This window comes from Ruegeria sp. CDSC002, assembly GCF_059610905.1.
This window is the reverse complement of record NZ_JBXWOM010000014.1, coordinates 1-54,459: the sequence shown is the minus strand read 5'-3', so window position 1 is coordinate 54,459 and position 54,459 is coordinate 1. Positions and strand designations below refer to the sequence as shown.

At 57.7% G+C, this 54,459-nt stretch carries 62 protein-coding genes and 1 pseudogene (1 of these 63 only partly in view); 40 read left to right on the top strand and 23 right to left on the bottom strand.

What is annotated here, in order from left to right; all coding sequences use genetic code 11:
• On the bottom strand, positions 1-1,022 hold the 5' portion of the coding sequence (locus AC2FJE_RS20855) for a FliI/YscN family ATPase (protein ID WP_496757976.1). The gene continues 316 nt to the left of window position 1, outside the view; only the first 1,022 of its 1,338 coding nucleotides appear in the window; it begins with the start codon at positions 1,020-1,022; its stop codon lies off the left edge, out of view.
• A gap of 86 nt (positions 1,023-1,108) precedes the next feature.
• On the opposite strand from AC2FJE_RS20855, the gene AC2FJE_RS20850 reads away from it, so the two are divergent.
• From AC2FJE_RS20850 to AC2FJE_RS20810, 9 genes are read left to right on the top strand one after another with little or no spacing between them, the layout of a single operon-like run.
• Positions 1,109-1,495, top strand: a complete 387-nt coding sequence (locus tag AC2FJE_RS20850) for a FlgB family protein (RefSeq protein WP_282120922.1) — start codon at positions 1,109-1,111, stop codon at positions 1,493-1,495.
• 12 nt (positions 1,496-1,507) lie between these two features.
• A complete protein-coding gene (gene flgC, locus AC2FJE_RS20845; RefSeq protein WP_496757982.1) occupies positions 1,508-1,894 on the top strand; it encodes a flagellar basal body rod protein FlgC in 387 nt (128 codons plus the stop codon).
• Positions 1,895-1,905: 11 nt separating this feature from the next.
• On the top strand, positions 1,906-2,196 hold the full coding sequence (fliE, locus tag AC2FJE_RS20840; RefSeq protein WP_496757986.1) for a flagellar hook-basal body complex protein FliE: 291 nt from the start codon (positions 1,906-1,908) through the stop codon (positions 2,194-2,196).
• A gap of 4 nt (positions 2,197-2,200) precedes the next feature.
• Positions 2,201-2,473: a flagellar biosynthetic protein FliQ gene (locus AC2FJE_RS20835; protein ID WP_282170851.1), complete on the top strand. Its 273-nt coding sequence runs from the start codon at positions 2,201-2,203 to the stop codon at positions 2,471-2,473.
• Positions 2,473-3,183, top strand: a complete 711-nt coding sequence (locus AC2FJE_RS20830) for a flagellar hook-basal body complex protein (RefSeq protein ID WP_496757990.1) — start codon at positions 2,473-2,475, stop codon at positions 3,181-3,183. The genes AC2FJE_RS20835 and AC2FJE_RS20830 overlap by 1 nt, the downstream gene beginning before the upstream one ends.
• A 21-nt stretch (positions 3,184-3,204) precedes the next feature.
• Complete coding sequence (gene flgG / locus AC2FJE_RS20825) at positions 3,205-3,990, top strand: flagellar basal-body rod protein FlgG (protein WP_496757992.1); 786 nt, start codon at positions 3,205-3,207, stop codon at positions 3,988-3,990.
• Positions 3,990-4,406 (top strand): flagellar basal body P-ring formation chaperone FlgA, encoded by a 417-nt coding sequence (gene flgA / locus AC2FJE_RS20820; RefSeq protein WP_282170848.1) that lies wholly within the window; start codon positions 3,990-3,992, stop codon positions 4,404-4,406. Before flgG ends, flgA begins: the two co-directional genes overlap by 1 nt.
• A complete protein-coding gene (flgH, locus tag AC2FJE_RS20815) occupies positions 4,406-5,137 on the top strand; it encodes a flagellar basal body L-ring protein FlgH (RefSeq protein ID WP_496761461.1) in 732 nt (243 codons plus the stop codon). Before flgA ends, flgH begins: the two co-directional genes overlap by 1 nt.
• A gap of 12 nt (positions 5,138-5,149) precedes the next feature.
• The gene (locus AC2FJE_RS20810) at positions 5,150-5,677 is read left to right on the top strand and encodes a flagellar basal body-associated protein FliL (protein ID WP_496757998.1); all 528 of its coding nucleotides are present in this window, start codon (positions 5,150-5,152) and stop codon (positions 5,675-5,677) included.
• A gap of 37 nt (positions 5,678-5,714) precedes the next feature.
• On the opposite strand, the gene AC2FJE_RS20805 is transcribed toward AC2FJE_RS20810, so the two are convergent.
• The 8 genes from AC2FJE_RS20805 to AC2FJE_RS20770 form a co-directional block, all read right to left on the bottom strand.
• Positions 5,715-6,059 carry a hypothetical protein gene (locus AC2FJE_RS20805; protein ID WP_496757999.1) on the bottom strand — a complete coding sequence of 115 codons (345 nt, stop codon included), beginning with the start codon at positions 6,057-6,059 and terminating at the stop codon, positions 5,715-5,717.
• Positions 6,059-7,144 (bottom strand): flagellar type III secretion system protein FlhB, encoded by a 1,086-nt coding sequence (gene flhB / locus AC2FJE_RS20800; RefSeq protein ID WP_496758004.1) that lies wholly within the window; start codon positions 7,142-7,144, stop codon positions 6,059-6,061. Before flhB ends, AC2FJE_RS20805 begins: the two co-directional genes overlap by 1 nt.
• Positions 7,141-7,914 (bottom strand): flagellar biosynthetic protein FliR, encoded by a 774-nt coding sequence (locus AC2FJE_RS20795; RefSeq protein ID WP_496758006.1) that lies wholly within the window; start codon positions 7,912-7,914, stop codon positions 7,141-7,143. The genes flhB and AC2FJE_RS20795 overlap by 4 nt, the downstream gene beginning before the upstream one ends.
• Positions 7,911-9,998 (bottom strand): flagellar biosynthesis protein FlhA, encoded by a 2,088-nt coding sequence (gene flhA / locus AC2FJE_RS20790; protein WP_496758008.1) that lies wholly within the window; start codon positions 9,996-9,998, stop codon positions 7,911-7,913. The genes AC2FJE_RS20795 and flhA overlap by 4 nt, the downstream gene beginning before the upstream one ends.
• Before the next feature lie 9 nt (positions 9,999-10,007).
• Positions 10,008-10,631: a lytic transglycosylase domain-containing protein gene (locus AC2FJE_RS20785; RefSeq protein ID WP_496758052.1), complete on the bottom strand. Its 624-nt coding sequence runs from the start codon at positions 10,629-10,631 to the stop codon at positions 10,008-10,010.
• A 139-nt stretch (positions 10,632-10,770) separates the two neighbouring features.
• Positions 10,771-11,199, bottom strand: a complete 429-nt coding sequence (locus AC2FJE_RS20780) for an Lrp/AsnC family transcriptional regulator (protein WP_058273002.1) — start codon at positions 11,197-11,199, stop codon at positions 10,771-10,773.
• A gap of 34 nt (positions 11,200-11,233) precedes the next feature.
• Positions 11,234-12,466 (bottom strand): MFS transporter, encoded by a 1,233-nt coding sequence (locus AC2FJE_RS20775; RefSeq protein WP_496758010.1) that lies wholly within the window; start codon positions 12,464-12,466, stop codon positions 11,234-11,236.
• A 3-nt stretch (positions 12,467-12,469) separates the two neighbouring features.
• Positions 12,470-12,733: a metal-sensing transcriptional repressor gene (locus tag AC2FJE_RS20770; protein WP_496758013.1), complete on the bottom strand. Its 264-nt coding sequence runs from the start codon at positions 12,731-12,733 to the stop codon at positions 12,470-12,472.
• Between the two features lie 134 nt (positions 12,734-12,867).
• Between AC2FJE_RS20770 and AC2FJE_RS20765 the strand changes: the two genes are divergently transcribed.
• From AC2FJE_RS20765 to AC2FJE_RS20735, 7 genes are all read left to right on the top strand, one after another.
• Complete coding sequence (locus AC2FJE_RS20765) at positions 12,868-13,482, top strand: ribonuclease D (protein WP_282152833.1); 615 nt, start codon at positions 12,868-12,870, stop codon at positions 13,480-13,482.
• A complete protein-coding gene (locus tag AC2FJE_RS20760) occupies positions 13,479-14,441 on the top strand; it encodes a KpsF/GutQ family sugar-phosphate isomerase (RefSeq protein ID WP_109311279.1) in 963 nt (320 codons plus the stop codon). The genes AC2FJE_RS20765 and AC2FJE_RS20760 overlap by 4 nt, the downstream gene beginning before the upstream one ends.
• Before the next feature lie 15 nt (positions 14,442-14,456).
• On the top strand, positions 14,457-15,056 hold the full coding sequence (gene lptC, locus AC2FJE_RS20755) for an LPS export ABC transporter periplasmic protein LptC (RefSeq protein WP_058272998.1): 600 nt from the start codon (positions 14,457-14,459) through the stop codon (positions 15,054-15,056).
• 3 nt (positions 15,057-15,059) lie between these two features.
• On the top strand, positions 15,060-15,551 hold the full coding sequence (locus AC2FJE_RS20750; RefSeq protein ID WP_109311278.1) for an LptA/OstA family protein: 492 nt from the start codon (positions 15,060-15,062) through the stop codon (positions 15,549-15,551).
• Positions 15,551-16,309, top strand: a complete 759-nt coding sequence (lptB, locus tag AC2FJE_RS20745; protein ID WP_058276524.1) for an LPS export ABC transporter ATP-binding protein — start codon at positions 15,551-15,553, stop codon at positions 16,307-16,309. Before AC2FJE_RS20750 ends, lptB begins: the two co-directional genes overlap by 1 nt.
• Before the next feature lie 253 nt (positions 16,310-16,562).
• Positions 16,563-17,126, top strand: coding sequence for a ribosome hibernation-promoting factor, HPF/YfiA family (gene hpf, locus AC2FJE_RS20740; RefSeq protein ID WP_058273067.1), 564 nt, complete (start codon positions 16,563-16,565; stop codon positions 17,124-17,126).
• A gap of 60 nt (positions 17,127-17,186) precedes the next feature.
• Positions 17,187-17,651: a PTS sugar transporter subunit IIA gene (locus AC2FJE_RS20735; protein ID WP_058273066.1), complete on the top strand. Its 465-nt coding sequence runs from the start codon at positions 17,187-17,189 to the stop codon at positions 17,649-17,651.
• Between the two features lie 62 nt (positions 17,652-17,713).
• Here AC2FJE_RS20735 and dalA read toward each other — a convergent pair whose 3' ends face one another.
• Positions 17,714-18,229, bottom strand: coding sequence for a divisome-associated lipoprotein DalA (gene dalA / locus AC2FJE_RS20730; RefSeq protein WP_496761460.1), 516 nt, complete (start codon positions 18,227-18,229; stop codon positions 17,714-17,716).
• Between the two features lie 169 nt (positions 18,230-18,398).
• Here dalA and AC2FJE_RS20725 point away from each other — a divergent pair, with 169 nt between their 5' ends.
• Together AC2FJE_RS20725 and AC2FJE_RS20720 are read left to right on the top strand one after the other, a co-directional pair.
• Positions 18,399-18,998 (top strand): L,D-transpeptidase, encoded by a 600-nt coding sequence (locus AC2FJE_RS20725; RefSeq protein ID WP_109311276.1) that lies wholly within the window; start codon positions 18,399-18,401, stop codon positions 18,996-18,998.
• Between the two features lie 140 nt (positions 18,999-19,138).
• Positions 19,139-19,321 (top strand): hypothetical protein, encoded by a 183-nt coding sequence (locus AC2FJE_RS20720; RefSeq protein ID WP_010442520.1) that lies wholly within the window; start codon positions 19,139-19,141, stop codon positions 19,319-19,321.
• Between the two features lie 76 nt (positions 19,322-19,397).
• On the opposite strand, the gene hemH is transcribed toward AC2FJE_RS20720, so the two are convergent.
• Entirely contained in the window at positions 19,398-20,447 is a 1,050-nt protein-coding gene (gene hemH, locus AC2FJE_RS20715; RefSeq protein WP_496705865.1) for a ferrochelatase, read from the bottom strand.
• Positions 20,448-20,504: 57 nt separating this feature from the next.
• Entirely contained in the window at positions 20,505-21,335 is an 831-nt protein-coding gene (locus AC2FJE_RS20710; protein WP_282170835.1) for a methyltransferase domain-containing protein, read from the bottom strand.
• A gap of 16 nt (positions 21,336-21,351) precedes the next feature.
• Here AC2FJE_RS20710 and AC2FJE_RS20705 point away from each other — a divergent pair, with 16 nt between their 5' ends.
• From AC2FJE_RS20705 to AC2FJE_RS20685, 5 genes are all read left to right on the top strand, one after another.
• Positions 21,352-22,080 (top strand): double zinc ribbon domain-containing protein, encoded by a 729-nt coding sequence (locus AC2FJE_RS20705; protein WP_496761459.1) that lies wholly within the window; start codon positions 21,352-21,354, stop codon positions 22,078-22,080.
• Between the two features lie 37 nt (positions 22,081-22,117).
• Positions 22,118-22,375: a glutaredoxin 3 gene (gene grxC, locus AC2FJE_RS20700; protein WP_082636999.1), complete on the top strand. Its 258-nt coding sequence runs from the start codon at positions 22,118-22,120 to the stop codon at positions 22,373-22,375.
• Complete coding sequence (locus AC2FJE_RS20695; RefSeq protein ID WP_282170834.1) at positions 22,375-23,205, top strand: carbon-nitrogen hydrolase family protein; 831 nt, start codon at positions 22,375-22,377, stop codon at positions 23,203-23,205. The genes grxC and AC2FJE_RS20695 overlap by 1 nt, the downstream gene beginning before the upstream one ends.
• A gap of 14 nt (positions 23,206-23,219) precedes the next feature.
• Positions 23,220-23,660 (top strand): MarR family winged helix-turn-helix transcriptional regulator, encoded by a 441-nt coding sequence (locus AC2FJE_RS20690; RefSeq protein WP_282120901.1) that lies wholly within the window; start codon positions 23,220-23,222, stop codon positions 23,658-23,660.
• A gap of 109 nt (positions 23,661-23,769) precedes the next feature.
• Complete coding sequence (locus AC2FJE_RS20685; RefSeq protein ID WP_282170833.1) at positions 23,770-24,366, top strand: imm11 family protein; 597 nt, start codon at positions 23,770-23,772, stop codon at positions 24,364-24,366.
• Positions 24,367-24,395: 29 nt separating this feature from the next.
• Here AC2FJE_RS20685 and ubiG read toward each other — a convergent pair whose 3' ends face one another.
• Complete coding sequence (gene ubiG, locus AC2FJE_RS20680) at positions 24,396-25,142, bottom strand: bifunctional 2-polyprenyl-6-hydroxyphenol methylase/3-demethylubiquinol 3-O-methyltransferase UbiG (protein WP_496758023.1); 747 nt, start codon at positions 25,140-25,142, stop codon at positions 24,396-24,398.
• Positions 25,143-25,190: 48 nt separating this feature from the next.
• On the opposite strand from ubiG, the gene pip reads away from it, so the two are divergent.
• The 8 genes from pip (at position 25,191) to infB (ending at position 33,677) form a co-directional block, all read left to right on the top strand.
• A complete protein-coding gene (gene pip, locus AC2FJE_RS20675) occupies positions 25,191-26,168 on the top strand; it encodes a prolyl aminopeptidase (protein WP_282170832.1) in 978 nt (325 codons plus the stop codon).
• Positions 26,165-26,986, top strand: coding sequence for an ABC transporter substrate-binding protein (locus tag AC2FJE_RS20670; protein WP_472722370.1), 822 nt, complete (start codon positions 26,165-26,167; stop codon positions 26,984-26,986). Before pip ends, AC2FJE_RS20670 begins: the two co-directional genes overlap by 4 nt.
• Positions 26,987-27,079: 93 nt before the next feature.
• Positions 27,080-27,997, top strand: a complete 918-nt coding sequence (locus AC2FJE_RS20665; RefSeq protein WP_496761429.1) for a hypothetical protein — start codon at positions 27,080-27,082, stop codon at positions 27,995-27,997.
• 9 nt (positions 27,998-28,006) lie between these two features.
• Positions 28,007-28,177: a hypothetical protein gene (locus tag AC2FJE_RS20660; RefSeq protein ID WP_160116462.1), complete on the top strand. Its 171-nt coding sequence runs from the start codon at positions 28,007-28,009 to the stop codon at positions 28,175-28,177.
• 164 nt (positions 28,178-28,341) lie between these two features.
• A complete protein-coding gene (rimP, locus tag AC2FJE_RS20655) occupies positions 28,342-28,932 on the top strand; it encodes a ribosome maturation factor RimP (RefSeq protein WP_058272983.1) in 591 nt (196 codons plus the stop codon).
• A complete protein-coding gene (nusA, locus tag AC2FJE_RS20650) occupies positions 28,932-30,539 on the top strand; it encodes a transcription termination factor NusA (RefSeq protein ID WP_058272982.1) in 1,608 nt (535 codons plus the stop codon). The genes rimP and nusA overlap by 1 nt, the downstream gene beginning before the upstream one ends.
• A gap of 22 nt (positions 30,540-30,561) precedes the next feature.
• Positions 30,562-31,185: an RNA-binding protein gene (locus AC2FJE_RS20645; RefSeq protein ID WP_058272981.1), complete on the top strand. Its 624-nt coding sequence runs from the start codon at positions 30,562-30,564 to the stop codon at positions 31,183-31,185.
• Positions 31,186-31,193: 8 nt separating this feature from the next.
• Positions 31,194-33,677, top strand: coding sequence for a translation initiation factor IF-2 (gene infB, locus AC2FJE_RS20640; RefSeq protein ID WP_058272980.1), 2,484 nt, complete (start codon positions 31,194-31,196; stop codon positions 33,675-33,677).
• A gap of 279 nt (positions 33,678-33,956) precedes the next feature.
• Here the strand turns inward: infB and AC2FJE_RS20635 are convergent, their stop codons facing one another.
• The 6 genes from AC2FJE_RS20635 to AC2FJE_RS20610 all read right to left on the bottom strand — a co-directional run bounded on the left by AC2FJE_RS20635 (position 33,957) and on the right by AC2FJE_RS20610 (position 39,886).
• The gene (locus AC2FJE_RS20635; protein ID WP_496761427.1) at positions 33,957-34,943 is read right to left on the bottom strand and encodes a hypothetical protein; all 987 of its coding nucleotides are present in this window, start codon (positions 34,941-34,943) and stop codon (positions 33,957-33,959) included.
• A gap of 266 nt (positions 34,944-35,209) precedes the next feature.
• A complete protein-coding gene (locus AC2FJE_RS20630) occupies positions 35,210-36,037 on the bottom strand; it encodes an alpha/beta hydrolase (protein WP_496758032.1) in 828 nt (275 codons plus the stop codon).
• A gap of 3 nt (positions 36,038-36,040) precedes the next feature.
• The gene (locus AC2FJE_RS20625; RefSeq protein ID WP_282120891.1) at positions 36,041-36,922 is read right to left on the bottom strand and encodes a tryptophan 2,3-dioxygenase; all 882 of its coding nucleotides are present in this window, start codon (positions 36,920-36,922) and stop codon (positions 36,041-36,043) included.
• 63 nt (positions 36,923-36,985) lie between these two features.
• Entirely contained in the window at positions 36,986-38,014 is a 1,029-nt protein-coding gene (gene tdh, locus AC2FJE_RS20620) for an L-threonine 3-dehydrogenase (RefSeq protein WP_282170894.1), read from the bottom strand.
• 14 nt (positions 38,015-38,028) lie between these two features.
• Positions 38,029-39,213 carry a glycine C-acetyltransferase gene (locus AC2FJE_RS20615; RefSeq protein ID WP_496761425.1) on the bottom strand — a complete coding sequence of 395 codons (1,185 nt, stop codon included), beginning with the start codon at positions 39,211-39,213 and terminating at the stop codon, positions 38,029-38,031.
• A 109-nt stretch (positions 39,214-39,322) separates the two neighbouring features.
• Positions 39,323-39,886: a helix-turn-helix domain-containing protein gene (locus AC2FJE_RS20610; protein WP_496761423.1), complete on the bottom strand. Its 564-nt coding sequence runs from the start codon at positions 39,884-39,886 to the stop codon at positions 39,323-39,325.
• Positions 39,887-40,004: 118 nt separating this feature from the next.
• Between AC2FJE_RS20610 and AC2FJE_RS20605 the strand changes: the two genes are divergently transcribed.
• A complete protein-coding gene (locus tag AC2FJE_RS20605; RefSeq protein WP_496761421.1) occupies positions 40,005-41,180 on the top strand; it encodes an acetyl-CoA C-acyltransferase family protein in 1,176 nt (391 codons plus the stop codon).
• 95 nt (positions 41,181-41,275) lie between these two features.
• Here AC2FJE_RS20605 and ubiB read toward each other — a convergent pair whose 3' ends face one another.
• Positions 41,276-42,805 (bottom strand): 2-polyprenylphenol 6-hydroxylase, encoded by a 1,530-nt coding sequence (gene ubiB / locus AC2FJE_RS20600; protein ID WP_496758040.1) that lies wholly within the window; start codon positions 42,803-42,805, stop codon positions 41,276-41,278.
• Complete coding sequence (ubiE, locus tag AC2FJE_RS20595; RefSeq protein ID WP_058272973.1) at positions 42,805-43,557, bottom strand: bifunctional demethylmenaquinone methyltransferase/2-methoxy-6-polyprenyl-1,4-benzoquinol methylase UbiE; 753 nt, start codon at positions 43,555-43,557, stop codon at positions 42,805-42,807. Before ubiE ends, ubiB begins: the two co-directional genes overlap by 1 nt.
• A gap of 86 nt (positions 43,558-43,643) precedes the next feature.
• On the opposite strand from ubiE, the gene mutM reads away from it, so the two are divergent.
• The 6 genes from mutM (at position 43,644) to recF (ending at position 50,267) form a co-directional block, all read left to right on the top strand.
• Positions 43,644-44,495 carry a bifunctional DNA-formamidopyrimidine glycosylase/DNA-(apurinic or apyrimidinic site) lyase gene (gene mutM / locus AC2FJE_RS20590; RefSeq protein ID WP_109311257.1) on the top strand — a complete coding sequence of 284 codons (852 nt, stop codon included), beginning with the start codon at positions 43,644-43,646 and terminating at the stop codon, positions 44,493-44,495.
• Between the two features lie 66 nt (positions 44,496-44,561).
• Entirely contained in the window at positions 44,562-45,338 is a 777-nt protein-coding gene (acuK, locus tag AC2FJE_RS20585; protein WP_058276503.1) for an acryloyl-CoA hydratase, read from the top strand.
• 232 nt (positions 45,339-45,570) lie between these two features.
• Positions 45,571-45,834 carry a 30S ribosomal protein S20 gene (rpsT, locus tag AC2FJE_RS20580; RefSeq protein ID WP_058272970.1) on the top strand — a complete coding sequence of 88 codons (264 nt, stop codon included), beginning with the start codon at positions 45,571-45,573 and terminating at the stop codon, positions 45,832-45,834.
• Positions 45,835-46,374: 540 nt separating this feature from the next.
• On the top strand, positions 46,375-47,760 hold the full coding sequence (gene dnaA / locus AC2FJE_RS20575; protein ID WP_058276502.1) for a chromosomal replication initiator protein DnaA: 1,386 nt from the start codon (positions 46,375-46,377) through the stop codon (positions 47,758-47,760).
• Between the two features lie 228 nt (positions 47,761-47,988).
• A complete protein-coding gene (dnaN, locus tag AC2FJE_RS20570) occupies positions 47,989-49,110 on the top strand; it encodes a DNA polymerase III subunit beta (RefSeq protein WP_058272968.1) in 1,122 nt (373 codons plus the stop codon).
• 59 nt (positions 49,111-49,169) lie between these two features.
• Positions 49,170-50,267, top strand: a complete 1,098-nt coding sequence (gene recF / locus AC2FJE_RS20565) for a DNA replication/repair protein RecF (RefSeq protein ID WP_282170893.1) — start codon at positions 49,170-49,172, stop codon at positions 50,265-50,267.
• Here recF and AC2FJE_RS20560 read toward each other — a convergent pair.
• Positions 50,264-50,830 (bottom strand): carboxymuconolactone decarboxylase family protein, encoded by a 567-nt coding sequence (locus AC2FJE_RS20560; protein WP_108861618.1) that lies wholly within the window; start codon positions 50,828-50,830, stop codon positions 50,264-50,266. The genes recF and AC2FJE_RS20560 overlap by 4 nt on opposite strands.
• A gap of 98 nt (positions 50,831-50,928) precedes the next feature.
• On the opposite strand from AC2FJE_RS20560, the gene AC2FJE_RS20555 reads away from it, so the two are divergent.
• Both AC2FJE_RS20555 and gyrB read left to right on the top strand, forming a co-directional pair.
• Positions 50,929-51,501, top strand: a complete 573-nt coding sequence (locus AC2FJE_RS20555; protein WP_496758043.1) for a TetR/AcrR family transcriptional regulator — start codon at positions 50,929-50,931, stop codon at positions 51,499-51,501.
• A gap of 125 nt (positions 51,502-51,626) precedes the next feature.
• Positions 51,627-54,044, top strand: coding sequence for a DNA topoisomerase (ATP-hydrolyzing) subunit B (gyrB, locus tag AC2FJE_RS20550; RefSeq protein WP_058272964.1), 2,418 nt, complete (start codon positions 51,627-51,629; stop codon positions 54,042-54,044).
• A gap of 190 nt (positions 54,045-54,234) precedes the next feature.
• Here gyrB and AC2FJE_RS20545 read toward each other — a convergent pair.
• A pseudogene (locus AC2FJE_RS20545) lies at positions 54,235-54,459 on the bottom strand (hypothetical protein); the annotation flags it as partial.

The window sequence follows — 54,459 nt, the reverse complement described above, 5'->3', positions numbered from 1 at the left end:
TCGCGGCTCAGGACTATGTGGCCGTCCAGTACACCGCGCAGGATATCGGCTATTGGTTCATCCATGTCCGATCCTGCGACCAAAACACTAAATACGGCGGTGATGTCGCTCTGTTCGCCGGTGCCCGGACCCGCGCGCTCGCAAAGGCCCGCGATCAATGGGGTCACTGAAGGTGGAAACCCGCGAAGCGACGGTTGTTCACCTGTAGCAACAGCAATCTCGCGATGCGCTTCGGCAAAACGGGTGACGGAATCGACCAGGAACAGGACATTCAGCCCCCGGTCGCGCAGATACTCTGCTACCGACATCGCGGACCAGGCACATCGGCGGCGCGCCAGGGCGGACTGATCAGACGTTGCGGCCACGACGACTGACCGTTTCATCCCCTCGGCACCCAACGCGTGTTCGACAAACTCGTTCACTTCGCGTCCACGCTCACCGACCAGCGCGACGACAACTGCATCCGCCTGCATCGACCGCGCCAGAGTCGCCAGCAGCGTGGACTTTCCCACGCCAGAGCCGGCGAACAGTCCAATGCGCTGACCCTGAACGATGGGCAGCATGGTGTTCAGCATGGCAAGACCAGTTTCCATTCGGCCACCCAGAGGTTTGCGATCGACTGCCGCTGGTGGGGATCGCATGATGTCCTGCGGTTGGATGCCCTGCAGCAGCGGTTTTCCGTCCAGCGGCTGACCGAACGGGTCAATCACGCGTCCCAACCAGTGCATACCCGGCGCAAAGGCGGGCGTTTGCTGCAGAATCACTCTGTCACCAAGGCAGACCCCGTCCGGTGCCGTGGCGGGCAGCATGTGAATCAGATCCGATTCGACATGCAATATCTCGCCTGCCAGATCCGGCCCATTGCGTCGGCGTAAGGTCACATGATCCCCGATCCGCGCATGTGCTGCGATGCCTTCAACTTCTATAAACCCGCGCGCGACGCTGGCCACATGCCCCATATGGCGTGTGGCAGTCAGGCGGTCGATTTCACATTTCAATAGCATCGGGTCGAGATCGGACATCGTGGGTTCTCCAACGGTTTCTGAAAACGGTTTTTAAAGGAATCGGGGTTAAGCCTTGATTGAAATTGATCGAGGGAGAAGCCCCGATGTTCTATGACCTGAACGTCTTTAAGACCGCGTACGCAATGGCAACACATGCCGGGCAACGGCAATCCGTCATTGCACGAAACATGGCCAACGCGGATACGCCAGGCTACCAGCCCCGCGATATCGAGGCCTTTCAAAAAGCATTCGAAAGCTCGGGTCGTGAGGTCGCAATGACTGCCACGCGGGCGGGACATCTGAATGGTGTTGGTGGCCCAAAGCCCTGGGCTGAGATTGAAGCCACCCCTTCGGGTGACCCAAACGGCAATGGCGTTTCCGTCGAGGAAGAGATGCTAAAAGGCGTTGAAGTCAAGCGTCAGCATGACCGCGCCCTGGCGATCTACAAATCTTCAATGAACATTCTGCGCAGCAGCGTCGGCCGGGCATAAGGGGGCCGTAGGATGAGTGACTTTTCCCATTCTCTGACCGCCTCTGCCAGCGCCTTGCGCGCACAGGCCGCGCGTTTGCGCCATGTGTCCGAAAACATCTCGAACGCGGATACACCGGGTTATCGGCGCAAGACGGTCCCGTTTGAAGCCGTGAACAAAGACGGCAAAGAAATGGTGCAGGCAGGGCGGGTCAAGCTGGACCGTCGCGCGCTGTCGCGCGTCTATGACCCAAGTCATCCGATGGCCGATGGCACGGGTCATTATCGTGGCTCGAACGTCGATCTGATGATCGAGATCGCCGACGCCCGTGAGGCGCAGCGCAGTTACGAAGCCAACCTCAAGATGTTCGATCAGACTCGTCAGATGTCGTCGAGCCTTATGGACCTTCTTAGAAAATAAAGGACACCAGAATGGATATCCGAGCACTCAATGCCGCCCAGAGTTACGCGGGCGCGCGCCCCGCAACGCAAGCTGATCCAGACCATGCCGGAATGGCGCAGGGGCTGCGGTCAGGGTTTCAGGATTTTGCGGCGACGCTGAAACAGTCCGAGCAGATGTCGCAGGCTGCGATGACCGGGCAGGCGGATCCGCATGCCTTGGTTCAGGCGCTGGCGCAGACCGAACTGGCCGTGGAAACGGCTGTGATCGTGCGCAACAAGGTGGTCGAGGCCTATCAGGAAATCCTGCGGATGCCGGTCTGACGCAATGCTCAGCGAAGGTCTGTTCTATGACATCGTACGTCAGGCGCTTTGGGTCGCGGTCATCACCTCGGTTCCGATCCTGGCGGTGGCGCTGGTTTCGGGCCTGATCGTTGGCCTGTTCCAGGCGCTGACCTCGGTGCAGGAGATGACGCTGACCTTCGTGCCCAAACTGATCGCCATCGTCATCGTGTTCTGGATTTCGATGGGATTCATGACCCAGACGCTGGTCACCTTTTTTTCAGGAACACTCATCCCTTTAATCGCAGGAGGTCGCTGATGGATACCGCCTATGTCACCCTGTCCCGGCAATCGGGTCTGATGAACGAAATGCGGCTAGTCGCGAACAACATCGCCAATGCCAACACCACCGGCTACCGCGCGCAAGGTTTGGTGTTCTCGGAATTCGTACGCGATATGCCCGGAAATCCATCCCTGTCCATGAGTCGTGCCGAAGTGCGCAATACCTCGCTGCAGCAAGGCGTGCTGACCGAAACCGGAGGGCAGTTCGACTTTGCCATCGAAGGGGATGGGTTCTTTATGGTCGAAACCCCGGCGGGCAATCGGCTGACCCGGGCAGGTGCTTTCTCGTCCAGTGCGGACGGGGATCTGGTGACCATGGATGGGCACCGCGTTCTGGACAGCAATGGCGCACCCGTTTTTATCCCGCCTGACGCGTCATCCATTGATGTCGGCAGCGACGGCACGCTGAGTGTTGACGGGCAATTGCTGGGCCAGATCGGGGTTTACCGCGTTGCCAATCCCAAAACGTTGATGCGTGAAGGCAGCACGCAGTTCCGGGCCGAAGGTGACATTGAACCAGTCGAAGAGCCCGTGGTCATCCACCGTTTTCTCGAAGGATCGAATGTGAATGCCATCGCGCAGGTCTCGCGCATGGTCGAAATCCAGCGCGCCTATGAATTGGGTCAGAGCTTTCTGGAAACCGAAGACGAACGGGTGCGCGGCGCGCTCAAGGCGCTGATGCGCTGATTTGAACAAGGAGAATTTGACATGCGAGCTTTGAAAATTGCGGCAACGGGAATGACGGCGCAGCAAATGCGGGTCGAGACGATCTCGAATAACCTCGCGAACATGAACACCACGGGGTACAACGCGCGGCGGGCCGAATTTGCCGATCTGCACTATCAGCAGATGGCACGGGCGGGTGCGGTCAATGCCAATGACGGCACGGTTCTGCCAACCGGTATCCAGTTGGGACTTGGGGTGCGCCCGGCTGCCGTGACCGCGCAGCTGTCGCAGGGCGCCCTGTCAGCCACCGGAAGCGACCTGGATGTTGCAATCGAAGGGCGCGGTTATCTGGAGGTGACGCTGCCCAACGGCCAGTCCGGTTATACCCGCGATGGCAGCCTGAAACGATCCGCCGAGGGATTGATCGTAACCTCGGACGGGTTTGCTGTCGCACCCGAAATCACCATTCCTGACGATGCGCGGTCGATCTCGATCAACCCAGCGGGCGAGGTTTATGCCTATTTCGACGACGCGCCAGAGGGGCAACTGCTGGGAGAGTTCACCCTGGCCAGTTTTTCCAACGCCAAGGGGCTCGAGGCGATTGGCAGCAACCTGTTCAAGGAAACCGAGGCTTCGGGCGCGCCTGTGGTTGGCGCACCCGGAGAGGATGGGATGGGCACGCTGCGGCAGGGCTATCTTGAGGACAGTTCGGTCGATGCGGTGCGCGAGGTCACCGAACTGATTGAGGCACAGCGGGGATATGAAATGAATGCCAAGGTCATATCCGCCGTCGATCAGATGATGAGCGCAACTACGCAGGTGCGGTGATGCGGGTTCTGAGTTTTGTTCTGGCCTTGGCGGCTCCGATCCCGGCAATGGCTGAAATTGTGGTGTCGAAACGCACCATCCGGGCCAAGGAAATCATTTCAGCCACTGACCTGGAAACCAAGGATCAGATGGTTCCAAACGCGGTGAGCAATGCGGACTTTCTGATTGGGCAAGAGGCGCGTGTCGCCCTCTACCCCGGGCGTCCTATTCGCGAGGGCGATTTCGGTCCTCCGGCAATTGTGGATCGAAACGATCTTGTCGTTCTTGTTTTTGACCGCCGCCCCCTGTCCATCACCGCCGAAGGTCGCGCATTGGGCCGCGGCGCGGTCGGGGATCGTATCCGGGTCATGAACCTGTCGTCACGCACAACCGTCACCGGAAGTATCCGGCCGAACGGCCAGATTGAGGTAAAATGATGTCTGCACTTTCAAAAACTCTGTTGGTTGCCGTTCTCACCGTGTCGGCCTGTGGCCGCGTGGATCACCTTGGCAAACCGCCAAGCTTTACGCCCAATGATGAATCGCCGGAACATGTGGCGATGCTTTGGCCCGGCTTGCCCTTGCATACGCAGCCGGCGCGCAGTGTCGACAAATCCTCGCTTTGGAGCGGTGGTCAGCAGTCTCTGCTGGGAGATCAGCGCGCGATCAAGAAAGGGGACATCATGACGGTCGTGATCGAGCTGGACGAAAAGGCCGAGATATCGAATGACACCAACCGATCCCGTAGCGGTTCGGAAAGCCTTGAGGTGCCCGGGCTGTTTGGTTTGCCGCAACGCGCGGCCGAGCACCTGCCAAACGGCGCATCCCTGGACGAAGCTGTTTCGATCGATTCCTCGTCGACCAGCAAAGGCAAGGGATCAGTAAAGCGCAAGGAAAAGCTGACCCTGCGGGTGGCCGCGACCGTCATTGATGTTTTGCCAAACGGGGTGCTTTCGATCTCGGGCTCGCAGGAATTGCGCGTCAACTTTGAACTGCGTGAGCTTTTGGTCGCGGGCTACGTGCGCCCTCAGGATATCTCGCGCCAGAATGAGATTACCTATGACAAAATTGCGTCTGCGCGTGTGTCTTACGGTGGTCGCGGTCAGATCACTGACGTTCAGCAACCCCGTTACGGGCAGCAAATTCTGGATTCAATTCTACCATTCTGAGGGGAGAGAGTGATGAAAAAACTGATCCCGGTCGTCCTTCTTTTCGCGGGCTTAGGTGGCGGCATCGCGGCAGGCGTGTTTCTGGCCCCTTCGGACAACAAGGCAGACGTTGCCAAAGATATTAACGTCGAGTCAAAACAAGACAAGACTAGGAAGAAAGACTCGAAAGCCTCGATAAAAAAATCCGGCAAAGCGGATAAAAAGGAAGGTTCGGGTTCTTATGAGTATCTTAAGCTGACCAAGCAATTCGTGGTTCCGATCGTGGAATCTGATCGGATTGCAGCACTTGTCACCATGTCGCTAAGCCTTGAGGTCACACCTGGAATGGCCGAGCCGTTCTATGCCTCGGAACCCAAGCTGCGTGACCGTTTTTTACAGGTGCTGTTCGACCATGCCAATACCGGTGGTTTTGACGGGAACTTCACCCGCTCGGACAACCTGGCCGTCTTGCGCGAGGCACTGCTGGATGAGGCGCGCAAAGATTTGGGGGACGATGTTTCAAAGGTTTTGATCATGAGTGTGAACCGTCAGGATACGTGACGGGTCGGCGGGCCCTGGTTGGATCACGGGCAGGTCCTTACTGGTGTTTTTTGCATAAATTGGAAACCGCCTGCTTGCGCCCGAATGCGACGCGCAGATTTGCAAGGGCTGTCAGCTTTTGTGCTCGTAACCGCGCAAGTTGCATGTTGAGCTGCCTGCGTGTCGCCGATTCCCACCCGTTCCAGAGAACATCCGTTCCGGTAACACGGTAGCCTTCTGCAGACGCTGTCTCTTGCCGGGTTTGTTGGACTTGGGCGTCAAGTCGGGCCAATTGTTGTTGTACCCTTGCCTCGGCCTCCAGCACCGGGCGCAGGGATTGATATTCTCGCTGAAACGAGGCTTCGGTCACTTTGGCCAGATCCTGCAGCTGTGTGCGTTTCATCAAAATTGCCCCTTCACCCGTTTGCGCATCGCCTCGGCAAACCGGATCGCAGCGGCAACGGGGCGGTAATGTTCTTCCGAGATCTGCTGCCCGATCTCAACAGTGGCATGCAGCGCACGAGCCGTTGGCGGATCCGGGTGGATTGGGACGCCGGCATGCCCGGCGGCCTCGCGAATGGCGGCTGCGACGGAATCCACGCCCTTTGCCACGCAGACCGGTGCCGATCCGGCGGTCCGGGACCATTTCAGCGCGACGGCAAAATGGGTTGGGTTGACGATTACAACATCGGCTTTTGGCACTTCGGCCATCATCTGATTGGTTGCGATGTCCTGGGCGCGCTGGCGGCGCTGTTGTTTTACATGCGGGTCGCCTTCGACATCTTTGGTCTCATCCTGCATTTCCTTGCGCGACATCCGGTTCTTGCGCATATGTTCGGCGTATTGCCAGATAAAATCGATCACCCCGATGGCCAGAGCCACCGCAATGACGATGAACATGAACCGAAATAGCAGATTCATCATAAACATCACTGAAGACTGGGCTTGGGTCGCGCTTGCGGACAGAATCTCGCTGAGGTTGGCTCGCAGGAAAAGCGCCAAGCATGTGCAGTAAATCACCAATTTTGCAAAGCTCTTGCCAAATTCGAACAAGCCGCTGCGTCCGAACTTGTTCTTCGCATTGGACGGTATCGAAATGCGCGACAGCTTGGGTTTCAGCTTGGTGGGCGCAAAAACAAGCGCACGTTGCGAAATCAGGCTGAGCAGGACGGCGGCAGCAGGCAGGCCAAACAGGATCGAAACAGACCAAGCAGCCGTCTGCAGCATCCCCCCCACGGGGCTGGAAGTCGAACCTGTTGTCAGCAGTTGGCCAAAATCATCTGCCTGATCAATCAACACGACGAACAATGTGCCCATACGGTCCACAGCGAATTGCCCCGCAGCAAGCATGGCAATCAGCAAACCGACATAGGCCGCCGCGACGTTCAGATCGTTGGACTTGGCGATTTCCCCTTTTTCGCGCGCCTTCTGCAGCTTTTGCGGTGTCGCCTCAAAGGACTTGTCACTGTCGTCGTCCTGACCGCTCATCTTGCAACCTCAAGTGGGTTCACAATGAAGGCGAACAGGGCATCGGACCACACCGACAAGATCAAAGGGGTGCCCGCAAACAGCAGAAACAAACCCGCGAAGGTGATCGCGGGGGCGCCGACAAAGGCCACCATCAACTGCGGCATCGCCCGGTTTATGACCCCAAGCGCAAGGTTATAGATCAGCGACGCGATGACAAAGGGCATGGCCAGGCTGAACGCCAGACCAAAACTGCGCGCGATTTGTTGCACGCCCCACTGCGACAGGTCCGGTGCCAGTGGAACAACGCCCATTGGAAACAGCGTGTAACTGTGGATCAAGAACTGCGCAACGCGGATGTGCAGGCCCAGCAGAACCGCCAATGTCAGACCTGCGAGTGTCAACAGATATCCCATTGCAGGAACAGGATCGACAGCGGCCCCGCCCAGAATCTGTGACAGCGATGTCGATTGCGCCGCGATGGACCCCGCAGTTTGCAAGGCCAGCACGAACAAACGCAAACCAATGCCCATTGCCAATCCGACAAGTGTTTCGGTGCCAATCATCCGCACCAAAGGCAACACACCTTGCCCGTGGTCGGGCGCAGGAACAGCGGGCGTAACGATCAGTGTAAATGCCGCGGCGATCCCCAGCTTGACGCGGGTTGGAATGCTGCGTTCCCCGAAGGCGGGTAATAGCGATACCAGCGCCGACACGCGCAGGAAGACAGCAAAGAGGTGCCACAGGCCATCTGCCAGTTCCGGTAGCAATGCGGGCGGCACGGCGATCATGCGGGTATCGTTCCGACCAAAGCGGGTCTGGCCTCGAGCCCGATTTCCTCAAAGGACAGGACCGGATTCGACACCCCCCGCGCCTGCATGATCGTGCGCAGCAGTCGACGCCGGCGGGTCGAGGTCACGACGGCCGGGAACACCCCGTGATCAGCGGATTGCGAGACGGTTTCGACGACACCATCTGCCAGTTTGTTGAACAGGTTCGGCGGCAGGGCGACATCCAATCCGGCGTTGGGCGCGTCGATCTGGTACGAGGCAAACGTGTCTTCCCATTCAGGCGCAAGCTGGATCAGCGGAATGGAACCGTCTCCCCGCTTCATGTCGGCAACCAACTGGAAACCCAATCTCTGCCGGACCAGTTCGCAAATCCCTTCGGGTTGGGTCGTCGTCAGGCGCGCCTCAGCCACAGTTTCAAGGATCAGGGCCATGTTACGGATCGAGACTTTTTCCTCCAGCAGCAGTCGTAATACAGAATGTAACGTGTCGATCGGCACCTTGTCCGGGATCAGCTCGTCCAGCAGCTTGCGGTTCGCTTCAGCCCGAACCGGATCGCTAAGCCGTGTCATCTCGGACAGCAGGCGGCGCAGGGATTTCAAAGTCAGCAGCCGAGCGAAATTCTGTTTGATGATCTCAAGCAGATGGGTCGCCAAAATCTCGGGGGGTGAAACGATGGTTGCGCCGCTCAGCGCCGCGGCTTCCTGATCCTTTGGCAGTATCCAGCGGGCCGGGGCGCCATAAACAGGTTCGGTCACGTCATTGCCTTCGGGCAGCATGTCATGGCCGTCCTGCACCAGCGCCAATACCAGATCGGGGTTGAGAACACCGCGCGCCTGCTCGACCCCCTGTACCTTGATCACATAGGTTCCCAGTGGAAGTTCTGCCCGGTCGGTCAGGCGGATGTCAGGCAGGATCAGTCCAAAGCCTGAGGCGACATATGTGCGCATATTGGCAATTCGTGCGTCCAGCCCGGTGCCGGGGTTGAGAACCATGCTGACAAGATCAGGGGCGAACTCCAGGTGAACGTCGTCCAGATCCAGGATGTCCCCGATGGCTTGGGAAACCGGGGTGTCATCCTCGGATGAAGGTGCCTGTTCCGCGTCTGTTTCGGCCTTTTGTTTGCGGTGAACCGAGTATGCCGCATACCCCAGAACGCCCGCGCCAAGGATGAAGGGCAGAAAGGGCAGGCCGGGCACCAGCGCAAACAAGACCATCAGCATTGCCACTGTGCCCAATGCGGCCGGATGCCGACCCAATTGCGAGAAAATCGCGCTGTCGGTTGCACCCTGAGTACCACCCCGCGCCAGCAATAGCGCCGAGGCGATCGAGATGATCACAGCGGGAATTTGCGAAACCAGCCCGTCGCCGACAGTCAGGATGGCATAGGTCTCAAACGCGGCAGAGATGGGCATTCCCTGCACGATCACGCCCATAATCAGGCCCATCACAAGGTTCAACAGCGTGATCAACAGCCCCGCAACCGCATCCCCCTTGACGAACTTCGAGGCCCCGTCGAGCGAGCCGAAGAACGTCGTTTCCTGTTGCTCACGTTCGCGACGCTCTTTCGCTTGCTGATGGTCAATAGCTCCGGCGGACATGTCGCTGTCGATGGCCAGCTGTTTGCCAGGCATTCCGTCCAGAGCAAACCGCGCGCCGACCTCGGCCATGCGGGCCGCGCCCTTGGTGATGACCATAAAGTTCACGATCAGCAGCACACCAAAAACGACGAGGCCCAGAAAGATGCTGCCGCCCATAACAAAATTCGCAAACCCCTCGATCACGTCTCCGGCAGCGCTGGGGCCGGTATGGCCCTGACCGATGATCAGCTTGGTCGAGGACACGTTCAGCGACAGCCGCAGCATCAGCGAGGCAAGCAGGATGGTTGGGAAGGACGAAAAATCCAGCGGGCGTTCGATGAACAACGTCAGAGTGAAGATCAGAATCGCCAATGCAAATGAAGCGGACAAGCCAACATCCAGTACCCATGCGGGCATCGGCAGGATCATCATCACGATGACCGTCATCAACGCCAGCGCCAGCAGCACGGTCGGAGAGAAAAGCGAACGGGCGTCGATCTTGGGCACACAGAGCTCCTAGTTGAATTGGATGAAAGCGGTCGCGGCGCCGACCACAGGCGCCAGCGATCCCATAGCGCCAGTGTTGGTAGGTTCTGCTCGAAGTGGAATTAATGGATCGGCAGCTCCGGTAAACGGATCGCGCGTCGCAAATGCGTTTGGAGTTTGCTGATCCAGCTGAGCCAAAACGGTTTGAAAACGCGCCACATAGGCGTTTGCCAAAGCGGGTGTGCGCGAGTGATAGGCCCCGGCGGCAGCGTTCCACGAGCCCAGCTCGGTATACAGATCTTTCAGAAATCGCGCGGCATATGTGGCGTTTTCATCTGGATCGAACATGGCGTCGATCGAGCGGAACGCTTTGCCGTGCCAGCGGTAGTTGATCTGGAAACACCCGATATCAAAGCTGCGTTTGCCTGCTTTGAAGATTTCGAACACATATGATTTTGCCTCGAACTCTGAGGTGAACCAAATGCCCTTTCCTTCAACATTGATTGTCCAGGGCCAGGGTTGCAGCGCGCCGTCAGCTGTGCGGCCTGTCTCAACCCGGGCGATTGCACGCATGACATCCATTGGCACACCTTCGGACTGGGCGGCGCGCTGGGCGGCGCGGTCGCAGGTGCGGGCCGTTTGGGTGTTGGGCATGGCAAAACCCTGCGGCGCAGCCAACAGCGTCACCAGGGTCAGTCCTAAGATCGTTCGATATGGCATTCCGCCGGTCCGGGATTCTGATCAGTCCGGGCCAAGCTAGCTGTGTCAGGGTTTACAGAGGGTTATCGACTACTCAGTTTCGGTCGATCCGGCGGCCGAACACGACACTGGTGTTGGTTCGCAAAACCCCGGGGATCTTTGCCAATTCGTCGACCAGAATGTCCAGATCCTCGATCCTGGGGGCTTCGGCGGACAGCAGCAGGTCGAATTCCCCATTGATCGACAGGCAAAGTTTGACCTCGGGATAAGTTTCCAGCCGCTTGATAATACGTTTGGTCTCTTTTTGCTGAACCTCAAGCAAGACAACGACCTGAACGCGCGGGGCGTCTTCAGGGGCGCTCAGAACCACCGAATACCCGGCAATCACGCCGCGTTCTTCCATCCGTTGGATGCGTTCGTGCACGGTGGTCCGGGCCACACCCAGTTTCGCCGCGATCTTAGTCGTAGATTCGCGGGCGTTGTGCTGCAGGGCTGTTATGATGCGGCGGTCAAGCTGATCCATAGGGCCAAGGTGTAGTGCAAATACCTTGGGATGCTCAAGGTTTGTCAGCGTGTTCGCCCGACGTGATCTTCTGCTTGGAGCGCGGCCAGATCAGAAGGGCAATACCAAGCCCCGCAAGGGCTGAAATAGTCATCCAGATCAATGTCTGTTCGGTCCCTTTGGTGGTCATCAGCCACCCGGCCAACGGGTACAGCACCAGCCAGCAGGCATGGGACAGGGTGAACTGCGCGGCGAAAACTGCTGGTCGGTCTTCCGGGCAGGCCGTGCGTGTCAGCAGGCGGCCGGACGGTGTCAAAGTGGCTGAATAGCCAAAGCCAGCACCCGCCCATAACACCGCGAGCCCCCACAAAGTCATCTGGGTCGAGGCGAACAACCCCGCTGCAACGGCCATCGTAAGTGTCCCGAATGCTGCACCAGCCAGCATAACGCTGCGATCCTCGTAGTTGTTCAGAAGAGACGGCAGTATGAAGGCCGCCACCATCGAGCCGCCGCCATACCCGGCCAATGCAACGGCCACAGCACTTTCCGACAGTCCAAGATCGGCGCGCACGATGACGACAGTGTTGACGATGACCATCGCGCTGAGTGACGCGGCCGACCACGTCAGCGCCAGCAAACCGCGCAACCGTGTCGTACCAAGGTATAGGCGAATGCCCCGGGTTGTCCGGTCGTAAACCCCCCTCCGTTTCGTCGGTTTGGGCGAAGGCAGGGCGACCGACACGACAAGTATTGCCGAGGCAACGAACCCAAAGCTTGTGCCCCAGAACAGGCTGTCAAAGCTAATGATCAACAACAGCGCTGCAGCCAGAGCGGGACTGAGCAGACTTTCGAGGTCATAGGCCAGCCGAGACAGCGACAGAGCTTTGGTATAGTCCTGCTCATCTGTCAGAACATCCGGGATCGTTGCCTGAAAGGCAGGAGTGAAACCGGCAGAGGCCGATTGCAGCAGGAAGATCAACACATAGATCTGCCAGATCTCGGTCACGAACGGCAGACAAAGCGCAACGGCGGCACGCACAAGATCCAGCGCCACCAACATTTTGCGTCGGTCCAGCCGTTCTGCAAACGCAGCGGCGAGCGGGGCCACAACCACGTAGGCCACCATCTTGATGGTCAGGGCGGTTCCCAGAACCATACCCGCCGCGTCACCGGCCAAATCAAAGGCGAGCAACCCCAAGGCAACCGTCGCCAGCCCGGTTCCCATCAACGCAACCACCTGAGCCGCCAGTAAATGCCGATAGACGCGGTTCTTCAGGACGCTCAGCATCGGTCAGAGGTACTTTGTGATGGTTTTGAAGTCTTCCACGTCCGGGTCTTTGGTTGCGGTCGTTGGTGATAGGCAGTGATCAATATGATCGTGGATCAAGGCCCGTTTGGCGTTGGTAATCGCCTTTTCAACCGCAAAAAGTTGCTGTGCGATGTCGGTGCAGGGATCTTGATCTTCGAGCATGGATATTACCCGGGCCAGATGCCCGTGTGCCCGTTTCAGACGCGCGTGGATCTGCGGGTGCGACTCGTGGTTGTGCTGTGTCATGCAATAACCCTATCCTCCCCATGGGGATATGGCCAACGTAATCTGCGGGTCCCTGCCGCACCGTTATGGATGGCGTTGAGTTTGGGGACCAAACCTCCTATCTCGGGGACGATACCGGACAAAGGACAAGCCCTGTGGCAAACCATCTTTACAAAAACGACCTGCCGGACGGGTTGGATATGGGCCCTGTTGTGGCCATTGACTGCGAGACCATGGGTCTGAACCCGCATCGGGACCGGTTGTGCGTGATCCAGATGTCAGGCGGCGACGGAAACAGCCACATCGTCCAGGTCGAAAAGGGGCAGACCGAGGCCCCGAACCTGTGTGCGATGCTGGAAAACCCCGACGTGCTAAAGCTGTTCCACTTTGGACGTTTCGACATCGCTGCGATGTACCACGCGTTTGGCGCGCTGGCCGCACCGGTTTATTGCACCAAGATCGCCAGTCGGTTGGTGCGCACCTATACGGATCGACACGGGCTGAAGAACCTGTGTCAGGAGCTGATCGGCGTCGATATCTCAAAACAGCAGCAAATGAGCGACTGGGGGGCTGAGACCCTGACCAACGCGCAGCTGGATTATGCGGCTTCGGATGTACTGTACCTGCATCAGCTGCGCGAGGCGTTGGACGAGCGCCTGGCCCGCGAAGGCCGCACCGAAATGGCGCAGGCTTGTTTTGACTTCCTGCCGATGCGTGCGAAACTGGACCTCGCCGGTTGGCCCGAAACGGATATTTTTGCGCACTCATGACCGATACCGAAGCATTCCTGAGAACCGCACGTCAGGTCATCACCGACGAGGCCCGCGCGCTGGACGTGCTTGGCGAAAGCCTGAATGAAGATTTTGCCGAAGCCGTGCAGATGATCCTGCAGGCTCCGGGCCGCATCATCATCAGCGGTATCGGCAAATCGGGTCATATTGGCCACAAGATTGCCGCCACGCTGGCCAGCACCGGCACGCCCGCCTATTTCGTACACCCGGCCGAGGCCAGCCATGGCGATCTGGGCATGGTGTCAAAAGGCGATGTGGTTCTGGCGATTTCCAATTCGGGCGAAGCGCCGGAACTGGTCAATCTGCTGGCCTTTACCCGCCGCTTTGGCATTCCCTTGATTGGTTTGTCCAGCAAACCGGAAAGCACGCTGATGAAGCAGGCGGATGTGCATTTGTTGATCCCGTCGCTGGGCGAGGCTTGCGGTTTTGGCATGGTGCCCTCGATCTCGACCACTTTGACGTTGGCGATGGGCGACGCCTTGGCCATTGCGTTGATGAAGTACCGTGATTTCAAGCCCGAGGACTTCCGCGCCTTCCACCCTGGCGGCAAGCTGGGGGCGCAGCTTTCAACCGTGCGGGATTTGATGCACGCTGATCTGCCAGTTGTGTCTGAGGGCACCCCCATGAGCGAGGCACTGCTGGTCATGAGCCAGAAAAGCTTTGGCGTTGTCGGCGTGACAGATGAGACGGGCCGCCTGATTGGCATCGTGACTGACGGCGACTTGCGTCGGAACATGGACGGCCTTCTGGACAAGACCACCAAAGAGGTCATGACCACCAATCCGCTGACCATTTCCCCGAACGCAATGGCGGAAGAGGCGGTGGCGATCATGAACGACCGCAAGATCACTTCGCTGTTCGTGGTCGACCCCGAGACACAAGGCCCAGCCGAGGGGCTGTTGCATATCCACGACTGCCTGCGCGTCGGATTGGGCTAAGCGGAGGGTAGTGCGGTGGACGGACACTCACGCAGGGTACAGTTCTTCAAGGTGGTGCTGCCGTTGGTGGCTATCGCTATGCTGTCGACTGTGTTCCTGCTGTCGCGCAGCATCGAAACCAATGTGTCCGTACCCTTCAACCAGCAGGATATCGATGAACGTTTGGCGGATCAGGTGGTGACGCAGCCCAACTACCAAGGAACGACCCGCAAAGGCGAAGACGTTCAGATCGAGGCAAGCCGGGCAACGCAGGGTACTGAGGGCGAAGCGCCAACAGCGGCCGAATTTCGGGGCCGCTTTGGCCTGCTGAATGGCGGCGTAATCACTTTGGATTCCAACTCTGGCATGATCCGTCCGGACAAGAATACGGCTACCTTTGTCGGGGATGTGGTTATAACAACAACGGACGGCATCGTAGTCACAACGGATCTGTTGAACACCGCGCTGGACGAAATTCAGGGCGACACGCCCGGCCAGGTCGACGGAACCGGTATTATTGGTGACTTTACTGCGGGCAGAATGACATTTGGGACTGAAAAAAAAGATGGACCGGTCCATATTATTTTTACAGATGGCGTGAAGTTGGTGTATGAGCCTCAAAAAGCAGAAAGATAACCTGTGTTGTATTTTCGATTAGCCCTTGTAAGCGCTGCTCTGGTAACTGGTGCGATCTCTGCGACAGCGCAGGAAACTCAGGTTGCTTTCGGTTCGGCCAATGCCGACCCAAGCCTGCCGGTCGAGGTGACCTCGGAAAAGCTGAACGTAAATCAGGAAGACGGCTCGGCCGAGTTTCTGGGCAACGTGATCGTCATTCAGGGCGAAATGCGGCTGACGGCGGAACGCGTGCTTGTCATTTACAACGAAGACCGTTCAGGCATCGAACGGATGGAAGCGACCGAGGATGTGATTCTGGTCAGCCCTCCGGATGCGGCCGAAGGCGACTGGGCGGAATACACCATCGATTCAGGTGAGATCGTCATGAAGGGCAACGTTCTGCTGTTGCAGGGGCCAAGCACGATCAGCGGCGACCAGATGAACGCCAACCTGACCACTGGCAAAGCGACGATGACCGGCAACGTGAAGACCATCCTGCAGCAGGGGGCCAACTGATGGCTCAGCCAAACCTGACGGTAGCCGAAGGCACCTCTGGCCTGAAAATCGAAAAGCTTCGCAAGTCTTACCGAAAAAAGACAGTGATCCGCGATGTTTCCATGACCTTGGGCCGATCCGAGGTGGTTGCGCTTTTGGGCCCGAACGGGTCAGGCAAGACCACCACATTCTATTCGGTCGCGGGCCTTGTGTTTCCTGAGGCTGGCACTGTTACGATTGACGGTCAGGTTGTCACAACGCTGCCTATGTATCGCCGCGCGCGTCTTGGGATCGGATATCTGCCGCAAGAGATGTCGATTTTCCGTGGCATGAGTGTCGAGGACAACATCGCCGCCGTTCTGGATATCACCGTCAACCACGCCCACCGCCGAAAAGAGCGGCTGGAAGAGCTGTTGTCCGACTTCTCGATCGAACACCTGCGCCGCGCACCCGCGCTGGCCCTGTCGGGCGGTGAACGCCGCCGGGTCGAGATCGCGCGTTGTTTGGCAGCAGATCCGAAATATCTGTTGTTGGATGAACCCTTTGCGGGGGTCGACCCGATCAGCGTCGGGGATATCCGCCACCTGGTTGCGGACCTGAAAAAGCGTGGAATCGGCGTGTTGATCACCGATCACAACGTGCGCGAAACTCTAGAGATCGTGGATCGTGCCTACATCCTGCATGACGGTCAGGTCCTGATGTCCGGCACACCCGATGAAGTGGTCGAAAATGAAAACGTGCGCCGGGTTTACCTGGGCGAAAACTTCCGTATTTCATGAGCTTGCGCAGATTTTCGCCGGGCGCATAGCGGAAATCACGTATATACACGCCTGTTTTGATTGACTCTCCCGCCGTCTCTTGCCTCAATTGGACTATGGCATTTCTTCGGTTCCCGACTGGATCACGACGCCCCTTCCTTGAAGGGGGGCCGGTGCGGTTACCGCAGGATTTGCCGATGTCCCCCACCCGATAAAAACAAGCGCGTCGCATTACGTGACGTCAGAAATGGGTGTGAATAGTGAAGGAGATCACATGCGTTACCAAATCAGCGGAAAACAGATCGACATCGGTGCGGCCCTGCAGACTCATGTGCAGACCGAACTGGGCGAGGTCGTGGGCAAATATGCCCAACGTCCGACAGATGCCAACGTCGTCTTTTCCCGTTCAGCGCATGAATATGTATGCGAAACCACAGTGCATCTTTCCACAGGTCTGACCGCTCAGGCCAAGGCACACGCAACCGAGATTTACGCGGCGTTTGAGGGATGCTGCGACAAGATGGAAACGCAACTGCGCCGTTATAAGCGCCGACTGAAAGACCACCACAAAGATCGGTCCGAGCCTGTTGAACTCTTCGGAGCGTCGTCTTATATCCTCGCCTCTGACGAATCGGAGACGGCTGACGAGCCCGATACTCTGCAGCCCATGATCGTGGCTGAGATGGAAACCAAGATCCCATCGCTGAGTGTTGGAGAGGCGGTCATGCAGATGGAACTTGCCGGTGCGCCGGTGCTTGTGTTCCGAAACGAAAACAAGGACGGATTGAATGTCGTGTACCGTCGCGAGGACGGTAACATCGGCTGGATTGATCCGTAACAGGCAAGACTAGCAAGGCACGCCCCTGCAATTGCAGGGGCCCCGCCGTGGAGCGTGATGATGGAGCTTTCGAGCATATTAAAGCCCGAAGCAGTACGTGTGTTGTCCGCCGCTTCTAGTAAGAAGCGGTTGTTTCAGGAAATTGGTGATGTTGCCGCCGGGACTTTGCACCTGGATGCGCAGACTGTCGTCGATTGCCTGCTGGAGCGCGAAAGTCTGGGGCCGACCGGGGTTGGGCACGGTGTCGCCTTGCCGCACGCTCGGCTGACAGATCTGGACTCTGTCTCGGGTGTGTTTGTAATGCTCGAAAAACCGATTGATTTTGGATCGGTCGACCGGCAGCCGGTGGACATCGCATTTGCACTGTTTGCGCCGGAAGAGGCGGGTGTCGATCACCTTAAGGCGCTTGCGCTGGTGTCCCGTACTCTGCGCGACACGTCAGTTTGTACAAAGCTGCGGGCCAACCCTGATCCGGTCAAGCTTTACGCGATTCTGACCGAAGCGCAGTCCATGCAGGCCGCCTGACCTTGCAGAAATAAAAAAAGCCCCCGAAAGCTGGGGGCTTTTTTCTTCGAGGCGGCTTTTGCTTACCCGCCTGCTCCCATTTCCAGTGTCCACCAGATTTTCCCGCCACCTTCCTGATGCCAGGAAAAGCCCATTTGTGATGCTTTGGGGTCCATGATCACGGCTCGGGGGCCAGGTTCCTGCATCCAGGCGGCCAGGGTTTCGGTTTCGGTCTCATAGGTTTCTGAGATCGCCTCACCCAGGAAAGTTCCGTAATAACCGACGCTTTGCGCGCGATCTATGGGCGACGATCCGTCCGAACCGAAGTGCCATGGGCGGTTCTGGCGCGCCATATCCTTGGAGTGGGTCGCGGCCGCAGCATTCAGCTGCGAGTTCAGCTGCACCGCCTGCAAACCCTGAGCCTGGCGCAAGGCATTTACCGAATCCAGCATGCGGAACTGGAGCTTTTCGGGGTTGCCGCGAATCTTATAAACCGACGGCAGTGGACGGCCATCTGATCCGTAAGTTGGGGTGCTGCTTGGGGTACATGCAGCCAGCGCAACAAAGCAAAGAAACAGTAATGTGATAATACGCGTCATGATCGACCTGATTATTGTGTCGATATACGGCATAGCGCGCCATGCAGCCTTGGGCAAACCTGCAATGGCTGATTCTTGCATGTTTCTGCCGGTTTGATTTGCGATTGACGCATTCTGGCAATAAAATACGTAAAAATTTCAGGACATCTTTCGCAAAGGACCGGTCACTATGGTCAAGAAACCCATTCATTCATCTAGCCGACGAGGATTTCTGGCCGGTGCTTCGGCCCTGCTGGCCTCGCCGGCGATTGCCCAGTACATTCCAGGTGACCCACTGCGCCCAGCACCCGAGGCCGAGCCAGACGTGCGTCGCAATGTCTCGGGGTTCCGCGCCCTGGATTGGCAGCCTTATTTCTCGAATACGAGAAATGGGGCCATTCTGGTCGATACGGTGTCCCGAGCGCTGCATTATTGGTCAGATGATCAATCTGTTTACAAACTCTACCCCTCATCCGTTCCGCTGACCGAAGAATTGACCCGCCGGGGCCGCACCAGCGTCATCCGCAAAGTTGAGGGTCCCAGTTGGTCACCGACACCTTCTATGAAGAAACGAAATCCCGAATGGCCGGATCATATTCCGCCGGGCCCTGATAACCCATTGGGAACACATGCTTTATACCTGAGTTGGAAATACTACCGGATTCACGGAACGCATGACACGCGCAAAATTGGTCGCCGGTCGTCGAACGGATGCATCGGCCTGTTCAACGAAGATATCGCTGAGCTGTTCTCGATGGCGAAGGTCGGCACGCAAGTGTTGCTTATTTGACGACATTTTCGCGCACGAACCCGCTTGTGGCTCAAGTTGCAATTGCATTCCAGTCATATAGCTGATTAGAAAAAAACCACGAGGTAAGTCTTAGGTGTGCGGATCCGATTGATGGAGCCGTGCAAACTCTGGAGGTTAATATGAAAAAACTCGTTCTCGCCGCTGCATTGACTGCTGCTGCTTCGACCGCTTATGCCGGTAACCTGGAAGAGCCGGTTGTTGAAGCACCGGTTGTTGTAGAGGAAACTCAGGGTTCGTCGCAGGGTATCATCCTGCCGCTGATCCTGCTGGTCGTAGTTGCCGCAGCCGTTGCAGCAAGCTAATTTGACGAGCTAAATCTAGAGAAAAGGCGGTGGAGCGATCCACCGCCTTTTTTCATTTCTTGATGATGGGAAACGGTCAGTCGAGCCAGCCCTTCAGATTGTCTTCGATTACCTTGCCCAGTGCGCCAATGTGCGAATCATCGTCATTGAGGCAGGGGATATAGGTAAAGGTCTGACCGCCGGCCTCTTCAAAGCTTTCCTTGATCTCTTCGTTGATCTCTTCCAGCGTCTCGATGCAATCGGCGGAAAACGCGGGCGCTATAACGGCGATGTTCTTCTTTCCCTGCCGCGCCAAATCAGCCACGTGATCCACGGTATAGGGTTTCAGCCATTCCTCGGGACCGAATCGCGATTGGAAGGTTGAGACCAGCTGATCGTCCGACCAGCCCAGCCGTTCCTTCAGCAATCGGCTCGTTTTCGCGCATTGGCAATGATACGGGTCGCCCTGCTGCAAATAGCGCTCTGGCATGCCGTGATAGGAACAGACCAGGACATCCGGTTTGGTCTCCAGCGCCGCATAGGCTTTTTCCACTGACCCGGCCAAAGCGTCGATATAGACAGGCTCGTCGAAATAGGCTGGAACGGTGCGAGACGCAGGTTGCCAGGCTTCGTCCATAAGCGCGCGGAAAAACTGATCATTGGCTGTTGCCGTGGTCGCGCCCGCATATTGCGGGTAGAGCGGGAAGAACAGAATTCGATCACAGCCCGCGGCCACCATTTCACGTACTTTGGATTTGGTTGAGGGATTGCCGTAGCGCATGCAGAAATCGACCATCACCTGATCGCCGTACCGTTCTTGCATCGCATCGCGCAACTTGGCTGTCTGGTCCTTGGTGATCGTCATCAGCGGGCTTTCGCCCTTGTCATGGTTCCAGATCGACTTGTAGGCCTCACCCGAGCTGAACGGGCGCTTGGACAGGATGATGCCTTGCAGAATCGGCTGCCACTTCCACTTGGGATAGTCGATCACGCGTTGGTCCGACAAAAACTCGTTCAGATACCGGCGCATCGGCCAATAGCTGTAGTCATCCGGTGTACCGAGATTGGCCAGCAGAATGCCGACGCGGCCCATTTTGACCTTTGGGTGGTCTGCGGCGGCATGATCGGGGCGAGTGGCGTCAAACATCTGATGCTTCCTGAGATTTCTCTGTACTGGCCTGAGATAACCGGAAAAGCCCGGTCGTCAATTGGACAGTTTACCTTCTTTTGTGCCCAGCGCATCCGCAAGCCGCGCTTTGGCCGATCCGGGGCGCAATGGTTTCTGTTGGCTGTCATCCGGAGACCAGCCGGTCAAGCAGATCAATTCATAGGTGGCGGCCAACCGCCCCGCGGGTGTTGAGAAGTTGTCGGCATAGACCTGCTGCGCGCGCGTAAAAACCTGTCGCTTGGTGGGTTGTTTCATGCGCCCGGACAGGCTGTTGGTCTCACCCATGGCGCGTAGGTCATGCATCAGGTGCTGCATGTCGCGGTATTCCGCCGTCAGGCGCGCGGTGTCGGCGACCGGCAGCGCAAACCCCGCCCGTTGCAGCAACCCGCCAAGTTCGCGCAGCTCGGCCATCGGGACGATGCGCGGACTGAGGCCTCCGGTCACTTCGATTTCAGCCTGTCCCAATGCGGCGCGCAGCTCGTGCAGGGTTTCTCCGCCCAGACACACAACCAACAGCAACCCGTCGGGGCGCAGAGCACGGCGACATTGGATCAGTTGCCCAACAGGATCATTGGCCCAATGCAGCGCCATGGCGTGGATGACCAAATCATGCGCACCGGGGGTCAGATCCAGAACCTCATCATCCGCAACGATCCGCGTCCCGGGCAGCACGTCCTGCCAGATATGCGCAAATGGCGTCACGATCGCCGGGGCCGTAAAGGTTTTGTTAACCATGGAGAGCCGATCCTGCACTTCGTCCACAGCGGCACGATGCAGGAACAGGGCCTCATCCTTCGCGCGGGCGCGGTGCCGGGTAAGGACCTGGCGATCAAACAAAGAGGGTGTATTGGACACAGGCAGTTTCATAGGGCGCAATTATCGCATGTGGCACCGGATTCAAACCGCTGTCGCGCTGATCTATCCGCCGCGCTGTCTGGGCTGCGGGGACCTGACCGAATCGGATTTCGGGCTGTGTGGGCCTTGCTGGCGCGGGACGTCCTTTATCGGAGGAGTTGTTTGCGAAAGCTGCGGGGTGCCGTTACCGGGGGTTTCAGACGGTCACCGGATTGAGTGCGACGATTGCTTGGCTGCGCCGCGCCCCTGGCAAGATGGGCGTTCGGCCCTTTTGTACGATGGCAAAGCGCGGTCGCTGGTGCTGGCCTTGAAACATGGTGACAGGCCCGAACTGGCGCGCCCTGCCGCACGCTGGCTGGCGCGGGCCGGGCAAGAGATATTCCGTGAGGGGATGCTGCTTGCGCCGGTGCCTTTACACTGGTCCCGGTTGTTGAAACGCCGGTACAACCAGTCCGCCCTACTGGCACAGCACCTTGGGAAAGAGGCAGGGCTTGAGGTGTGCCCGGACCTTTTGCTTCGTCACCGAAAGACGTCGGTTCTGGACGGCAAAACAGCCACCGAGAGGGCGGAAGTCCTTGAACACGCGATCATCGCCCATCCAAAGCGACAAGACCAAATGCAAGGGCGCAATATCCTGCTGGTGGATGATGTGATGACCTCCGGCGCGACACTGGCGGCTTGCGCGCGTGTCTGCCTTGCATCCGGAGCAAATCATATTTCCGTGTTGACCCTAGCGCGCGTTGCCAAGGATGCCTAATTCGCCCAAGATTATGCGAAACGCGAAGGTACGGAATATGAAACCGGTAGAAATTTACACCTCGCCGCTGTGCGGTTTTTGTCACGCGGCCAAGCGGCTGCTGAAGCAGAAGGGCGTCGAGTTCCAGGAAGTGGACGTTCTGATGCACCCCAAGCGCAAGCCCGAGATGATCCAGCGCGCCGGTGGCAAACGAACCGTGCCACAGATCTTTATCGGTGCGCAGCACGTGGGCGGCTGTGACGAACTGTATGAGTTGGAGCGTCAGGGCAAGCTGGATCGCCTGCTCGCGGCCTGATGAAGACTGCGCTGCTGCAAATCACCTCGTCGGATGATCCGGCCGAAAATCTGGACAGGGTGCGCGCCATGATGGCCGAGGCTGCGGAACAAGGCGCGCGGTTCATCCTGACGCCCGAGGTGACGAACTGCGTGTCCACCAGCACCACGCGGCAGCGCGAAGTCCTGCAGCACGAAGAAGATGACCAATCGCTGGCCGGCCTGCGGGATAAGGCCGCCGCGCTGGGTGTCTGGCTGCTGATCGGGTCTTTGGCGATAAAGACCCATGATGCAGACGGTCGGTTCGCCAATCGGTCCTTCATGATCGACCCGCAAGGGCAGGTCGTGGCGCGGTATGACAAGATCCATATGTTCGATGTGCAAGTCACCGAGACCGAGACTTTCCGCGAATCAAAAAATTACCGCCCCGGCGACAAGGCGGTGATTGCCGACACTGATTTTGGCAAGGTCGGCATGACCGTCTGCTATGACGTCCGGTTTCCGGCGCTCTATGCGGCGTTGGCGCACGCAGGGGCGCGAATCCTGACGGTTCCGGCCGCGTTTTCGCCGGTCACAGGTGCGGCCCATTGGGAATCGTTGCTGCGCGCCCGGGCGATTGAGACCGGCTGTTGGGTTCTGGCCCCCGCACAAACTGGCGAACACCCTAAAACCCGCGGCAAGACGCGCTATACCTATGGCCACAGCATGGTTGTCGCCCCGTGGGGCGAGGTCGTCATCGACGCAGGGACCGATCCGGGCATTCACATTTTCGATATGCATGATAGTTCTGTGTCTGAGGCGCGCCGTCGCGTGCCCTCGTTGACTCACGTCCGTCGCTTTGACGGACCCTGATCCAGAACCGGACCATGACTGACGAACACAATGCCCTTGCGGTCACGCTGTTCAGCGAAATCCTGACCGCCGACCAGCTGTTGCGTAATCGGCTTAGCCGGGTGCTGCCCAAGGGTATGGAGATTTCGCATTTCTCGGTGCTCAACCACCTGGTCTTTGTCGGGAACGAGCGTAGCCCGGCCCAATTGGCCGACACATTCCACGTCACGCGTGGCGCGATGACCAACACGTTGGCCAAGCTGGAATGGGCCGGATACATCCATATCCGCCCCGACTGGGACGACGCCCGCCGCAAGATGGTCGCGATCAGCCCCGCCGGTCGCAGGGCACGGGATCAGGCGATTACGTCGATCGCCCCGCTGATCAACCGCGTGGTCGGAGAACTGGGGCTGGAGCGCGTCCGTAGCACGTTGCCTGTGTTAAGAGATTTGCGGTTGCAGTTGGAGGGGGAGTAGGGCTTGGAAGCGGTGCCGCGTCAGGCAATAGAATTCAACTGATTGGCAATGCTTGACGAGAGAGCGGGTTAAATCGATCTGCCCGGCAGGAATTTGAGGATGAGCAATAATGCCGTGGATTTTGCATGAGAGTATTTCAGACCAAGAAGATGTGACGTGGGCGTTGCGGAATCCATCGACCGGCGCTGACAGGACGACGCCCAAGATTTACATGCCGACGGTGGAGATTTCCGAAGGCGAATATCCGTTGGATTTTCAACAAACCTCATCGCACACAGAGCTAACGGATTTCATGAGAGGCGGAAGTCTGGGTGTTGTGCTTGTCAGCCAAGCGTTCCGTGATTTGATCGAAGAAATGGACCCGGGGCATAGCCTTTACTATCCAATCGTCCTGCATTGCGATGATGGGCGCATTATCAAGGACGAGTATTTTCTTCATAAGTTCTCGGACTTCATCGACGACGGAGTCATCGTTGACGAGTCTGACGTCCAGCCAATCGTGCGCAAAGGAAAGATTAGATTTTACAGCAGTTCGGCTTGGCCCAAGCTGGTTTGGCGCAGCGATAGAATCAAGGATCGCCACGTATTTTCCGACAGCTATTTGCGAGACCGATTTTGTGTTTCCGATGCGTTCTTAGAGGCGGCTGAAGACAAAGGCTTCAAGGGTTTCCAGAAAATCGAGTCCTTTATCCATTACGTTTCTTAACAAGCGTAGGATGGGCGCTTGCACCCATCCTACCCCGGTTTCACACTCGCCGTCACATAATTCACGCTCAAATCCCGGTCCGAGATCGACCAGCTCCACAGAATCGGGTTGAACACAAAACCCTTCCGGTCCACCGGCTCCAACCCGGCTTGGCGCAGCAGGTCGAACAGCTCATCGGGGGTGATGAACTTGTTCCACTCATGCGTGCCGCGGGGCAACCAGCGCATGACGACCTCGGCCCCGAAAATGGCCATAGCATAAGATTTCGGATTTCGGTTGATGGTCGAACAGATCAGCAAGCCGCCCGGTTTCAGCAAGTGCTGCGAGGCTGTCAGAAAACCCAACGGGTCGGCCACATGCTCGACCACTTCCATATTCAGAACCACGTCGAACTGTTCGCCCGCAGCGGCCATGTCCTCGGCTGTGGTGTGGCGGTAGTCGATGTCTAGCCCGGATTGTTCCGCATGGATGCGTGCGACGGGCAGGTTGCCTTCGGCGGCATCCGCTCCGACCACTTCGGCCCCAAGGCGGGCCATCGGTTCGCTCAGCAGCCCGCCGCCGCAGCCGATATCCAGCAAACGCAGGCCCTCGAACGGCTTTGGCGACTTTAAATCGCGATCGAATTCGCCCGCGATCTGCTGTGTGATATAATCCAGCCGACAGGGGTTGAGCATGTGCAGTGGTTTGAATTTTCCATGCGGATCCCACCATTCTGCGGCCATCGCTTCGAATTTTGCGATCTCGGAAGGGTCAACCGTGTTCGGATGCGCTTGCATTCCTGTCTCCGTATGCTCTTTTACGCTTAAGGACTATATAGGGCCATAATGGACAAGTACCCGGACCAAAAGCGCGCAGTTCAATATCTGTACCCGCCGATCGATCCTTTCGATCAGCGTATGGTCGATGTGGGCGATGGACACCGTATCTATATGGAACAATGCGGCAATCCCAATGGCCTTCCGGTGGTGATTCTGCATGGGGGACCCGGTGGCGGCTGCAGCCCGGCTATGCGGCGTTATTTCGATCCGGACGTTTACCGGGTGATTCTGTTTGATCAGCGCGGATGCGGACGGTCACGCCCGCATGCCTCGGTCACTGACAACACCACTTGGCATCTGGTGGACGATATCGAACGTCTGCGAACCTTGCTGGATATCGACGACTGGATTGTCTTTGGCGGTAGCTGGGGGGCGACGCTTGCGCTGGTCTATGCGCAGTCCCACCCGGATCGGGTCAATCGCCTGGTGCTGCGCGGTGTGTTCCTTGCGACGCAGGCCGAGCTGGACTGGTTTTATGGTGGTGGCGCGGGCAAATTTTGGCCCGAGCAATGGGCGAAGTTCACCGCTCTGCTGTCGGAAAGTGAACTAAGCGACACGATCGGCGCATATAACAAACGCCTGTTCTCGGGTGATCGCGCGACCGAGATTCTGTATGCGCGCGCCTGGTCCAGTTGGGAAAACGCGCTGGCTTCGATCCATTCGCATGGCGCAACTGGGGAAAGCCCGGGGGAATACGCGCGCGCCTTTGCGCGGCTTGAGAATCACTATTTCATCAACCGCGCGTTCCTTGAACAGGACGGGCAGATTCTGGACCAGATGGACAGAATCGCACATATCCCCGGCCATATCGTGCAGGGTCGGTATGACATGATCTGTCCGCCTCAGGCCGCGTGGAACCTTGCCCAGCTGTGGCCCAATGCCGAGCTGAAGATGGTGCGCCAGGCCGGGCATGCGCTGTCCGAACCCGGAATTAGCGCGGAATTGGTTCGCATCATGGACCGCGTGGCGGAGGGCGCATTATGACCCGCATCGACCGTCGTGCTCTGTTTGCTTCCGGTGCTGCTGCCGCTCTGCTCGCGGCGACCGGTGCGTCTTTAGCCGATACGCCCAAAGTGGGTGGTACGCTGCGCCTTGCCGTGCCCCGCGATGACAGTTTGGAGCAGGTTGCCCGTGGGGCCGTGTTCGACACCCTGACCGAGATTGCACCCGACGGCACCCTACGCGGAGAGCTTGCGACCGGCTGGCAAACTGATTCCCAAGCCCGCATCTGGAGCTTTGATCTGCGCGAGAACGCTCGTTTTCACGATGGCGCGGTCCTTGATGTAAGGGATGTGATGGCGGTTCTGGGCGATGTCGGGCAGGTCGACGCCTTGTCAGATAATCGCGTGCGTCTGGAGTTGGCTCAGGCCAACCCGGGTCTACCCTTCCTTTTGGCCGACAGCAGGTTCGTTATTACGCGCAACGGGCAAGGTGTCACGCCCTTGCAGGCGGCGAACGGCACCGGATGCTACCGAGTTGAACGGGCGGAGGATGATCGTCATTTCCTTGGGCGCCGTGTGGCGGGCCACTACAAGGATGGATTGGCTGGCTGGGCCGAAACCCTGGAAGTTATCGTGATTCCCGACGCTCGCGTGCGTACCGAGGCGCTGCGAGACGGCTTTGTGGATATCGCGGCACTGCCGCAGGGCGAAGGGTTCAGCCCGCACCGCGGATTGCGCTTTTTTCCAAGCGAATCCGATATGGCGCTGGCTGTAGCAGGGCATGTCGGCATGCCCCGTCAGATCGGAACGGATCGCCCCCTGGATGATGGCCGCGTTGCCGAGCGTTGGTGGTTGATTTAAACGCCGAAAATTCGCCTGACTTCTACTTTGTGCAAAATTTTGCTATTGTACGCGCTGTATTAGCTTAATTGTTTCGAAAATGGGAGAATTCCCATGAGGGTTGAAAGCTTAAAGAATATATCAATTTCCATTTTGTCCGTAGCATTGGCGGTTGTTGCGGTGTTTGCCCTGAAATCAGGTAAAGACGTTACCGTAAAAGTCAGCAAAAACGGGACGATAGAGCTGGATGCCCGCGAAGGGCAGTCGCTGACCCAGTTGCTGGACAAGGGTTTTGAGGCCGTAGAGGCGAACCCCGAAGATAGTGCAGAGACGACAGCGCGGAAACTGTCCGATATGCGGGCTCTGACCCGCACGCTGAAGTCGCATGGTTACTATGCGTTGAACGATTCGGATCTGGTTCACGAAATTAGAGGGCTGGAAAAGGAGGATCCCCTGTCGGCCGGGCTGCGCGACGTGCTGTATGATCTGGAAGGTCCGTTTTCGCTGCCCGGAACATTGCGTGGGGCGGATTCACGGATGTGGCAGGCGATCGCTGATCTGTACGAGGGTATAAAGTCCGAACCGCGTGGTGACAGCCAGCTATTTGCGACGCTTTACACGAACTTCATTCAGCAAGAGACCGTGTTCAGCCCCTTCAAGCACGAGGTAACGGCCGAGGGCGTGTTGTTGCATGACGCAAATGAGAACGAAAAACCGATGGTGTACACCTGCCCCGACAGTTTTTTGAAACCGGGGATTACCGTCCTGATCAAACCGACCGGCGGGTCATCCAATATCATGCGTCAGTTCACGGTGCGGCAAGATCCTGTTTTTCATGCCTGCGCCGCGCGGACACCGTTCGAGTTTTTGTCGGGTTCAGAAATGAAGCTGGGGCTGAACCGGGTGGCCTTTGATCAACTCTTCCCGCCGCGGACGGCGAATGCCGAGCAGTTTCAGGGCAGGGGCACTCTTTCGGTGATTATCTACCCGCGCAACACGCAGCCTGCGCTTTTTGCATCTTCGGCGGAATAGGAGCTTTCCATGAATAAACTTGCTGTTCTCGCTGCCATTATTGCACTTGTGACCGTCGCCCCGTCAGGCGTGGCACATGCCCAGGGACGTCAATGCCTGTTTGACGGCGAGGTCTACGAAGACGGGGACCGCGTTGGTCCTTACCTATGTGAAAATGGCGAGTGGATTCTGTCAGACTGATATTGTGATTGCCCATCCTGGCGCTTGGGCTTGCAATCTTGCAGTCGCTTGGCTATATGGCCGTTAACAGCGGCGTGTCGGGCTTCGGTCCGGGGCTCCACCGGAAAAGATCGACGGGCCGCGCGCCCGTTTTTTTGTGCCCGACTGACAGGGTAGAGTACCAGATGACAAATGACCTGATAGCCAAAGCAGCCATCGACCGGCGACTGGCCGAGATCATCACCCCCGTGATCGAGGATCTGGGGTATGAACTTGTGCGTATTCGCCTGATGAGCGGCAAACAAACCACGCTGCAGATCATGGCTGACAAGCCTGATGGCGGTATCGAAGTGGATGATTGCGCCGAGATTTCGAACGCGGTCAGCGCCACGTTGGATGTTGAGGATCCGATCCTTGACGCCTATGCGCTGGAAGTGTCCAGCCCCGGCATCGACCGCCCCTTGACCCGTCTCAAGGACTTTGAGGCGTTCGAAGGGTATGAGGCCAAGATCGAAACCGCCGAACTGATCGACGGACGCCGCCGTTTTAAGGGTGAGCTGGCCGGGATCGAGGGAGATGAGGTCCTGATCAATCTCACCGAGGGGGACGAGACGATCACCATCGGTCTGCAATTCGACTGGCTGAGCGACGCCAAGCTGGTCCTGACTGACGACCTGATCAAGGAAATGCTGCGCCAGCGCAAAGACGCCGGTGCCCTGAACGAAAACGCTTTCGACGAGATTGAGACCGAAGGGTCCGAAGAGGAGACGAACTGATGGCAATCACCTCAGCCAACCAGCTGGAGCTGCTGCAGACCGCCGAGGCCGTGGCCCGCGAAAAGATGATCGACCCCAGTCTGGTTGTCGAAGCGATGGAGGAATCGCTCGCCCGTGCCGCCAAGAGCCGTTACGGCGCTGAAATGGACATCCGCGTCAGCATCGATCGCAAGACTGGCAAAGCAACATTCACCCGCGTTCGCACCGTGGTCGAAGATGAAGAGCTGGAAAACTACCAGGCCGAGATGACTGTCGAGCAGGCCAAGCAGTATATGGAAACGCCTTCAGTTGGTGACGTCTTCGTTGAAGAAGTGCCGCCAGTTGAAATGGGCCGTATCGCGGCACAATCCGCAAAGCAGGTGATCCTGCAGAAGGTTCGCGAAGCCGAGCGCGACCGTCAGTACGAAGATTTCAAGGATCGTGCAGGCACCATCATCAACGGTGCGGTCAAGCGCGAAGAGTTTGGCAATGTCATCGTCGATCTGGGTGGTGCTGAGGCCGTTCTACGCCGCAATGACAAGATCGGTCGCGAAAGCTATCGTCCGAATGACCGTGTGCGTGCCTATATCAAGGAAGTGCGTCGCGAAGTTCGTGGCCACCAGATCTTCCTGTCGCGCACCGCGCCGGAATTCATGGCCGAACTGTTCAAGATGGAAGTGCCGGAAATCTATGACGGCATCATCGAGGTCAAGGCCGTGGCCCGTGACCCCGGTTCGCGTGCCAAGATCGCTGTGATTTCCTACGACGGTTCGATTGATCCGGTTGGTGCTTGCGTTGGTATGCGCGGCAGCCGCGTGCAAGCCGTTGTGAACGAGCTGCAGGGCGAAAAAATCGACATCATTCCGTGGAACGAAGATCAACCGACCTTCCTGGTGAATGCGCTGCAGCCTGCTGAGGTTTCCAAGGTGGTTCTGGACGAAGAAGCCGGCAAAATCGAGGTTGTGGTTCCCGAGGAACAGCTTTCGCTGGCCATCGGTCGCCGCGGTCAGAACGTGCGTCTGGCCAGCCAGCTTACCAATCTGGATATCGACATCATGACCGAGGCCGAAGAATCGGCGCGTCGTCAGAAAGAATTCGAAGCCCGCACCCAGCTGTTCATGGACAGCCTGGATCTGGATGAGTTCTTTGCCCAGTTGCTGGTGTCCGAAGGCTTCACCAACCTCGAAGAGGTAGCCTATGTGGAAATCGAAGAACTGCTGGTGATCGACGGCGTTGACGAAGGCACCGCGCAAGAGCTGCAAACACGGGCGCGCGAATATCTGGAAGCAAAGGCCAAGGCAGCTTTGGAAAGCGCCCGCGCGTTGGGTGCCGAAGACAGTCTTATTGAATTCGAAGGCCTGACACCCCAGATGGTTGAAGCGCTGGCCAAGGACGATGTGAAGAACCTGGAAGACTTCGCCACCTGCGCTGACTGGGAACTGGCCGGTGGTTGGACCACGGTCGACGGCCAGCGAATCAAAGATGACGGTGTTCTGGAACCTTTCGGTGTAACGCTGGAAGAGGCGCAGGATCTGGTCATGACAGCTCGGATCATGCTGGGCTGGGTCGATCCTGCTGAGTTGGAGCAGGCCGAAGAAGAAGTTACCGAAGAGGAGGCCGAGGCCTGATCTCAGGCTTCGGGTGGCGCAAATGGGTCGCGGTGGCGTCCATAAGGATCGGTCCGAAGGACCTGAACGCAAGTGCATCGCCACGGGCGAGGTTCAACCTAAATATGGGTTGATCCGCTTTGTGACGGGGCCGGATGGTCAGGTCTTTCCGGATGTCGCGGCAAAACTGCCGGGACGTGGCGTCTATGTCGCGGCGGATCGCAGCGCGCTGGACAAGGCCGTGGGCAAAAAGCTGTTTGCACGTGGTTTCAAGGCGCAAGTCAGTGTGCCCAACGATCTCGCGGATGAAGTTGAGCGTCAGATTGCGCGCCGTGTGATCGAGTTGGTGAGCCTTGCGCGCAAATCTGGTGATGCGATCGCCGGTTACGAAAAGGTCAAGACGTGGCTGGACCGGGAAGAGGCCCAGGTACTGATACAAGCCTCTGATGGATCAGGGCGCGGCAAGTCGAAATTGAGCACGCCGCACTTCGGAACATACATCGGCTGGCTGACGGCGGACGAGCTGGGACAGGCATTTGGGCGCCAAACCGTGATTCATGCGGCGCTCGCCTCTGGCGGACTCGCCAAACGTGTTGTAGAGGAAGCGCAGCGCCTGCGTGGCTTGCGCGAAACGGATGACGGCGGCAGGGGCCGCGCGGAAGGGTAAGAAGCTTTATGAGCGATAATGACGGCAAAAAGACATTGGGTCTTCGTGGCGGGGCACGCCCCGGAAATGTGAAACAAAGTTTCAGCCACGGACGTACCAAGAATGTCGTGGTGGAGACCAAACGCAAGCGCGTGGTGGTTCCCAAGCCGGGTGCCGGCAAGCCAGGTGGCGGAGCAACGCCCTCGGGTGATCCGTCGCGCCGCCCTGCCGGGATTTCCGATGCGGAGATGGCCCGCCGGATGAAGGCGCTGCAGGCCGCGAAGGCCCGCGAGGTCGAAGAAGCCGCCGCCCGCGAGGCAGCTGAAAAAGCGCGTGAAGAAGAACGCGCCCGTCGTCGTGCGGAGCAAGAGGCTAAGGAACGCGAACAGCGTGAGGCCGAAGAGCGCGCACGTGCCAAAGCCGAAGAAGAAGATCGCAAGCGCAAAGAGGCTGAAATAGCGGCCCAACGCGCAGCTGCTCCGGCTGCACCGGCAGAGCCCAAGGCGGCTGCTCCGCGCAGCCCGGCCAACAAGCCTGCACCGGCTGCAACGCCGCGGAAAAACGATCGCGAGCGTGAACAGCGCGGAAATCGTGGCAAAGGCCGTGATGACAACCGCCGGTCCGGCAAGCTGACACTGGGTCAGGCAACGGGCGGGGAAGGTAATCGTCACCGCTCTATGGCGGCGATGAAACGCAAGCAGGAGCGGGCGCGTCAGAAAGCCATGGGTGGTACGGTCGAGCGCGAAAAGGTAATCCGCGACGTACAGCTGCCCGAGGCGATCACGGTGTCAGAGCTGGCCAACCGTATGGCCGAGCGTGTGGCAGACGTTGTCAAATCGCTGATGAACATGGGCATGATGGTCACGCAGAACCAGACCATTGATGCCGATACCGCCGAGCTGATCATCGAAGAATTCGGTCACAAAGTGACCCGTGTCTCTGATTCGGATGTCGAGGACGTCATCAAAGAGGTCGAAGACGACGACAAAGATCTGAAATCGCGTCCGCCGGTCATCACCATCATGGGTCACGTTGACCACGGCAAAACCTCGCTGCTGGATGCGATCCGCGATGCGCGGGTTGTGGCAGGCGAAGCGGGTGGCATCACTCAGCACATCGGTGCCTATCAGGTGACAACCGATAGCGGCACCACGCTGTCATTCCTGGATACGCCGGGCCACGCGGCCTTTACTTCGATGCGCTCGCGCGGTGCTCAGGTCACGGATATCGTGGTTCTGGTTGTTGCCGCCGATGACGCGGTGATGCCGCAGACGGTCGAGGCGATCAACCACGCGAAAGCGGCCGGAGTGCCGATGATCGTGGCGATCAACAAGGTCGACAAGCCGGGCGCGAACCCGGACAAGGTGCGCACCGATCTGCTGCAGCACGAAGTCATCGTCGAGAAAATGTCGGGTGAGGTTCAGGACGTCGAAGTCTCTGCCATCACCGGTCAGGGTCTGGATGAGCTGCTGGAAGCCATCGCGCTGCAATCCGAGATTCTGGAGCTGAAAGCCAACCCGAATCGCGCCGCCCAGGGTGCCGTGATCGAGGCACAGCTGGACGTGGGTCGCGGCCCGGTCGCTACTGTTCTGGTTCAGAACGGCACGCTGCGTCAGGGCGACATCTTCGTCGTGGGTGAGCAATACGGTAAAGTCCGTGCGCTGATCAACGACAAGGGTGAACGCGTCAAGGAAGCTGGCCCCTCGGTTCCAGTCGAGGTTCTGGGTCTGAACGGCACGCCCGAGGCTGGCGACGTTCTGAACGTGACCGAGACCGAAGCACAGGCCCGCGAGATCGCCGAATACCGCGAACAGGCCGCCAAGGACAAACGCGCTGCCGCTGGCGCCGCAACGACCCTTGAGCAGCTGATGCAGAAGGCCAAGGAAGACGAGAACGTCAACGAACTGCCAATTCTGATGAAAGCAGACGTTCAGGGCTCGGCTGAGGCCATCGTTCAGGCGATGGAGAAGATCGGCAACGACGAGGTACGCGTGCGCGTGCTGCACTCGGGCGTAGGTGCGATTACCGAAACCGATGTCGGCCTTGCCGAAGCATCCGGTGCGCCGATCCTGGGCTTCAACGTGCGTGCCAATGCGTCGGCGCGGAACACCGCGAACCAGAAGGGCGTGGAAATCCGCTACTACTCGGTAATCTATGACCTTGTGGACGACGTGAAAGCCGCCGCATCCGGCCTGCTGAGCGCCGAGATTCGCGAAAAGTTCATCGGTTACGCCGAGATCCGCGAAGTCTTCAAGGTTACAGGCGTCGGCAAAGTTGCTGGCTGTCTGGTCACCGAAGGCGTGGCGCGTCGTTCCGCAGGTGTCCGCCTGCTGCGCGACAACGTGGTGATCCACGAAGGCACGCTGAAGACGCTGAAACGCTTCAAGGACGAAGTGGCCGAGGTCCAGTCGGGTCAGGAATGCGGTATGGCGTTCGAGAATTACGACGATATCCGTGCAGGCGACGTGATCGAAATCTTCGAGCGCGAAGAGGTCACCCGCACGCTGGATTGATCCGGTTCGGAATGAGAGTTTGGAAACAGCGGCTCAATTGGGCCGCTGTTTTTTTTGCGAATGATTGAGAGCCTTTGATTGTACGTATGAGATTTTCTGAATCCAGTCAGTACGGTGCGTTTTACAATCCTGTCCTAATTATGAGATGAGTCTGCCTTCAAGGTCGGCTGTGCGGACAATGCTGTCGTTCGCTCGAAGAAAATGAACGACCGCTCTTGAAGGTAACACATTTTAGGGTTGTTCAAACGATCCTATCCAGTGGATCGAAATGCAAACACCCTATTGCAACTTCGGAAGCGGTCGGCGGCGCGCAGCGTCTACAGCTTGATCTAGAAAGCGAATGTAGTTCGCCATGGAGTCGAGGTGACCCTCCATCGGGGGGCCACACTTCCATAGTTCGGTGAACGCGCCATTGGTGAAGGCGCTGCAATCCCAACCACGCAAAGAGAATTGAATCAGCTGTTTGAAATGGAGCGTATTCAAGCCTTCATCCTCCGCAAAGCTGACGGTTTGCATGTCGCACCTGTCATTACAGAACAGCACGACATATCGACCCTGAAACATACGGGATTTTGACAAGTAAACACGGAGCTGGTTCTCAAGTGAGCTGTGGCCAATAATATCGAAGTCTTGCGAAGCGGGACGCAAGAACGCGCGCAGCGAGGCATGGGTGGGTTTGGGGTCACCCTCCCAAAACCACGCCGGGCCCAAAACCTCACGAAAGACGTTATTACGATTAGGTTCTTCAGCCCCAAACTGCCCTCTGTAGAAAACAATGTAATCTTCCCATCTGGTAAAGGGCATGGTGCGATCTGCACACTTGACAAAATAGGGGTTCGCGCGATGGTTCAAAGCCGCCCCACGGAGCACCTTGCCGTCTAAGTATTCGGTTTCATCATAGCTATCAGTCGTTAACCGACAGGTGTCTCCGGTAACCGGCTGGGCATAGTGGATTAGGTTTAGGGTCTCCTGCCCGATGTTCTTTACGACATATCCTTCTGGTATGTCATCGCAGTCGTACTGCGCGCAGAAATTCGTCCACTCCTCGGCTTTCCTGCGGATTTTCTCTGCCCGCTCAGCCTCGACCCTCTCACTGTGCGTCGGAGCGGTAAACACCAAATACGCAAAATAGCCAATCCAAACCACCGCGATGAGAATTGCCACGGCGATAGACGCGACTATCGCGGAAAGGAGGTAGCGAAAGAAGCGTTTTAGAATCATAGAGTTTCGGCCCAGAACCACATCGTTGACAGCTTGTGTCAGCATTCGGGCGAAACTTTGGCCCATTTCCGGGTCACGGGGGTCACTTTCCCAGTGTGGCTAGCAGGACTTTCTAACGACCTTCGAACCAAAGCTATCGGTGTGAGTTTTGGCAAGCAGAGATAACCAAAGCCGACATTGGAACTATGCTCGGGATTGAGCACTTTGGGATCAAACAGGGCGTTCGAAGCTTGGCAACAAAGGTAAGGTTTGTAATGGTCGTGCTAATTTCCGGGGAAAATACCAAATCAGTTGATTTTCAATGCCTTTGACTACCGATTTACCGGCAAAAACGTACCTCGATGCATGATGATATCGAAGTGCTGCATGCCCTTTAGCAAATCGAAACTGACCGAATGCCCGCCTTTGCGCAGGGCTTCCGCATAATCGCGACTTTGGCGGATGAATTCCGGCGTGTCCCGTTCCGCCACTGTCACGTGATAGCGAGGACCGGGGGGTGGCAGGTGCAGGATCGGGGACAGATCATGTACCTCGACCGGGGTCAGCTGCAGTGGGTCATTCACCGAGGTCAGGCTGATCGGTTCCAGATCATAGACGCCGCTGATCAGGATAACATCGCGCACGCGCAATCCCGCGCGGGCCAACGCATCCGCCGAGGTCGCCATGACCATGGCCACCAGATGCGCGCCTGCACTGTGTCCCGATAGGGTGATCCGCGACGGATCAAAGCCCAAATTGAACGCGTTCTCTGCCAGCCAAAGTAGGGCATCGCGGCATTCGTTGACCATCTGATCCAGCCGCGCATCCGGGGCCAGCGTGTAATTCAACGTGGCAAAGGATTGCTCGGCCTCAATCAGTGCAGGGGCCATCATCGCCGATTCGCGTTGGCTGAGCGCTTGCCAATATCCGCCGTGAACAAAGACGTGCAGAGGGGCACCTGCTCCTTTCGCGGGAAAGAAATCCAGCACTTGCGCCGGCGAATCGCCATAGGCGACGTTTTCCTTCACGTCCATCCTCGCCCGGTGCTGCGCGCTGAGTGCGGTATAGCTGTCTAGATAGGGTGTCAGATCGCCACCGATCATCGAACTAGGGGCGTATTCACGCTCCAGCTCATCCTGAGAGAACCCTCGATACAGCATCGCCTACTCCTGCCCCGCATACATCAATTCGGTGCGCACATCGTAGAGGTCGTGGAAGAAGCGTAAATCCAGGGCCTTGCGCAGAAAGGACACGCCGCTGGATCCACCCGTGCCGGGTTGGTTGCCGATGACACGTTCCACAGCCGTGACATGGTCAAAACGCCAGCGTTGGAACAGGGATTCGACGTCCATCAGCTTTTCGGCTAGCGCATAAAGATCCCAATAACGGTCCGTGTTGCGGAACACCTGCCCCCATATCTTCACCACGCGGTTGTCGCCGGAATAAGGCTGCGCATAGTCCCGGTTCAGTAAATCATCGGGCACATCGAAACCTTGACGGGACAACATATGCAGCACCTCGTCATACAAGGACGGTTTTGTCAGCGCGGCATTCAGTAAGCTCATGACCTCGGCGTCATGTTCGTGCACTTTCAGGGTCGAGGCATCTTTGTTGCCCAGAATAAATTCGATCTGACGATAGCCGTAGCTTTGGAAGCCCGACGAACTGCCCAATGCCTCGCGGAAGGTCATGTAGTCGGCCGGCGTCATGGTCAGCAACGTCTCCCAAGCCGAGATCAGCTGGCGCTGAATCGCCTTGACCCGGTCGAGGTTCTTCATCGCGGGGCCGAATTCATCCTGTTGCAGGAACCGGCGCACCTCGACCAGTTGGTGATGCATCAGTTTCAGCCACAGCTCGCTGACCTGATGGATGACGATGAACAGCATTTCATCCGGCTGCGCAGGGTCCTGAAAGGTCTTTTGCAAGTTCAGCAGGGTTTTGAGCTGCAGAAAATCGCCATAGCTCTTACGATGGGTTTCCGCGAAATCGGTGACCAGAGTGTCCTCGATTCCACGCTCAAGATACCGATGATCCTTATCGCCCATTTGCTCCTCCAAACGCATGAGTTCGCCCCTGTTTAGGGTCTAAATCAGCGCACTTCCAGAGCGTTAAGTCCAGTCCAGAACCACTTTGCCGGATTGGCCGGATTTCATCGCGGCAAAGCCTTCGGCGAAATCGTCGACTTTCATGTGGTGCGTGATGACCCGGCTGACATCCAGACCGTTCTGCAGCATCGCAATCATTTTGTACCAGGTCTCGAACATTTCGCGCCCATAAACGCCTTTGATGGTAATCGCTTTGAACACGATGCGGGACCAGTCCACCGGAGACTTTCCGGGCGGAATACCCAGCAAAGCGATCTTGCCGCCCATCACCAGAGCCTCGACCATCTGGTCCAGCGCAGCTTGTGAGCCGGACATTTCCAAGCCCACATCGAACCCCTGCTGCATGCCGAGTTCGGCAATGACGTCCTGCAGGTCTTCCTTGCTGACATCCACCGTCCGCAGGGTCGGCACGACGTGTTCGGCCAGTCTCAGACGATCCGGGTTGATATCTGTGATCACCACATGCCGCGCCCCGGCATGGCGCGCGACTGCGGCAGCCATAATACCGATGGGGCCCGCGCCGGTGATCAGAACATCCTCACCCAGCAGATCAAAGCTGAGCGCGGTGTGCACTGCGTTGCCGAGGGGGTCGAGGATGGCTCCGATCTCGTCTGGCACGTCCTCGGGCAAGGGTACCACATTAAAAGCGGGTAGTTTCAGGTATTGGGCAAAGGCACCTTGTTCGTTGACCCCGATCCCACGGGTGCCCGGATCCAGATGAAACTTCCCGGCTCGGCTTTGGCGGCTGTCGTTGGTGATCAGGTGGCCCTCGCCAGAACAACGCTGGCCGATCTCCAGACCGGACACATTGCGGCCGATCTCGACGATCTCACCCGCAAACTCGTGGCCGGTAATCATCGGAATTGGCACTGTGGCCGCGGCCCAGTCATCCCAATTCCAGATGTGGATATCTGTCCCGCAGATGCCGGTTTTGTTGATGCGGATCAGAACCTCGTCCGCATTAATTTCAGGCACAGGGGCCTGCACCATCCAAAGACCTTCTTCAGGTTTGGACTTTTCCAGAGCTTTCATTGTGTTGGGTCGCATCAGATCACTCCCAATTCCTTGCCGACCTTACCAAAGGCTGCCAGTGCACGGTCCAATTCATCCTTTGTTAGAGCCGCATTCATTTGGGTTCTGATCCTTGCTTGCCCACGCGGGACGACGGGAAAAAAGAAGCCCGAGACATAGACACCTTCGTCAAACAGTCGCGACGCCATTTCTTGCGCCAGCGTTGCTTCTCCCAGCATGACAGGGATGATCGGATGCTCACCGGGCAGCAGATCGAAGCCCAGCTTCTCAAGCCCCGCGCGCCAGTATTTGGCATTGCCGACCAGTTGGGCACGCAGCATGTCGCCCTCTTCAACCAGACGGATTGCCTCAATTGCTGCGGCGACGATGGAAGGTGGCAGCGAATTCGAGAACAGATAGGGCCGCGCCCGCTGCCGTAGCAGATCAATCACTGGCTGCGGCCCGGCGATATAGCCGCCGATTGCCCCCCCAAGTGCCTTGCCCAAGGTTCCCGTCAGAATATCGACGTCGACATCGAAATGATCCGGTGTTCCTGCACCCCTCGGTCCCATGAAGCCGGTGGCGTGACAGTCATCGACCATGACAATGGCGTCATATAAATCGGCCAATTCGCGAATTTTCGGCAGGTTGGCCAGATAGCCATCCATCGAGAACACGCCATCGGTCGCGATCATGATATGCCGCGCCCCATCCTCACGCGCCTGCTTTAGCCAGGCCTCCAAATCGTTCATGTCATTGTTCAGGTAGCGGTAGCGCTTGGCTTTACACAGCCGCACACCGTCGATGATCGAGGCGTGATTCAGGCTGTCCGAGATAATGGCGTCTTCAGACCCTAACAAGGGCTCGAACAGCCCGCCATTGGCGTCAAAGCACGCTGCAAACAGGATCGAATCATCCTTGTTCAGAAACTTTGCCAGCTTCTGCTCCAACTCTCGGTGAATGTCCTGCGTGCCGCAGATGAACCGGACCGAGGCCATGCCGAACCCCTTGGGTTCCATCGCACCCTTGGCGGCCTCGATCAACGCGGGGTGATCAGCCAGACCCAGATAGTTGTTGGCGCACAAGTTGATCACCTGCTTACCGCCCACCGTAATCTCACCTCCCTGAGGCGAGGTGATCATTCGTTCGCGTTTGTACAGACCCTCAGATTCGATCTGCGCGAGGGTGTCCGTTATGTGGGACAGGAATGCATCAGCCATGGCGGTCTCCGTTTGTCTGAGTCGCATATCTAACATAGCGGATATAATTCCCAAATAGGGGAATTACAATATACGGGAAAAATTTCCGCGAATACGGATTTTGCAGGTGTCAGGCGTTTTTAACGATCAGGAAGACCCGCGCTGCCCCGTTGGCAACAATCGAATGCGCGACATCCGCCGCATAGCGTGCGGTATCACCCATCTGCAGATCACTGACAGCCGTACCGGAGGTCACACGAACGGCACCTTCCAGCACGGTCAGCTGCTCTCGTGCTCCACGGGCGTGGGGCTGGCTGTTTAGAGCGCCGTCTTTGTCGAACTCAATATCGTAGACCTCGTGACCACCTGCTTCCTCGGGCGGTGAAAGAATGCGAATCCGGCAGTTTTGGCCCATGTTGTCGATACTGGGCACCTCGGATTTCCTAAGGACTTCGATCTGGTTCGTGCTGTTCGCTTCCTCCAGAAGACCCGCGAAATCCACCTGTAGCGCACGGGTTAGGTTCCACAGGGTCGAGATCGTTGGGCTGCTTTCGCCCCGCTCGATCTGACTGACCATCGATCTGGATACGCCGCTAAGATTTGCCACGGCTTCAAGCGACAGGCCCTTGGCTCTGCGGGCCTCTTTCAGGCGTGCGGGCAGGCGTGTCAGGATATCATCTGGGTTTTCCGTCATGACGGAATCTCATGCGCGTTTGTCCGTCATATGTCAATTCTGCTTGTGACGGTACGTTCCATGGGACAGCCTGATGCCGCAGATGCATAGTGCCGTCAAATTCCGGAGGAGTAGAGACATGAAAGACATCGTGATTCTTGATGGTGCCCGCACCGCGATTGGTACTTTTGGCGGGGCGCTGGCATCAACCGCGCCGATTGATCTTGCGACCGTGGTGACGGAAGCGGCGATGGAACGTTCAGGGGTCGAACCGACCCAGATCGGCAGCGTTGTTTTTGGCCACGTGATCAACACCGAGCCACGCGATATGTACCTGTCGCGCGCCGCCGCAAAACAAGCGGGCATTCCGAACGAAACACCTGCGATGAATGTGAACCGCCTGTGCGGGTCGGGAGCGCAGGCGATTGTGTCCGCTGTGCAGTCTCTGATGTTGGGTGATGCAGAATTTGCCGTGGCCGGAGGTGCCGAAAGCATGTCGCGCAGCCCCTACATCGTTCCTCAGGCGCGCTGGGGTGCGAAGATGGGGGATGTTAATTCGCTCGATATGATGCTGGGTGCCCTGAATTGTCCCTTTGGCACCGGTCATATGGGTGTGACAGCCGAGAACGTGGCGGATGAACATCAGATCACGCGTGAGCAAATGGACGAATTTGCGCTGACCAGCCAGGCGCGAGCTGCTGCTGCGATTGGGGCTGGCTATTTTGAAAGCCAGATCGCGCCGGTTCAGGTCAAAGTCAAACGCGACATGGTCGATTTCACGGTCGACGAACACCCCAAGCAGACCTCGGCCGAGGCGCTGGCAGGTCTGCGCCCGGCGTTCAAGAAGGACGGTCGGGTGACTGCTGGTAACGCATCAGGGATCAACGACGGTGCAGCCGCGATGGTTCTGGCAACGACAGAAGCTGCCGAAAAGGCTGGCTTGAAACCCAAGGCGCGCATTCTGGGATATGGTCACGCTGGTGTCCGTCCCGAGGTTATGGGGATCGGACCGGTTCCGGCTGTACAGAACCTATTGGCGCGTACGGGCCTGTCGATCGAGGATTTCGATGTGATCGAAAGCAACGAGGCCTTCGCGTCGCAAGCCTTGGCCGTAAACAAAGAACTGGGGCTGGATGCCGCCAAGGTGAATCCGAACGGGGGGGCAATTGCTTTGGGGCACCCGGTGGGCGCTACAGGCGCGATCATCACCCTTAAGGCGTTGTATGAGTTGGAACGCATCGGGGGGTCGAAGGGCTTGGTCACGATGTGCATTGGTGGCGGACAGGGTATCGCCATTGCCTTCGAGCGAATCTAATCCGGATCGGGTAGGGGGGCTGTCTGCCCCCCCCATCACGCTTGCGGGATTTCCCCCGAGGATATTTTTGGCCAGGTGAAGCTGGCGGATTTGCGTTAGGTGAAGGCTGTCAGGAGCAGGACAATTGCGGCGCCAGCAGCGGCGCCGATGGCTGCCGGAAGAATGGCCGCCGATAGGCCTCTGTTTTGAGTGTCGTCCTTATGCGTCTGCGCGATCAGCGCATTTTCCACCAAAGCGGGCAGGCGCGGGCCAAAGCGGGCCAGTACCATGGCGGTTTTGCCAAAATCCCGTAGTGCTGCGCGGGGGCCGATGGATTGCTTGATGTAATCTTCGACAACCGGGCGGGCGACTTCCCAGATGTTGATGTGCGAGTCCAGCGACCGCGCCACGCCTTCGACGACCACCATTGTCCGTTGCAGCAGGATCAGTTCCGTGCGGGTTTCCATGCCGAACCGTTCTGTCACCTCGAACAGGTAATTCAGTAGGCGTCCCATCGAAATATGAGTGGCATCCATGCCAAAGATAGGCTCGCCGACCGCGCGCAAGGCGCGGGCAAACTCGTCGACGTCCCTGTCGGCAGGAACATAGCCAGCTTCGAAATGCACTTCGGCCACGCGTTTGTAGTCGCGGCGAATAAAGCCAAAGAGGATCTCGGCATAAACCCGGCGGGTATATTCGTCGATATGACCCATGATGCCATAGTCGTAGGCAATGATGTCCCCATTGGCCGCGACCTTCAGGTTGCCCTGATGCATGTCAGCGTGGAAAAAACCGTCTCGAAGTGCGTGCAGCAGGAACAAGCGCAGCACGCGTTCCGCCAGATCGCCACGGTCGTGCCCGGCGGCGTCCAGCGCGGCATTGTCGCCCAGTGGAACTCCGTCGGCCCAGCTGAGCGTCATCACGCGGCGGGCTGACAGGGACCAGACGACAGGGGGCAGCCAGAAACCTGCGTCGTTCTTGGTGTTGGCCGCATATTCCGACGCGGCAGCGCTTTCCAGCCGCAGGTCGAGCTCGCCGCGTACGACGCCGTCGAAATGTTCGATCACCTCCATCGGGCGCAGGCGGCGCGCACCGGGGGCGAATAGCTGCACGATGCGTGCGGCGAAATAAAATGCGTCTACATCCTTGCGGAAGGCGCGTTCAATGTTTGGGCGCAGAACTTTGACCGCTACGTCTTCGCCGGTGCTGACCAGCTTGGCCTTGTGGACCTGAGCAATGGATGCAGCAGCGATGGGTTCGCTGAATTCGCTGAAGATTTCAGAAACTGGCTGACCCAGTTCTTTTTCCACTTCGGCCATAGCTTCGGAGCGGGAAAACGGGGGAAGCTTGTCCTGCAGCACGCGCAATTGTTCGGCCAACTCATCCCCGACCACATCGGGACGGGTCGACAATACCTGACCAAACTTGATGTATGCCGGTCCAAGCGCCGTCAGCGCCCTTGTCGCGGGGGGCATGTCAGGATCGCCTTTGTAACCCAGCCATTGGAACGGTTTTCCCAAAGCATGCGCCAGAAACCGCAGTGCGCGCGGAGCCTCGAACGCGTCCAGCACAACGTTCATGGCGCCTGTGCGCTCAAGAGTGGCGCCTGTGCGGATCAGGCGAATGATGTTGTGTGGTCCGCGCATCAGATTTTCCAGCCGGAATGCAGCGCGGCGATGCCCATGCTCAGGTTGCGGTACTTGGCATTTTCAAATCCGGCCGCGCGGACCATGCCCAGAAACGTTTCCTGATCCGGGAAATTGCGGATCGATTCGACCAAGTATTGATAGCTGTCGTAGTCATTGGCGATGAGTTTCCCCATACGCGGGATGACGTTGAAGCTGTAAAGATCGTAGAGCTTTTGCAGCCCGTCATTAGGCAATTGACTGAATTCCAGCACCATCAGTCGGCCGCCGGGTTTCAACACACGGAATGCTTCGTTCAGGGCCTCCTGCGGGCGGGTCACGTTCCGGATGCCAAACGAGATGGTGTAGACGTCGAATGTGTTGTCGTCGAAGGGCAGAGCCATCGCGTCGCCGACCACCCAGTTCAGGCTGTCGGCCATCTGGTCGGCCTCGGCGCGCTGTCGGCCTTCGACCAACATCGGTTCGGTCAGGTCCAGCACGGTAGCATGGCCATAGCCCGCGCGTTTCAAAAAGCGGAACGAGATATCTCCGGTGCCACCTGCGACATCCAGCAGGCGCTGGCCTGGGCGCGGCGCAAGCCAGTCCATCATCGCGTCTTTCCAGACCCGGTGAATGCCCATCGACATGACATCGTTCATCACGTCATATTTCGAGGCGACCGAGTTAAACACGCCCTGTACACGCCCGGCCTTTTCAGCCTCACGTACGGTTTCGAACCCAAAATGAGTGGTCTTGTCGCTGTTGTCGGACATTAGCCTTGCCGTTTTTCGAATTTCGCCTCTGTTATAGGGCTCTGGAACCGGGGCACAATGCGGCCCTTTGGAATAGGAGCCGTGTAATGCCGGAATTGCCCGAGGTCGAGACAGTAAGACGCGGCCTGAGCCCAGCGATGGAAGGCGTGGTGATCGACCGGGCAGATGTGAATCGCCCCGATCTGCGCTGGCCTTTCCCTGAACGGATGGCCGAGCGGTTGACCGGGCAGACGGTTCAAAAATTGCGTCGTCGGTCAAAATACATTCTTGCCGATCTCAGCAGTGGTGAAACCTTGTTGATCCATTTGGGCATGTCAGGCCGGATGACCGTATCCGGCGATCCGCTTGGGCAATTCGTGCATGAACATCCGATAACCCAAAAACATGACCATGTGGTCTTTCACATGGCCAATGGCGCACGTGTCACGTTCAACGATCCGCGCCGGTTTGGTGCGATGGACCTATTGCAGACAGCAACTGCGGACGATCACAAGCTGCTGTCTGTCCTCGGGCCTGAACCTTTGGGTAATGATTTTCACGAACAACATCTGATCGATGCGTTTCGGGGAAAGAACACTCCGATCAAATCGGCGCTGCTGGATCAGGGAATCGTGGCTGGCCTGGGCAATATCTACGTGTGCGAGGCGCTATTTCGAGCCGGAGTGTCGCCACGTCGCAAAGCCGGCCAAATTTCTGCGACCCGAGTCGCAGCACTTGTTCCGATCATCAGGAAGGTATTGCAGGACGCCATCGAAGCAGGTGGATCTTCCCTACGCGATTTCCGCCAAGCCGATGGAGAACTTGGATATTTTCAGCACAGCTTTGACGTCTATGGCCGTGAGGGAGAACCCTGCAGGACTGACGGATGTGGGGCTCCAATCAAAAGAATCACCCAGTCCGGTCGCTCATCCTTCTACTGTGCGCAATGCCAAAGATAGCTTGATCCAGCGAATGCGCGTGGTAAGGAATCGTACCTGAACGGAACAACCGGAAGCTTTCACCTCATGGCTTTTGAGACGATCATCGTCGAAATCGAAGACCACGTCGCCCTTATCAAGCTCGACAGGCCCGATGCGCTGAACGCGCTGAACTCACAACTGGCGCAGGAATTGTGCTCGGCATTGGAAGATGCGGATAGCAACGACAAAGTGCGCTGCATCGTCATCACCGGGTCGGACAAGGCGTTCGCTGCGGGCGCGGACATCAAGGAAATGTCCGAGATGAGCTTTGTGGACGTTTACAGCTCGAACCTGTTTGGTGCTCTGAACGACCGCGTGTGCGCGATCCGCAAGCCCATCATCGCTGCCGTAGCCGGATATGCGTTGGGCGGCGGGTGCGAACTTGCGATGTTGTGCGATTTCATCATCGCAGCGGACACTGCCAAATTTGGCCAACCTGAGATCAATCTTGGCGTCATTGCCGGGCTTGGGGGCAGCCAGCGTCTGACGCGGTTTGTCGGCAAGTCCAAATCCATGGACATGAACCTGACCGGCCGTTTCATGGACGCAGAAGAAGCTGAACGCGCTGGCCTTGTCAGCCGCGTCGTTCCCGCCAAGAAGCTGATGGATGAGGCGATGGGCGCAGCCCAGAAGATTGCCGAAAAATCCCAACTGTCCGCTATGGCAGCCAAGGAGTCGGTGAACCGCAGCTATGAGCTGCCGCTGAGCGAAGGCATGCTGTTCGAACGCCGCGTGTTCCATTCAATGTTCGCGACCGAGGATCAAAAAGAAGGTATGGCCGCGTTCCTGGAAAAACGCGCCGCGCAATTCCGCGACAAATAAGCGGTTCCCTGATCAAATCGAAACCGGCGGGCCTTTGCCCGCCTTTTTCATACCAGCTATGCGCATCAAAAGAATCGCCTTGGCAAACCCGGCCAACTTGGGTAGTAACCGCCACCATACATGCGCGTGCGGCCCGCTTGGCCCGACTCACACTCGTGATTTCTGATCTGGTGTGGATATTCCGTGGCGCGCAACCCTAGACAACGTACCGAACCAAAGGTCAGAGACACACATGGCTAATTCGCCCCAAGCAAAAAAACGCGCTCGTCAGAACGAGAGCCGTTTCGCAATCAACAAAGCACGTCGTTCGCGCATCCGCACCTACCTGCGTAAGGTAGAAGAAGCGATCGCATCCGGCGACAAGGACGCTGCAACCGCAGCACTGCGCGCAGCTCAGCCTGAACTGATGCGTGGCGTCACAAAAGGCGTTTTCCACAAGAACACCGCGTCGCGTAAAATGTCGCGTCTGTCGGCTCGTGTAAAAGCGCTGGGCTAAGGCCTGGGTTGACCTCGGGTCAACCAAACAAGGTGAAATGATAGAAAATGCGCCGCGTCCTGCGGCGCTTTTTTTTTGCTGTTGCCGGAAAGCCGCGCCTTCACAAAGCCGAGAGATTCTTTCGGCGAAAGATACGAGTCAATATCAGAGTTTCGTTGCCGGATGCCTTGGCCTCTTGCTACCACTGTTACAGCGATTCACTCGCTTGGGGGGACAGGCTGTTCCAACGACTAGACTGACGGGCATCAGGACGGTCAGGAACGAATGTTGGCAACTGGTTTGCTAATCTGCTGCGGTCCTTGGGTCACCAGGGAACCAAGCCCTGTCGAATTTGAGATTGCGTTGCGCAACCCTGTTTTCAGGGCGTTCCGGGTATGGAGCGCCGGCAAGTAGGGATGTGCGGACTTTCTAAAACACACCCGCCAAACTTCTGCGGTTTGGCGTCGTGTATCCCTTTGCGTGTGAAAGCATAATCCGGGCAACCGGAAAATAGCAATAAGGCCGACAGGCCAATAAAGAATGGGATGCGTGAGGCGCTTAATGACACAAGAGAAATGGGGACTACTACGTAACAAGTTGCTCAAGGCTATCGGAAAAAACAACTACACGACCTGGATTGAACCTCTTGAATTCCAAGAGTTGCAGGACGGCGTAGCGGTGTTTTCCGTGCCGACTAATTTCATGGGCAACTATGTCAGTCAGAACTTTGCGGATCTCATACTGTATGAGATGAACACCGCAGGGGAAACGGTTCAACGACTGGCCTTTCGCGTCGCTGCTAACTCACCGGCGCGCCCTAAAGTAGACACCGAATCCGAGCCGACTGTTGTGCGGGATGCACCTGTTGCGCCGCAGATGGAAGCCGCGAATGGCGCGTTTGAATCCTTGCAGGCCGCGCCATTGGATTCCCGCTTTACCTTCGACAGTTTTGTTGTTGGTAAACCCAACGAATTGGCCCATGCCGCGGCGCGTCGTGTGTCTGAAGGTGGTCCTGTGACCTTCAACCCGCTGGTTCTTTACGGTGGCGTTGGTCTGGGTAAGACGCACCTGATGCATGCCATCGCATGGGAGCTGAAAACAAAACACCCCGAGTTGAACGTGCTATATTTGTCGGCGGAACAGTTCATGTACCGTTTCGTGCAGGCCCTTCGCGAGCGCCGGATGATGGACTTCAAACATTTGTTCCGGTCGGTTGACGTGTTGATGGTGGACGATGTGCAGTTCATCGCGGGCAAAGATTCGACGCAGGAAGAGTTCTTCCACACATTCAATGCACTGGTGGACCAGAACAAGCAGATCATCATCTCGGCCGACCGCGCCCCGGGTGAGATCAAGGACCTAGAGGATCGGGTGAAATCGCGTCTGCAATGTGGTCTGGTGGTCGATTTGCACCCAACCGACTATGAACTGCGCCTGGGCATCCTGCAAAACAAGGTGCAGCAGTACAGCAGCACATATCCCGACCTGACAATTGCCGATGGTGTCCTGGAATTCCTGGCGCACCGGATCTCGACCAATGTTCGCGTGCTGGAAGGTGCTCTGACCCGTCTGTTCGCTTTTGCCTCGTTGGTGGGGCGCGAGATCGACATGGAGCTGACGCAGGACTGTCTGGCCGATGTGCTGCGCGCATCCGAGCGCAAGATCACTGTCGAAGAGATTCAGCGCAAGGTTTCGGACTATTACAACATCCGCCTGTCCGACATCATCGGACCTAAACGCCTGCGGTCTTATGCCCGCCCGCGTCAGGTTGCGATGTATCTGTGCAAGCGACTAACCAGCCGGTCCCTGCCGGAAATCGGGCGCCGGTTCGGAGGACGTGACCACACGACTGTCATGCACGGCGTAAAACGCATCGAAGAGCTGAAAACCACGGACGGCCAGATTGCCGAAGATGTGGAAATGCTGCGGCGCGCGCTGGAAGCCTGAGCTCCTACTCATATCACTTGAGAAACGCCCCGGACCCTCACGCCCGGGGCGTTTTCTTGTGCGCTATTTTCCACGGTTGGAAATGAACTGTGCTTGCAGGGCCACGCGGCCCTTGACGCTTTGGGCAATCCGACCGAGAAATCCATAAAAAATCCTTGTGCCTCAGGGCGGAACCGCTAACGTGCCAGTCCCGCCCATTTCGGCACGCAAGTCAGAGGAATTAAGGGTATGAAGATCAGCATCGAACGCGGCACCCTTCTCAAGGCCGTTTCCCAGGCCCAATCTGTTGTCGAACGTCGCAACACCATTCCCATACTTGCCAACGTTTTGATCGAAGCCGAGGGCGATCAGGCCATGTTCCGGGCGACCGACTTGGATATCGAAGTTGTCGACAAAGCGCCCGCACAGGTCGAAAAGGCCGGGGCCACAACGGTGGCCGCAACGACGTTGCATGAGATCGTGCGCAAACTGCCCGATGGAGCGTTGGTGACACTGACCGCCGACAGCGCCGCAGGGCGTCTGACGGTTGAAGCAGGCCGGTCGAATTTCTCATTGGCGACGCTGCCAAAGGAAGACTTCCCTGTGATGGCGTCTTCGGAATACCAATCGAACTTTACCGCCTCGGCAGCCTTGCTGCGCCGGTTGTTCGATAAGTCGAAATTCGCCATCTCGACCGAAGAGACCCGGTACTATCTGAACGGCGTCTATATGCATGTGGCCGACGGGTCCGAAGGCGGCAAGGTGCTGCGCTGTGTGGCCACCGATGGCCACCGCCTGGCACGCATCGACGCGGATCTGCCGGATGGCGCTGCAGACATGCCCGGCGTGATCGTACCGCGCAAAACCGTAGGCGAACTGCGCAAGCTGCTGGACGACGATGAGATGGATATCGCAGTGTCGGTCAGTGAAACGAAGGTGCGCTTTGCAACCCCGGACATCACGCTGACCTCAAAAGTGATCGACGGGACCTTCCCGGATTACACACGTGTGATTCCTCAGGGCAATACGCGCCAGCTGGAAGTCGATGCGGCCGAATTCGCAAAGGCGGTAGATCGGGTTGCAACAGTGTCCTCTGAGCGGTCTCGAGCGGTAAAGCTGCAGCTGGATACAGATAAACTGGTGCTTTCCGTCAATGCCCCGGATAGCGGCGCGGCCGAGGAAGAACTGGCCGTGGCCTATGGCGACGAGCGGCTGGAGATCGGATTCAACGCCAAGTACCTGCTGGAAATCGCCTCTCAGGTGGATCGTGAGAACGCTGTGTTCCTGTTCAATTCAGCGGCTGATCCGACCCTGATGCGCGAAGGCAATGATCTGAGCGCGGTATACGTCGTCATGCCGATGCGCGTCTGATCCCACGGACGTGCGATGCCTCCGGCAGGAGTATTTTTGAAAAGATGAAGGGAGGGGTCATGGGTTTGGCCCTGACCGAGCTTACCGTCTCGCATTTTCGGTCCCACAAGCTGGCGCGACTGTCTTTGGATGGTCGGCCTGTTGCGATTCACGGGCCGAACGGGGCGGGCAAGACCAACATCCTGGAAGCGGTGTCCCTGTTTTCTCCCGGTCGCGGAATGCGGCGGGCCAGCGCGGCCGAGATGACCCGACGCCCCGAGGCGCTAGGTTGGAAACTGTCCGGGGTGCTGCAGGCGCAGGGGCGACAATACGAGATAGAAACCTGGTCCGAGGGCGGTGTCGCGCGGCAGATTCGCATTGATGGCAAGGCGTCCAGCCAGATTGATCTGGGCAAGCTGGCGCGAATTGTCTGGTTGATCCCGTCGATGGACCGGATTTGGATCGAGGGGGCCGAAGGGCGCCGGCGTTTTCTGGACCGGATCGCGCTGAGTTTCGATCCGGCCCATGCTGAAGCATCTTTGACCTATGAAAAATCCATGCGCGAACGGAACCGTCTGCTGAAAGAGCAGGTACGCGATGCGCATTGGTATGCAGCACTTGAAGCGCAGATGGCGGAGACGGGGTATCGTATTCACGCGGCGCGGCTTTCGGCGCTGGATCATCTGCGCGCGGCGCAGGATCAGGCGGAAACTGCGTTTCCATCTGCGGAATTGGAGCTGGTACAGACCGAAGGTGCGATGCCGGAAACAGAAGCGGATCTGCGCGAAGCACTAAGTGAAAGCCGGTTCCGGGATTTGGCGGCTGGGCGTACGCTGGTGGGGCCGCATCGGTCGGACGTGTACGGGGTGTTCGCTGCCAAGGGCGTTCCGGCCAAGGATTGTTCGACCGGTGAGCAGAAGGCTTTGTTGGTCTCATTGATCCTGTCGAACGCACGAGCCTTGGCGAGTATGATCGGCGCGCCCCCGATCGTGTTGTTGGACGAGGTGGCGGCGCATCTGGACGCGGATCGGCGCGCGGCGCTGTATGATGAGATTTCTGCGCTGGGTGCTCAGGCCTGGATGACGGGCACCGGGCCTGAGCTGTTTGCGGAACTGGGCGACCGGGCCCAATCCTTGATCGTGAGTGATGGCTCGGAGGGCTCGGTCGTGTCCGCTTAGGCCGGCTCGCCGACCTTTCGTTCCCACAGGAAGCCGCGCATGACCTCGTCGACCGGGGTTTTTGCCATGTGGTTCACGTAGTTCGACATGGTTTTTTGCGCGAGGCCCAGCACCACATCCAACACAGCGCGGTGAGAGTAGCCCGCATCAAAGAACGCCTGCAGCTGTGCTTCGGTCGGGTTGCCGCGGGTTTCCATCATTTGCAGGGTGAAGGTGCGCAGTGCTTCAAGCTTGGCCGAAGGTAGCGGGGTTTCATTGCGCAGGGCTTCGGTGATTTCGTCGGAAACCTTCATCATCTTGGCGATGCCGGTATGAGCGGGCACGCAATAGTGGCATTCGTTTTCCACATTGATGGTCTGCCAGACGACGGTTTTCTCATCATTGTCGAAGTCGGTCTGCATGAACAGGCCATGCAGCACCTGATAGCCTTCCAGATGCTGGGGGCTTTCGGCCATGACCTTGTGCAGGCCGGGCAGGCGGCCAAAAGCGGCTTGCGATTTTTCCAGTAGCGGTTTGGACCCTTCGGGGGCGGATTCGAGATCATGTGACGGGAAATTGGCCATGTTGGAACTCCTTTTCTGGCGGGTAAGGCAGAAATAGTCTTTCTTGAGTGATCACTCAAGTATATATTTGAGCAATCGTTCAAGAATTGGTGAAGTTTATGCCACGCAAACCCGAATATGACCGAGATGACCTGATTGCCCGGGCCAGGGATATCTTCTGGCGTCAGGGTTGGGCTGGCACATCCCTGAAAGACCTTGAGCGCGAGTTGAAGTTGAAACCCGGCAGTTTTTACGCGGCTTTTGGGTCAAAGGACGCGCTGTACGGGCTGGCGTTGGACCGCTACGCGCAAGAGGGTGTTGCGCGGCTGCGGGCAATGGCTGACCGGGTAGGTCCGCTCGAGGCTTTGAAAGCGCAGCCGCGTTTGGTTATCGAGGCAAGCGGAGCGCCCGCGAAGGCTTGTATGTTGGCCAAGACCTACGCTGAATTGCAGGCCAAGGATCACGAGCTCGCCGGTCGGGCGGGTGTTCTCATGTCCGAGATGAAGGCCTGCTTTGCAGAGCTGTTCCGTCAGGCGCAAGAGGCCGGGGATATCGCCCTAAGCCACGATCCGAACCGGCTGGCGACGCGTTATCAATCTGACCTTTTGGGGCTGCGTTTGTCGGCCGAGCGCAGTGATGTCGACGCCCATGAAATCGCAGCGGATATAGCGGCCGATATCGACCGTTTGTAGGGATTCGGCAGTCAGCTGCCGAAAGAAACTAAATCACGCAAGACCGACACAAAATGTTGGGGTAGCGCGTGACAATCCCCCCCAGAAAACGTATAAGTTACCAAAATAATATAGGTACTGACGGCATGTCCGAAGACGCACAGGCACCCCAGGAATACGGTGCAGATTCCATCAAAGTTCTCAAAGGGTTAGAGGCAGTTCGAAAGCGCCCCGGCATGTATATCGGGGATACGGACGATGGCTCGGGTCTGCACCATATGGTGTATGAGGTCGTTGACAATGGGATTGACGAAGCGCTGGCCGGTCACGCGGACCATGTAACCGTCAAAATCCACGCGGATTCCAGCGTCTCGGTCAGCGATAATGGTCGCGGAATTCCCGTCGATATTCACCCCGAAGAAGGTGTGTCCGCAGCCGAAGTGATCATGACCCAGCTGCATGCCGGCGGCAAGTTCGACAGCAATTCCTACAAGGTGTCCGGCGGTCTGCACGGCGTGGGCGTTTCGGTGGTGAACGCACTGTCCAACTGGCTGGAATTGCGTGTCTGGCGCAATGGTAAGGAGCACGTTGCACGGTTCGAAGGTGGTGAGACGGTCGAGCATCTGAAAGTTGTCGCTGAGTGCGGTGATCGGACCGGAACCGAAGTGCGGTTTCTGGCGTCGTTGGATACATTCTCAAACCTGGAATATTCATTCGAGACGCTGGAAAAGCGTCTGCGCGAACTGGCCTTCCTGAACTCGGGTGTACGGATCATTCTGATTGATGAACGCCCGGCAGAACGGTTAGAGACCGAATTGTTTTACGAAGGCGGCGTCAAGGAATTCGTCAAATACCTGGATCGCTCCAAGACCTCCGCAATGCCCGAACCGATCTATATCAAGGGTGAGCGCGACGATATCGGTGTCGAAATCGCCATGTGGTGGAATGACAGCTATCACGAGACAGTCCTGCCCTTCACCAACAACATCCCACAGCGCGATGGCGGAACCCATATTGCCGGTTTCCGCGGTGCGCTGACCCGGACCATCAACAACTACGCCCAGACCAGCGGGATCGCGAAAAAGGAAAAGGTCAGCTTTACTGGCGACGATGCGCGCGAGGGTCTGACCTGTGTGTTGTCAGTCAAAGTCCCCGACCCTAAATTCTCGTCCCAGACCAAGGACAAGCTGGTGTCATCCGAAGTGCGCCCTGCAGTCGAAGGTCTGATGAACGAAAAGCTGGCTGAATGGTTCGAAGAAAATCCGAACGTGGCCAAGATTATCGTTGGCAAAATTATCGAGGCCGCTCTGGCCCGTGAAGCGGCTCGCAAGGCGCGCGAGCTGACCCGCCGCAAAACGGCGATGGATGTGAATTTTCTGGCTGGCAAGCTCAAGGATTGTTCGGAAAAGGACCCGACCAAAACCGAAGTCTTCCTGGTTGAGGGTGATTCCGCGGGCGGCTCAGCGCAAACGGGCCGCGATCGGCAAACTCAGGCAATTTTGCCTCTCAAGGGTAAAATCCTGAACGTTGAACGTGCACGGTTTGACCGGATGTTGTCATCTCAGGAAATCGGCAACCTCGTCATGGCGCTGGGCACCGGGATCGGGCGAGACGAGTTCAATATCGAAAAACTGCGCTATCATAAAATCGTCATCATGACCGATGCGGACGTCGACGGTGCGCATATCCGAACATTGCTGTTGACGTTTTTCTACCGGCAAATGCCTGAGCTGATTGAGGGCGGTTATCTCTACATCGCCCAACCGCCGCTTTACAAAGTGGCGCGCGGAAAATCCGAAGTGTACCTGAAAGATCAGGCCGCGATGGATGAATACCTGGTCAACCAAGGCGTCGAAGGGGCCGTGCTGAAGCTCGGTTCTGGCGAAGAGATCCTGGGTCAGGATCTGACGCGCATTGTCGACGAAGCGCGTCAGTTGAAGCGCGTCTTGGACGCCTTCCCAACCCATTATCCACGCCACATCCTGGAACAGGCCGCCGTTGCAGGTGCCTTTGTGCCGGGCGCGGTTGATGCGGATTTGCAAGGCGTTGCAGACAAAGTCGCCGCGCGTCTCGACCTGATTGCGCTGGAATACGAACGCGGTTGGCAGGGCCGGATCACACAGGATCACGGAATTCGTCTTGCCCGTATTTTGCGCGGCGTGGAAGAGGTGCGTACCTTGGACGGTCCGATGCTGCGCTCGGGCGAGGCGCGCAAGACCGGCAGCTTTACCCAAAGCCTGCAAGAGATCTACAACACTCCGGCAACGCTGGTCCGTCGCGACCGGTCGCAGGCAATTCACGGCCCGCTGGATCTGTTGCGCGCCATTCTGGAAGAAGGTGAAAAGGGCCTGTCGCTGCAGCGCTACAAAGGTCTGGGTGAGATGAACCCGGATCAGCTCTGGGAAACAACGCTGGACCCGGACGCACGTACGCTTTTGCAGGTGCGGGTGGACGACATGGTTGAAGCGGATGACCTATTCACCAAACTGATGGGCGACGTGGTGGAACCACGCCGCGAGTTTATCCAGCAAAATGCTCTGAGCGTGGAGAACCTGGATTTCTAGGATTTTTGTAGGTTTGCGCATAACGGGCATTTCCGACGTTGATTTCATTAAAGAAAATCTTGGAAGCTCGCCAATAACTCTGCGCGATATTTCCGCATAACTTTGCACGATTTGCCCATAACTTTGCATGCTACGGAGAACCCATCGAACAAACAGGCTCTCAGGCTTATCTGCGGTGCCCAATTGCAGTTTACTCCCAATCACCAGCAGACGAGCGCCACGTCGTAGCTTCCGCATCCCAAACACTGGCCGTGACGCAAGGCGTTGGGTTTACTCCGTAGCAATTGGATCCATGAATATCTGCCACGACAACGCGTTGACGCCCAAAATCAACAACAGTCCAGCCTTGATTGAGCAATGAATGAACCTCCTCTTCAATCAAGAAGTGCGACATGCATCCGCCAGTTCCGCAATA

Bases quoted from the DNA above. Each gene is read 5' to 3' on its own strand.
- AC2FJE_RS20850 (WP_282120922.1), top strand. From the start codon at position 1,109: ATGTTCTATGACCTGAACGTCTTTAAGACCGCGTACGCAATGGCAACA.
- flgC (WP_496757982.1), top strand. From the start codon at position 1,508: ATGAGTGACTTTTCCCATTCTCTGACCGCCTCTGCCAGCGCCTTGCGC.
- fliE (WP_496757986.1), top strand. From the start codon at position 1,906: ATGGATATCCGAGCACTCAATGCCGCCCAGAGTTACGCGGGCGCGCGC.
- AC2FJE_RS20835 (WP_282170851.1), top strand. From the start codon at position 2,201: ATGCTCAGCGAAGGTCTGTTCTATGACATCGTACGTCAGGCGCTTTGG.
- AC2FJE_RS20830 (WP_496757990.1), top strand. From the start codon at position 2,473: ATGGATACCGCCTATGTCACCCTGTCCCGGCAATCGGGTCTGATGAAC.
- flgG (WP_496757992.1), top strand. From the start codon at position 3,205: ATGCGAGCTTTGAAAATTGCGGCAACGGGAATGACGGCGCAGCAAATG.
- flgA (WP_282170848.1), top strand. From the start codon at position 3,990: ATGCGGGTTCTGAGTTTTGTTCTGGCCTTGGCGGCTCCGATCCCGGCA.
- flgH (WP_496761461.1), top strand. From the start codon at position 4,406: ATGTCTGCACTTTCAAAAACTCTGTTGGTTGCCGTTCTCACCGTGTCG.
- AC2FJE_RS20810 (WP_496757998.1), top strand. From the start codon at position 5,150: ATGAAAAAACTGATCCCGGTCGTCCTTCTTTTCGCGGGCTTAGGTGGC.
- AC2FJE_RS20805 (WP_496757999.1), bottom strand. From the start codon at position 6,059: ATGAAACGCACACAGCTGCAGGATCTGGCCAAAGTGACCGAAGCCTCG.
- flhB (WP_496758004.1), bottom strand. From the start codon at position 7,144: ATGAGCGGTCAGGACGACGACAGTGACAAGTCCTTTGAGGCGACACCG.
- AC2FJE_RS20795 (WP_496758006.1), bottom strand. From the start codon at position 7,914: ATGATCGCCGTGCCGCCCGCATTGCTACCGGAACTGGCAGATGGCCTG.
- AC2FJE_RS20785 (WP_496758052.1), bottom strand. From the start codon at position 10,631: ATGCCCAACACCCAAACGGCCCGCACCTGCGACCGCGCCGCCCAGCGC.
- AC2FJE_RS20780 (WP_058273002.1), bottom strand. From the start codon at position 11,199: ATGGATCAGCTTGACCGCCGCATCATAACAGCCCTGCAGCACAACGCC.
- AC2FJE_RS20775 (WP_496758010.1), bottom strand. From the start codon at position 12,466: ATGCTGAGCGTCCTGAAGAACCGCGTCTATCGGCATTTACTGGCGGCT.
- AC2FJE_RS20770 (WP_496758013.1), bottom strand. From the start codon at position 12,733: ATGACACAGCACAACCACGAGTCGCACCCGCAGATCCACGCGCGTCTG.
- AC2FJE_RS20760 (WP_109311279.1), top strand. From the start codon at position 13,479: ATGACCGATACCGAAGCATTCCTGAGAACCGCACGTCAGGTCATCACC.
- lptB (WP_058276524.1), top strand. From the start codon at position 15,551: ATGGCTCAGCCAAACCTGACGGTAGCCGAAGGCACCTCTGGCCTGAAA.
- hpf (WP_058273067.1), top strand. From the start codon at position 16,563: ATGCGTTACCAAATCAGCGGAAAACAGATCGACATCGGTGCGGCCCTG.
- AC2FJE_RS20735 (WP_058273066.1), top strand. From the start codon at position 17,187: ATGGAGCTTTCGAGCATATTAAAGCCCGAAGCAGTACGTGTGTTGTCC.
- dalA (WP_496761460.1), bottom strand. From the start codon at position 18,229: ATGACGCGTATTATCACATTACTGTTTCTTTGCTTTGTTGCGCTGGCT.
- AC2FJE_RS20725 (WP_109311276.1), top strand. From the start codon at position 18,399: ATGGTCAAGAAACCCATTCATTCATCTAGCCGACGAGGATTTCTGGCC.
- AC2FJE_RS20720 (WP_010442520.1), top strand. From the start codon at position 19,139: ATGAAAAAACTCGTTCTCGCCGCTGCATTGACTGCTGCTGCTTCGACC.
- hemH (WP_496705865.1), bottom strand. From the start codon at position 20,447: ATGTTTGACGCCACTCGCCCCGATCATGCCGCCGCAGACCACCCAAAG.
- AC2FJE_RS20710 (WP_282170835.1), bottom strand. From the start codon at position 21,335: ATGAAACTGCCTGTGTCCAATACACCCTCTTTGTTTGATCGCCAGGTC.
- AC2FJE_RS20705 (WP_496761459.1), top strand. From the start codon at position 21,352: ATGTGGCACCGGATTCAAACCGCTGTCGCGCTGATCTATCCGCCGCGC.
- grxC (WP_082636999.1), top strand. From the start codon at position 22,118: ATGAAACCGGTAGAAATTTACACCTCGCCGCTGTGCGGTTTTTGTCAC.
- AC2FJE_RS20695 (WP_282170834.1), top strand. From the start codon at position 22,375: ATGAAGACTGCGCTGCTGCAAATCACCTCGTCGGATGATCCGGCCGAA.
- AC2FJE_RS20690 (WP_282120901.1), top strand. From the start codon at position 23,220: ATGACTGACGAACACAATGCCCTTGCGGTCACGCTGTTCAGCGAAATC.
- AC2FJE_RS20685 (WP_282170833.1), top strand. From the start codon at position 23,770: ATGCCGTGGATTTTGCATGAGAGTATTTCAGACCAAGAAGATGTGACG.
- ubiG (WP_496758023.1), bottom strand. From the start codon at position 25,142: ATGCAAGCGCATCCGAACACGGTTGACCCTTCCGAGATCGCAAAATTC.
- pip (WP_282170832.1), top strand. From the start codon at position 25,191: ATGGACAAGTACCCGGACCAAAAGCGCGCAGTTCAATATCTGTACCCG.
- AC2FJE_RS20670 (WP_472722370.1), top strand. From the start codon at position 26,165: ATGACCCGCATCGACCGTCGTGCTCTGTTTGCTTCCGGTGCTGCTGCC.
- AC2FJE_RS20665 (WP_496761429.1), top strand. From the start codon at position 27,080: ATGAGGGTTGAAAGCTTAAAGAATATATCAATTTCCATTTTGTCCGTA.
- AC2FJE_RS20660 (WP_160116462.1), top strand. From the start codon at position 28,007: ATGAATAAACTTGCTGTTCTCGCTGCCATTATTGCACTTGTGACCGTC.
- rimP (WP_058272983.1), top strand. From the start codon at position 28,342: ATGACAAATGACCTGATAGCCAAAGCAGCCATCGACCGGCGACTGGCC.
- nusA (WP_058272982.1), top strand. From the start codon at position 28,932: ATGGCAATCACCTCAGCCAACCAGCTGGAGCTGCTGCAGACCGCCGAG.
- AC2FJE_RS20645 (WP_058272981.1), top strand. From the start codon at position 30,562: ATGGGTCGCGGTGGCGTCCATAAGGATCGGTCCGAAGGACCTGAACGC.
- infB (WP_058272980.1), top strand. From the start codon at position 31,194: ATGAGCGATAATGACGGCAAAAAGACATTGGGTCTTCGTGGCGGGGCA.
- AC2FJE_RS20635 (WP_496761427.1), bottom strand. From the start codon at position 34,943: ATGCTGACACAAGCTGTCAACGATGTGGTTCTGGGCCGAAACTCTATG.
- AC2FJE_RS20630 (WP_496758032.1), bottom strand. From the start codon at position 36,037: ATGCTGTATCGAGGGTTCTCTCAGGATGAGCTGGAGCGTGAATACGCC.
- AC2FJE_RS20625 (WP_282120891.1), bottom strand. From the start codon at position 36,922: ATGGGCGATAAGGATCATCGGTATCTTGAGCGTGGAATCGAGGACACT.
- tdh (WP_282170894.1), bottom strand. From the start codon at position 38,014: ATGAAAGCTCTGGAAAAGTCCAAACCTGAAGAAGGTCTTTGGATGGTG.
- AC2FJE_RS20615 (WP_496761425.1), bottom strand. From the start codon at position 39,213: ATGGCTGATGCATTCCTGTCCCACATAACGGACACCCTCGCGCAGATC.
- AC2FJE_RS20610 (WP_496761423.1), bottom strand. From the start codon at position 39,886: ATGACGGAAAACCCAGATGATATCCTGACACGCCTGCCCGCACGCCTG.
- AC2FJE_RS20605 (WP_496761421.1), top strand. From the start codon at position 40,005: ATGAAAGACATCGTGATTCTTGATGGTGCCCGCACCGCGATTGGTACT.
- ubiB (WP_496758040.1), bottom strand. From the start codon at position 42,805: ATGCGCGGACCACACAACATCATTCGCCTGATCCGCACAGGCGCCACT.
- ubiE (WP_058272973.1), bottom strand. From the start codon at position 43,557: ATGTCCGACAACAGCGACAAGACCACTCATTTTGGGTTCGAAACCGTA.
- mutM (WP_109311257.1), top strand. From the start codon at position 43,644: ATGCCGGAATTGCCCGAGGTCGAGACAGTAAGACGCGGCCTGAGCCCA.
- acuK (WP_058276503.1), top strand. From the start codon at position 44,562: ATGGCTTTTGAGACGATCATCGTCGAAATCGAAGACCACGTCGCCCTT.
- rpsT (WP_058272970.1), top strand. From the start codon at position 45,571: ATGGCTAATTCGCCCCAAGCAAAAAAACGCGCTCGTCAGAACGAGAGC.
- dnaA (WP_058276502.1), top strand. From the start codon at position 46,375: ATGACACAAGAGAAATGGGGACTACTACGTAACAAGTTGCTCAAGGCT.
- dnaN (WP_058272968.1), top strand. From the start codon at position 47,989: ATGAAGATCAGCATCGAACGCGGCACCCTTCTCAAGGCCGTTTCCCAG.
- recF (WP_282170893.1), top strand. From the start codon at position 49,170: ATGGGTTTGGCCCTGACCGAGCTTACCGTCTCGCATTTTCGGTCCCAC.
- AC2FJE_RS20560 (WP_108861618.1), bottom strand. From the start codon at position 50,830: ATGGCCAATTTCCCGTCACATGATCTCGAATCCGCCCCCGAAGGGTCC.
- AC2FJE_RS20555 (WP_496758043.1), top strand. From the start codon at position 50,929: ATGCCACGCAAACCCGAATATGACCGAGATGACCTGATTGCCCGGGCC.
- gyrB (WP_058272964.1), top strand. From the start codon at position 51,627: ATGTCCGAAGACGCACAGGCACCCCAGGAATACGGTGCAGATTCCATC.